This is a genomic window from Sulfolobus tengchongensis (assembly GCF_036967215.1).
Lineage (GTDB): Archaea > Thermoproteota > Thermoprotei_A > Sulfolobales > Sulfolobaceae > Saccharolobus > Saccharolobus tengchongensis_A.
On record NZ_CP146016.1, the window covers coordinates 2573866 to 2630790 of the forward strand.

Genomic DNA, 56925 nt, shown 5'->3' on the forward strand with positions numbered 1-56925 from the left:
ACTCATCTAAGATCAGCTCATTGCTCTTTTCTTTTAAAAAATTCCCTATGCTTTCCAGGTTGATTGCGGATCCAGTTGGATTATTAGGATTGCTCGTAAGTATTCTGCCAGCTTTCAGATCGTATATAAATTCTTCGTCATTTTCCTTGGCTAAATAATATTGCTTAAATTTATATTCACCATAATTCGGTTGAGGGACTGTGAAATTATCGCCAAGTATATTAATAATCTCGGAAGCTCCATTGAATACACCTATTAGATCTTCATTTACCCCATAAATATCTGCAATTTTACTTTTTATCTCCTTCAACTCTTCTGGTGGATAATAATTATATACCTTGAACTTTACCGCATCATTAATTAACTCTTCCACAAATCTAGGTATTCCTAATGGATTCAGATTTACACTAAAATCCCTTACATCTAATGGGGGCTTCCCATTATTCCAAGGATATCCACCGTGTCTCATAACTCTCTCTCTTCAAAGTAAGCCGTAATTATATTCTTCTCAGCCCTTCTTATGATTTCACTCAAACTTGATGGACTCATGTTAAGCTTCTTAGCTAAGTCCTTTAAACCTATTCTCCTTGGATAATCGAAAAATCCAGCTTCTAATGCTATTCTTAATATTTGTTCTTGTCTAGCAGTTATTGCATCTTTCTTCTCAGCTTTTATAACTTTCAGAACTCTAACGTCCTTTGTGATACTAATTAAAGAGTTTAACAAGCTCCTTAATTCAGCATACCCATTTAATATTAGAGTCCATAGTATACCGTCATCGGTTAAAGCCCCATTCATAATGATGTACTGAGATAGTACTTTAAGTAATTCAGACGAAATGTACAACGTACAAATAAATTTGTATTTAGAGACTTTAATGGGTTCTTCACAAATCTGTCTAGCATTATATTCATCTCCGCGTATTTCTATAAGCAGTTTACCTTTTTCGCTTTCAACCCTGATATCAAGTATGTTAATTGCCATACTATCAGAAATAATTTTTGGAAGTTGAAGCAAATTAGGCGTTTTAATAACAACGTACAACAGCATTACATAATTACCTCTCCTTATACTACTTAAACTTATCTACTAACTATTAAACTCAGCACTCAAGACCTAAATTCACCTTTCATCAACTACGAGGTTCATCATCAAGAAACCTATAACTAAATCCCCTTATTAAAATTGAAAATAATAGATAATGGAAATTACGAATTAATAAGCATAAAACCAATCCTAACATAAATAAAAATTACTCGTAAAACCTTTTTAGATTATCAGCTTTTTCGCCATTTTTCTGAAGAACCTCATTCAATTCAACTATAAAATATATGCGGCCGCCGGGACTTGAACCCAAGACCTCCTGCGTAGCAGGAATTAAGAGACGATACTCAACGTCGTAAAATTGCGTTAGTTAACGACTTACGCCAATACGCGAGTAGTGATAGCTTAAACGCCTTTTACGCTTACTTACTTCACGAAAGGAAAATTAGCGAAACGACCGCAAAGGAATACGTTAATGCGTTAAAACGACTATACCGAGAGACGCGTAACTCTCAAAAAGCTTATCGACTTTTCACTAAGTTTCTCACGTTACGCGGTATCATTAGCGAAGAGTTTGCCGACAAAATACTCAAAGTCGTAAAGATAGGAAAAACTAACGCCGATTTATACGTCCCGTCGTTAGAAGAGATTAAACGTACACTCGATTTAGCGAAAGAGTATAGTGATAACGTCTATTTCGTCTATCGTCTCGCATTAGAAAGTGGGGCGAGACTTAGCAAGATACTGAAAGCGTTAAATGATCCTTCACGTGATATTTGCGATAATGGGGGACCCCCATACCCCCAATGCTAATAGCATCGGGGTTTTAGGGGTGTCCCCTAATGACGTTTGTTATTATCCGTTAGCCTGGACACGTGGATATAAAGGCTTTTTCTACATATTCCACGTCACTCCGTTAAGGCAAATCGATATAACGCGTCACGCTATACAAGATTTCGAAAAGAGGTGTCCTAACGCAGTAAAGATAAATTACGTTAGGAAGTTTGTCCCAACTAAATTAGCCGAGTTAGGTGTACCTCTCGATACAATTGATTTTATCCAGGGTAGGAAACCAACTAGAATACTGACCCAACATTACGTTTCACTATTCGGAATTGCGAAAGAGTCGTATAAGAAATACGTTGAGTATCTGAAAGACGTTTTGTACACAAATACATCACTATGATTATAAACAATTGTCAGTAGGCTAAATATACAATAATATTCAACCTTTGAATATGCGTTATTCTAAAGTATAGCAGAATGTACTACTTGTGAAAACGTTTTTAATTCTTTAAAGGTAACCCTTTTTTTAGGCGAAACACATTGATTTTAAATGCAGAAAATATAAATGGTCTGACTCCACTAATAACTAACTCTGCGCCAGTAAATATCAGTAACATTAGTTTCGTTATTCCTCTGAACGTATCACCAGCGACGTTTATTCCAGTAAATAGTCCTTCATTACCATGGTACATAGCCTATTTGCCAGAAATTTTAATAGGAATAGCAGTAATAGGCGGAATAACTTTCTTAGTATTTAAAGGCAAGCTTAAGTTCCTAAGAAAGGCAAAAGGCTCTTTATAAATCCTCATTCTTTTTCCACAAGTATACTAAGGGATCCCACGTCTTTTCATGTGACCCCAATTATAACCAAGCTACCCCCGTTTTCTAGCCTAAAAATACGTTACTTTTACGTTTTTATAGCCACAATTTATTGCGATTGATCGCAATAAACCCGTTTGCGCTTATTCCTATATAATATTTTAGTAAATCAGATAAATACATTATATCGACTAAAAATCGCGTCACTTCTCCCTTCCTGTTAGAATATACAGCAATAAATCCTTTTTCCGACTTCCGTGCTCTCGATACACGCTTTCACTTCGTGCAAGCAATCCGCCATTACATCATTACTATCATCATATTCTAATCCGTCAAACTTAGCACATATGGGGGACTCCCAATTCTCACACATGAAAGTGATAACGAGAAAAGGGGGAAGTGGTGACGTTTATTATTTACGCATACCACGTGATATAGTAGAGGCTTTTAATATATCGAAAAATGATGAGTTTGTATTAAACGCTAATTTCGATAAAGATGGAAATCTCATTTTATGTTATAAACGCGTGAAAAAGTCATAATTCATTTTTTGCCTATATAGGTCTATAGCATTATATAGCGTCTATAGAGTACTATATATCTATATAGTCATTCATTTTTTTCTCACCGATAAGGATTTTTTGCCGTCTTCTTTCAATTTAACATAAATCACGGCAAAATTTAACGATTGCCCATAGCTTATAAATGAAAATTGGCAACCAATAATTTAGGGCGAAAAATGACGGAAAAGAAGACTAGATATAAATATGGCGACATAATAATCCGTGAGAGGAAAGGGCGGTATTACGTCTATAAATTGGAAACGATAAATGGTAAGGTAAAGGAGCGTTACATTGGTCCTTTAGATGACGTCGTTGAAACTTACGAAAAATTTAGGAGTGGGGGTTGAAGGGGGTATTCCCCCTTCTGTATGCGGCCGCCGGGATTTGAACCCGGGACCTCCTGCGTGGCAGGCAGGCGTCCTAATCCAGGCTAGACTACGGCCGCACTGGGATTATAATGATATAGCAAGGTATTTATTTTTTTCTTCATTTCTCTTAGACCTCATCAGTCAAGTTATATCAGCTAAGATAATCGATTTCTATATCTTAGCAGCGTAAGTATTGAATATAAGGTAGCCGGGCAGGGATTCGAACCCTGGTCCCAGGGGCCAAAGCCCTGGATCCTTGACCACTAGACTACCCGGCTGATAGTATATTATTTTGCTTATCATATAAACTTAACGCTTTATTTTCAGTTATCTCTCTGTTTTTTAGATAAAGCTTAGGTAATTATGACAGAAAGATTTATAAGGAGAGGAATAGAAAAGTTTAAAAGGTTTACTATTCGTGGCTATATATAATTGGGGTGTTATGTTTGTCTGAAGAAAATAAATCTGTATCTACTCCTTGTCCCCCTGATAAGATTATATTTGACGCTGAAAGAGGAGAATATATTTGTAGCGAGACTGGAGAAGTCTTAGAGGATAAGATTATAGATCAAGGGCCTGAGTGGAGGGCATTTACTCCAGAGGAAAAGGAGAAGAGAAGTAGAGTAGGAGGGCCTTTAAATAATACTATTCATGATAGAGGCTTATCAACACTTATAGATTGGAAAGATAAAGACGCAATGGGTAGGACTTTAGATCCTAAAAGGAGACTTGAAGCGTTAAGATGGAGAAAATGGCAAATAAGGGCAAGAATACAAAGTTCTATTGATAGAAATCTAGCACAAGCTATGAATGAGTTAGAAAGAATAGGAAATCTATTAAATTTACCTAAGTCAGTTAAGGATGAAGCCGCGCTAATCTACAGAAAAGCTGTTGAAAAAGGTCTAGTTAGAGGAAGAAGTATAGAAAGTGTTGTTGCTGCCGCAATATATGCTGCATGTAGAAGGATGAAATTAGCTAGGACATTGGATGAAATTGCACAGTACACTAAAGCCAATAGGAAAGAAGTTGCGAGATGTTATAGATTATTGCTAAGGGAATTGGATGTTAGCGTGCCAGTGAGTGATCCTAAGGATTATGTTACGAGGATAGCTAACCTATTGGGTTTAAGTGGAGCTGTTATGAAAACCGCTGCAGAAATCATAGATAAGGCAAAGGGTTCTGGGCTAACTGCTGGTAAGGATCCTGCTGGTTTAGCTGCTGCAGCAATTTACATTGCTTCATTGCTACATGATGAGAGAAGAACGCAAAAAGAAATAGCTCAAGTTGCGGGTGTTACTGAGGTTACTGTAAGAAATAGGTATAAGGAATTAACGCAAGAATTAAAAATCTCAATTCCTACTCAATAACTAGGATATTTGATTCTGGATATCCCATTTTTATCAAGATTTCTTTTACTTTTTCTTTATGATCACCTTGAATCATTATTTTTCCCTCTTTTACTGTACCTCCAGCTGCTAATTTTGACTTAAGTTCAGAAGCTATTTTTTTAAGTTCAGTATCGTTTCCACTTAGCCCTTCTATTATTGTTACCTCTTTACCATATCTCCTTTTTTCAACTTTTATCTTTATAAACTGTTCTTCCTTTGAGAGCTGTTCACATATATCTGGTGGAAGACCACCACACAGATTTTCTGCCATTCTCAAAAATTATCTTTATAAGTACTCCCCTTTTAATCTTTCTATCACATTTTATCAGATAATCTTATAAGCATACTGGTAGAATAGATGATACCATGGCAGTATATAGATGTGGTAAATGTTGGAAAACGTTTACAGACGAACAATTAAAGGTTCTTCCAGGTGTAAGATGTCCATATTGTGGATACAAAATTATTTACATGGTTAGAAAGCCTACTATAAAAATAGTTAAAGCGATCTAGACTTGTAAATAGCAGATGCAGTCTCAAGGATAATTCTAGCTGCCAATACACTAGTTATTCCAGAACTATCGTAGGGTGGAGAAATTTCTACAATATCAAAACCTACAACCCTTTTATCTGCAATAAGATTTATGATCTCGAGTAAGGTAGTTGGATCTAATCCTTCTGGTTCTGGTGTTGCGACACCCGGTGCGTAAGCTGGATCTATTCCGTCCATGTCTACTGATAGGTAAATAGATTTACATTCTTGAGTTGAGGTAATTATTTTTCTAGCTACTTCCTTACTTCCCAAAAGTCTAATTTGATGAGGTGTAAAATAAGCTATTCCATTTTGCCTAGCATACTCAATTTCTTCTTTACTAACAGCCCTAGTACCTACTTCAATAATTTTCACATTATATTCTGATATTCTTCTCATTACGCAGGCGTGGTCATATTTATACCCCATATATTCTTCTCTTAAATCTAGGTGAGCGTCAAAACTAATAAGACATAATCCCTCTTTTCTTAACCCTTTTATAATCCCTGCAGTTATTGTATGTTCTCCACCTATTGATATAGTAATTTTTTTGTTATCTTGAAAATAATTAATCACACTGGCTATTCTAGTAAGATTTTCCTCTACGTTTGAAGGATGTAAAACTATATCTCCTACATCATTAAAGCCTATTTCTCCCATATCGATATCATTTCTTATGGAATAAAATTCAATATATTGCGCTGCATCTCTGATCGAGTTTGGAGCGAATCTACTGCCTGGTCTATAACTGCTTGTAATATCCATTGGTATACCAATTATCACGAATGGGGAAGATTCTTTATTAAATCCTGCAAATTTCCTACTATGTTCATTTAAATAAAATAATCTACTGTCGTTCACTCATTTATTTTGAGCATTGAGCTTTATAAACTTGTTGTGATGTTTAACACATGTGAGCGAAGTAATAAATAAAGTACTAGACCTAGCTAAAAGAAGAGGAATCTTTTGGTCGTCATATGAGATCTATGGGGGAGTAGCAGGGTTCTATGATATAGGACCTATTGGTGTTAAGATTAAAAATAGAATAGTAGAGCTATGGCGAAAATACTTCATAAGAGACAATAATGATTTAGTAGTTGAAATAGAAACACCAATAATAGGCCCGGCTAAGGTATTTGAAGCAAGTGGGCATGTTGAAAGTTTCACAGATCCCATTGTGGAATGTAAAAATTGTAAAAGAGTGTACAGGGCAGATCATCTAATTGAGGATACAATAAAGAAAAGTGTAGAAGGATTAAAACCAGAGGACCTCACTAAAATAATAAGGGATAATAATATCAGATGTCCATCATGTGGCGGCGAATTAAGTGAAGTGAGACTATTTAATTTATTGTTTACGACTAATATTGGCCCTTATACTGGTAACTTAGGATTTCTTAGACCAGAAACTGCACAAGGTATGTTTACTGCGTTTAAACGAGTGTATGAGACAAGTAGACAGAGATTACCAATAGGAATAGCACAAATTGGAAGAGTAGCGAGGAATGAGATTTCTCCTAGACAAGGACTAATAAGAATGAGGGAATTTACCATTATGGAAGTGGAGTTTTTCATAGATCCTAATGATACTGACATTAACAACGTGCCGTTGCATCGATTTCAAGATATTAAGTTTAATATACTTACTGCAGTTGAAAAGGAAAAAGATGGAAAGCCACAAGAGTTTAAGCTAGAAGAGGCTGTAAGAGAGAAAATCATTATTCAACCTTGGATGGCATACTGGATGGCTGTAGCGTCAAATTTTGTAAAAGCATTAGGTATTAATGATTTTTACTTTGAGGAGAAATTACCTTATGAAAGGGCACATTACTCTAAGCAAACTTTTGATCAAATAGCAATAGTTAATGGGATTAAGGTTGAAATTTCTGGACATGCATATAGGGGAGACTATGATCTGACAAGACATATGAAATTTAGTGGACAAGATCTAACTATTTTCAGAAAATATGATGAACCGAAAATTGTAAAGAAGAAGACATTAATTATAAATAATGTTAAACTGAAAGAAAAGGAGTTAAGAAAGAAAGTAATGGAGTTAATAAACAATAGAAGTGTGGAGGAGGTAGAACAACTGATAAAGAATAACGTTAAGATTGACGATAAACCTTTGAGTGAGTTCCTTAGCGTAGTTGAGAGAGAAGAAAAAATTCATGGAGAGCACTTCATACCACATGTAGTTGAACCTTCTTTTGGCGTAGAGAGAACGTTATTTTTGACTGTGGTAAATGCCTATAGAGAAAAAGAAGGTCGAGTTATTTTGTCTTTACCTAAATATCTTGCACCCTATGACATTGCAGTTTTTCCTCTTCTAGAAAAAGAAGAATTAATTAAAAAATCTATTGAAATTAGAGATACTCTTTCTGATAGATATGATGTGCTATACGATGAAGTTGGAAGTATTGGAAGGAGATATGCTAGGGCTGATGAAATAGGAGTACCATTCGCTATAACTGTAGACCCACAAACGTTAGTGGATAATACTGTCACGATAAGGGATAGGGACAGTTGGAAACAAGTAAGAGTTAAAGTAAATGATCTTCAGATTTCACTGGAAAAGTTATTTAGAGGAGAAGCTCTTAATAAAATTGGAATTGAGGTGAAAGATAGTAATGAGTAACAAGGAAGATGAAGAGAAGGGAGAAGAGAAAAAGGTTGACATAAAAACTCTTGTTAGTATAATACCACCAGCTTCTGCACTAAAGGGAAGTAAAGCTCCACCGAAAGAGAAGAGAATTAAAATTAGGAAGAGAAGCGATGTGGATAAGGGGTTTGCAATAATCTCTTCTAAATTGGCAAAAGATTTAGGCATAAGCGATGAATTAGAGGTATCAGTAAAGGGAAAGAGAATCAAGTTAAAGGTAATTCTGCAGGAAGGAGTACCAGAATTAGAGATCTGGGCTAACCCCCAAGACTTAATAACATTAGGTATTGAAGATAATAGTACAGTAACCGTGAGGGCTTCCAAATGAACGATAGTGATAGATCAATAAGTCAGGTATTATTTAATTTTGAAATTGTGATAAATGATCATACAGCATATTTAAATGAATTAGAGAATTTAATGGTTTATCCCGATCCTGATATTCAGAAAGCTACAAGATTAGTTAAAAGGATGAGAAAGGTTAGAAAAGAACTCTCTCAAGGACTGGAAATTATAGTGAAGAATATTGACAAAGCGTCTGATCCAAAAATTAAAGAAGAAGCACTTGGGCTAGTGAATTATCTAACAATAGTGGGATTGAAAGACGAAAGGGAAATGCTAAGCACGTTAAACAACTATCTAAAGAGCAAGGGAGTTGATATAGAGATAGACAAAGATTTAGAACAAATAAATAAGATCATCAACAGCATATCCCATCTTAATTTTTAAACTTTAACGAGTCTTTTAAATCACAATGAGTGAAGGAATTGCAACACTTACAATAGAAGAGCAACTTCAACAGATATCATTAAAATTACTAGATGAAATTAGGGTTTTATATGAATTCTTATCTAATAATAATAGTATCAATGCTAATGCAATGCAAGTTTACTCTAAGGTAAACGGTATAAAGAATGAGATAGAGACAAGCAAATATAGATTGGGTGAATATATTTTTAAAATAAGAGAGGGTTTATTGGATAAGGATTTATACGTAGATATTTTAAATAATTTAGAGAAAGTCGCACAAAATTTGGATGCCGCCGCGTATAGATTAGGTGTAATTTTCGCAAAACAATTAGTTATTGATGACGTAGTTAATAGGTTGCTAATAGTAATTTGCGAGAAAATCATAGCATCTCTTACACATTTTATAGAAGCACTGAGACTCCTTTCTTTAAATCCTAAGAACTCTTATGAAAATGCTCACAATGTGATAAAAATAGAGCAGGAAATTGATGAGCTTTACAGAAGTTTAGAGTTAACATTATTTGAGAAGAAAATAGTTGATTTTACCTATGTTATGTTACTTAAAGATATAGCTGATAGATTAGAAGATAGTGAAGATTTATTGAAAAATTCGGCTGATAACATAACTTACATAGCGTATGAGAGGATGTAGATGATAAGAGCCTTGTTAGTAGGCTCAAAAGTAGTAGTCCCTGATGTAGATGATTCAAGATACCTGTATTCAAGTGGTTTTTACGGCAAGCCTATAGGTATTTCTAAGCCTAAGTCACCCAAAGATATTACCAGGCCTCTAGAATTGTCATTAATTGAGAGTGTGTACTTAACTAAAAAAGGATTAATCAGTGTCGTAGATAAAAATGGCGAAACTATAGAATATTCAAAATTATATGAATATAGCTCGAAATTAATATCGAAATTCGATATAGTATATAAAGTTTATGAAGATTTACGGGAAAGGGGATTTATAGTCAGATCTGGAATAAAATATGGAGCTGACTTTGCAGTATACACATTAGGTCCTGGTCTAGAACACGCACCTTACGTAGTTATAGCTGTAGACATTGATGAAGAGCTATCTCCTCACGAGCTATTAAGCTTTGGGAGAGTTTCTCACAGCACAAGAAAAAGATTATTATTGGGACTAGTTGACCGTAAAGTAGGTAGTGTAAGATACATAATGTTTAAATGGGTCAAAATGTAACATTTATATGATTGTGTAAAGTTTTGGGGGTTCAAGTAATTTGAAGAATGGAAATAGAGGCTTTGAAAGACAGCCCTCCTTTAGTGATGATCAGAAACCAATGCCTTTAGGAGATAAATGTAATTATTTATGCCCATATTTTAGATGCAATAAAAGAGCATTACTGATCCAAGTAAAGTACGCCAAAGGTAATCCATATAAGGTTGGCTACTGTAGATGGGTAGGAGATGTTTGTATAACTGGTGAATGTCAATACGCTTATTGTGAGAAAAGAGCTTTACTACCTGGCAATAAATGTGCTTTTGCGATAAATAAAAAAACTGATAAAGAGAATGAAATTGAAAAAGAACTTGAAAAAGAAGATTATGATGATAAAATGAAAGAGATAATATCTAAAAAATTTGGTAAGAAAGGATTAGACATATTATGATGACAATATTTTTAGAACGTTTACTTCAAACATAAACTTAACATTTCTTTTACCCTTTCCATCTTTTATATATATCATGTTCTATACCTAATAGATCTAGGGCCTTACCAACTATAAAATTGACCATATCATCTATGCTTTTTGGTAAGATATAGAATGCAGGAGAAGCTGGCATTATTATTGCACCTAATCTAGCTAACTTTAGTGCATTTTCAAGTTCTATTGCACCCAAGGGGGTTTCCCTAATTACTAATACTATTTTCTTGTTTGTTCTAATGAAATTCAGAGCTGTTCTAGATATTAAATTGGATCCTATTCCATTTGCAATTTGTGCAAGTGTTTTAATACTACACGGAATAATAATCATACCTTTCGCAGTAACAGTAAAGCTTGAGCTAGAAGGCGATGCTTCAATTTGACTTTGAGTATAAATATACGAAGAATATTTCTTTATCTCTTCCAACAAATTTAAGCCAAGTTCTTTTTGTGCAACTTTTTCTGCACTTTTAGATATTATGACATGTGTTTCATAACCAAGTTTATTTAAAACCATAACTGTTCTTATACCATATATACTTCCACTAGCTCCGCTTATTCCTATAATAACCCTTTCTGTTTTTTGCCTCCAGCCTTTTGCTCCTGTTTCCTCAGCCAATCCGCTAACCATTGCTGATAGCACCTATTACTACAAAATACCCACGGCTTATTATTACAACATGTTTTAACTACTATAGGATTTTCTTTTATTATCGTACCACACCAATTACATTTCAGCGTAACTGTATTAGTATTTAATTGTAATGGCATGAGTATCCCTATTAAAGCTATTACTAAAAAACATTATTGTTGTCTACCATTATAAAAGTTAATTTATAAGTTAGTTATATCAGTTAAGTATATGGAAGTTAAAATTAAGCAAGTGGATGAAGTAAGAATAAGCCGATACATAATTAAAGAGACAATGGAAGATTGGTATCAATTCGTAGATTCTGACGTTGTAATAGTTGGAGCGGGACCTTCAGGATTAACTGCTGCTTATTATCTGGCTAAAGCTGGATTGAAAACACTATTATTTGAAAGAAGGTTAAGTTTCGGTGGAGGGATAGGCGGAGGTGCAATGTTATTCCATAAACTAGTTATAGAAAAGCCTGCCGATGAAATCTTAAGAGAAGTTAATATAAGATTAAAGGAAGTTGAAGATGGAGTATATATAGTTGATTCCGCAGAATTTATGGCAAAATTGGCTTCTGCTGCTATTGACGCCGGTGCCAAAATAATCCACGGCGTTACTGTAGATGACGTAATATTTAGAGAAAATCCGTTACGAGTAGCAGGTGTGGCAGTTGAGTGGACAGCGACACAAATGGCTAGCCTACACGTAGATCCAATATTTATTGCAGCAAAGGCTGTTGTTGACGCCACTGGTCATGACGCTGAAGTAATTTCGGTAGCTGCGAGAAAAATACCAGAGCTAGGAATAGTTATACCAGGCGAGAAATCAGCCTATAGTGAAAAAGCTGAAGAATTAGTAGTAATGAATACTGGAAAAGTTGCCGAGGGGTTATATGTAACTGGTATGGCTGTGGCTGAAGTTAAAGGGTTACCTAGAATGGGGCCAATATTTGGAGCTATGGTGCTTTCCGGCAAAGCCGTTGCGGAAGAAATAATTAAAGACGTTCTGAAGAGCACAATAAAGGCGTAAGATTACGATAGTACTTAAAAACAGTAAACCTTAAATTGATACGTATTTTTAAAAATGGTGAGTTAGAATGTCTTCTCAAACAAAAGTGAAGATCTCGGATAAGGCTGAGGGAGTTGTAGAAAGAGATGTACAAAATAATGTTATAGGTAGGCGTGAAATCACGTTGAAAGTTTATCATATGGGAAGTGGGACTCCATCAAGAAAAGATATAATAAAAGCTATAGTACAGACATTTGGCGTTCAAGATAACGTAGTAGTAGTAAAAAAAGTGTCCACAAATTACGGAGCTGGAATAAGCAATGTAAAACTACATATTTATAATTCTCGTGATATTTTAGAGAAGATTGAGCCAAAATATTTATTAGATAGAGATGCAGGAACTAAAGAAAAGAAAGGAGGAAGTAAAGGTGGCCAAGGAGCAAAAGGTTAAGGCGATTGTAAGAACATATTACATCATAGAAGGGGGCAAAATAAAATTAAAAAATAAAAAATGCTCGAAATGTGGAAGTATAATGGCGCATCATATGAAACCGTATGAAAGATGGGCATGCGGAAAATGCGGTTACACTGAGTTTATAGGTGGTTCTAAGAAAAGATGAATATGCTAGTGCTTGGTATAGAATCAACTGCCCATACTTTTGGGGTAGGAATAGTAAAAGATGAACCCCCATACATACTTGCTAATGAAAGAGACACTTTTATTCCTAAAGAAGGAGGAATGAAACCAGGAGATTTGTTACGACATCATGCTGAAGTGTCATCAATAGTATTGAAAAGAGCTCTAGAAAAAGCTGGAGTAAAAATTAACGATATCGATTATATAGCAGTAGCATTAGGACCGGGAATGGGGCCTGCGTTAAGAGTTGGGGCTACATTAGCAAGAGCACTGGCATTAAAATACAATAAAAAGTTGGTACCTGTTAACCATGGAATAGGACATATAGAAATCGGATATTTGACTACCGGAGCTAAAGATCCATTAACTCTTTATCTCTCCGGTGGAAATACGATCATAACAACATTTTACAAGGGAAGATTTAGAGTTTTTGGTGAAACATTAGATATTGCATTAGGGAATATGATGGACGTTTTTGTGAGAGAAGTAAAACTTGCACCACCCTATATTGTAAATGGAAAACATATCATTGATATTTGTGCAGAAAAAGGAGATAAGTTGCTGAATTTACCGTATGTAGTAAAAGGCCAAGATATGTCATTCTCAGGTTTATTAACGGCATCATTAAGATTAGTGGGCAAGGAAAAATTAGAGGATATATGTTTTTCCATAAGAGAAATAGCATTCGATATGTTATTAGAGGCTACGGAAAGAGCATTAGCACTTACTTCAAAGAGAGAATTGTTAATAGTTGGTGGAGTAGCTGCAAGTGTAAGCTTAAGAAGGAAACTAGGAGAGCTAGAAAGGGAGTGGAATATTAAAGTTGAGATAGTACCGCCAGAATTTGCTGGAGATAATGGAGCTATGATAGCTTACGCCGGGATGCTCGCAGCTTCTAGAGGAGTTTTCATAGATGTTGACAAGTCGTATGTGAGACCAAGATGGAGAATAGATGAGGTAGACATTCCTTGGAGAAGTTAAAATTAATCAAGCGTGGAGCCGAGTCTAACATATATGAAGGATACTTCTTAGGTATTCATGCTATATTTAAGCAAAGAATTAAAAAAAGTTATAGACATTCAGAATTGGATCGCAAGATAAATTATGAAAGAACTATACTAGAGGCTAAGATAATTTATACAGCACTTAAGAACGGTATAAATGTGCCCGCTGTGCTCTTTATTGATCCAGATAATTATCTCTTAGTTTTAGAGTACATAGAGGGCAACATTGTAAAAGATGTTCTAAGCACTTCTACCAATTCCTCTCTTATCAAAGACATAGGAAGAAGGATAGGGGAACTCACAGGAAAGTTACATAACATAGGAGTAGCGCATGGAGATCTTACAACAAATAACTTAATTTTAAACTCGTCCAACGATATTTTCATAATAGATTTCGGATTGTCAAAAAGAACTCATGATAAAGAAGATCTAGCTACTGATGTACATGTATTCTTAAGATCCTTAGAGAGCGTGCATTCTGACTTTAAGGAGATCATATATGATTCATTTATTGAGGGTTACAGGGAAATTATGAAGGATAAGACTGATGAAATATTAGAGCTTGTAAAAGATATAAGAATGAGGGGAAGATACGTTGAGGAAAGACGTAAAAATAGGCTTAGTAACAAGTAATGAAAATAAGTTTATCGAATTAAAGGAGATAGCTAGAAAGTTTAATATAGAGCTTGAACTTTTAAAGGGAGAGAAAGTCGAAATACAGAGTAATAATTTAGAGGAGATTTCTAAGACATCTGCTTATTTAGCTTATTTGACTTTTAAGCAACCACTAATTGTAGATGACAGCGGATTATTCATAGAAGCCCTAAATAACTTTCCGGGACCTTATACTAGTTACGTCAAAAATACTATTGGCCTTAAGGGTATCCTAAAATTACTTGAGGGTGTTAAAAATAGGTCAGCATATTTTGTTACAGTACTAACATTTATCGATGGAAAGACTATTAGAACCTTCGAAGGAAGGATAAAAGGAGTTATTTCTGAAGAAATGAGGGGTAATTTTGGTTTCGGATTCGATCCAATTTTTATCCCAGAAGGAGAAAGTAGAACGTTTGCAGAAATGACCCTAGAAGAGAAAAATAAGTATTCACACAGATCTAAAGCTTTCGCAAAATTTGCAGATTTCTTGAATAGTTACTTGGAGAATATTGAGAGTTAAAACGCATGAAGGAATTCTTCCGGATAATTTCTTATAAAATACACTTTGAATACTATGATGATTCATTTATACCTTAAGGTTTCCTTAATGCTTTCGTCATTTAGATCCTCATAGAACTTCTTATAATAATCCTCTATGAATTGTAAATCTTCATTAGCAAGCTCTGGTAAATTTTCAACCTTAATGTACTCCTCTAGTTCTTTTATGGAAGCTATATTGGGAACTACTGAGGAAACGTTTTTGTTGGATAATACAAATTTTAATGCTAGTTCAGATAGTTTAAGCCCCTTAGTAGATGCGAATTCTTTTAATTTTAAGCTCCTTCTTACTGCTTCATTAAGCCATCTGGTATCTTTTAACGATCTATGAAGTTTAGGATCTGAAAATAATGGCCACTTGTCCTCAATAAGCACGTCAGAGGCGTGTGGCACTCTTATTATGTGCCCTATTTTATCGTACTTTAAGAATTCATTTCCAGGTTTTTGTTCAATAATATTGTATATATATTCTAGGCTTTCATATCCCGTTTTTATCGCTTCTATACCCTCCTCTCCCCAGCCTAAAGTAGGGCCTAAGGCAACTCCGAAAGCTCTTATGACTCCATCCTTCTTCAATGACTTAAGAAAGGATAGAATTTCTGGATTCTTAATAATATTCATCTTAGGGTTATGTAACATTAGAATATCAATATAATCCGTTTTTAACCTTTCTAGAGATTTCTTTAAGGCAAACTCGAGATAAGGTATATCAAATCTCTGTTTCATTTTACCTCCTTCCTTATGGTAAAAGTCATATCCTATTTTTGTTAGAATCACTATATTATCTCTTTTACTTCCTAAAACTTTAGCAAGAATTTCCTCACCTTTACCTTCTCCGTACGTGTCTGCAGTATCATAAAAGTTAATCCCCAGTTCGTATGCTCTCTTTAGAATTTCTTCTGCCTTATTAATATCAGCGCCCCACCAATCAGTTACTAAACTCCAAACTCCTATTCCTATTTCCGATATCTCGATATTAGTATCACCCACGTGTCTGTAGAACATGTAATATCAACCATTATTATCATTGCATTTTAAATAATAAAAATAAAGGTGTAATTGATGTTAGTTAAAGTAAACGAAAAACAATTCGATAAGATTATTGACAAGCTAAAGATCCTAGTCTATGATTATAATAGTAAGATAAAAGAGTATGGTGTTTATTTAAAGCCTTATCATATAGTTTATAAAAATGGGAAAAAATATATTTATATTGGGAAATATTGGTACAAACTAGAGAAAATTGGAGGTAAACTAAAATGGATCTATTTAGGTAAAAATAAACCTATAGAAGATATGCCAAATCCACCACAAATCCCAACAATGACTATAATAAAAGAAGACAACGAGTACGTAATAGATGAAGAAATTTTATATAAGCTCGAAGGATGACATCTTTTTAATTTCTTCTTCCTTTAGCCTTAAGTTTTTAGCATTAGCTATGGTTATTATATCTTCCGTGTCTAGTCTTATTAATTCAGCTAATGCTAAAGCTAAAGATGGATTAAAAGGAGAACTCATGAAAACTAACTCGGAGTTCTTTCTAGCATTAACCCTAGAAAGTCTATATAAGCTGGCTAATGCTTCATGAACGTTATTTAAGGTAATCGTTTTTGAATATTGAGTTCTTCTTAAAATATCTAATGTTTCAGAATCGCTTGTTGAAGTGGAAAGATCTTTGAGTATTTCGCTTGTAATCTTGCAAACTGTATTTTCAACAGTCTTATGTTTGATAGCTAATGATATCGCATAATAGTCTTTATAGTAGCATATTATATTTTCCGCAGTGCTTTTCCAATCTCCTTTAAAACTTTCTATTATTTCCGATAATTTCTTTATAAAGTAAATATCAAGCAATGAGAGTAAGAAAGAGATATTCCTACCCTGCGACTCTTTGATGGCATATGAAAGAGCATTCGCATATATATTTCCTTTGAGACTATTTACTAGCTCATCGAGTGATGATGGAACTTGATCAAAATATTTCTTGAAAAATCTAATTTTTTTGGTATTACCATTAGCAGTACTGTTAACTATACTAACTATTATGTTTTTTAGTTCATCTAAGGAGAGCGCGTATAAGTATAGGTCAACTATATTATAGGTTATTCTAAAAATCGAGAAATAGTTTCTGATCTTCTCAAGTAAGGTAATTGCACGACTTTTTAGAATAAATTCAAAATCTTCTATACTTGCAGGTTGTTCCTCAATTATCCCCCTTTCTTTCAATAATGAGGCTATATTATTCCAGCTTTCACTAGTAATTAACTCATTAACTAGACCTTTCGTTAACAATGAGACCTTTTGTGTTCTGGAAACTGAGTGAATAAAGGAAAGAATTGCATAACTCATTTAAACGCACCTAATAATTGCCTTATAACTTCATCTGCAGCCTTATCAAGATTCTTTTCAGCTTCTTTCCTTATTTCGTTCAATTGTTTCTCTCTCTCTGACATGTATTTATTTCGTATCTCGTCCAATTGTTTCCTTTTCTCCTCATCTAGCAACTTCTGTATTTCACTTATTGATTTCTCAGCTGCTGCTCTTAATTCAGAGACATACGAATCAGAAAGAGTGATTAACCTTTTACTATCATCTGCTATTCCTCTTTTTATTCTCTTAATCTCTTCCTCAAACTCTATTATTGCTTTTGAGTACGCGTTGAACTTAACTTCACTCATCAAATATACTCCGTAAGAAGTATCTTATATTGGTTTTCTTCCTCTAATAATAAAACCCGTGTGCATTATGCCCACATTTTTAGGCCTTACTGCGTTCTCTTTAACTTGATATTCTCTCAGCATAAGTTCTTCCACATGTATGTCTATGACTCCAGAATTCCTCATAGCGAAATATGTTTTCTCTATTTGGTTTACTGTGGGTACAAATACAACTATTGTTGCAGACGGATTTAGCGAATCTAATATCTTAGGTATTACATTCCAAGGATCTGGCATATCTAAAAATGCCCCATCTAATTCCTTTTCCTCTACGCCTTCTCTAACATCTTTAAGTTTAAATACTATCTTATCTTGAACTCCCAATACGTTTGCGTTAAATTTAGCTATTTTTTGCATATCTTCCCTAATATCATATGTATAAATCTTGGCGTCACTACCTAAACTTAGAGCTAGTGAAATTGTTAAAAATCCTGATCCAGTTCCTGCTTCAAGCACTCTCTTAACTTGACTTAGTGAAATTGTAGTCAAAATGTATCCTATATCTTTGGGATAAAGAACTTGTGACGGTCTTTTAAGTCCCTTATAATATAAATCATGTATCGTAGGTTTTAACAAATATGCCTTTATACCAGTTTGTAAATCTAATGAACTCCCATACTCTAAGCCTATTATCTTATCGTGAAATATAATGCCTTTATCAGTCTCTATTCTCTTACCTTTCTCCAATTTAGTAAGATAGACCCTTTTTGGATCTAACCAAATTACTACTGGATCTCCCTCGTTTAATGGCATCATATAATAGGAAAAGTGGTAAATTAAGTATCTTTCCCCTTACGATAAAAAAATTATTTTTATAGATTCAAAAACATCAGCTTTGGTGTCTTATTTCATTATTGTCAAAAATACCAGCCCTCATCATTCACTCTTCTGTAGTTACCCATAGTTCTTTCCGTATAAAATCACCTATTGCTGCTCTTATGACTTCACTTCTAGAACTATATCTTCCCGTATTAACTAATTCATCTATCGCTTCTAGAAACTGTTCTGGTAGTTTTACCGTTATTATTTTCATAGAAACTCAAATAGCATAGTTAATTTTATAACATTTATAAGAGTTAGCCCGGCAATGTTGACCATAAATGATTAAAATATACAGTGCCAATATCAATGAGATATCTGTGATTTGAAAATAAGCCAGTCAGATTTTCGTTATTCTTAATAATTAAGAGAATCGAATCTGAGGTTATTATTCCGCTTCCAAATAAAGATTGTGCACGCTTAATCTGGGCTGATGTAATTTCCGGTATATCCAAGCTCTTATCAATAATTATCCTTGTCTCAGCCTTAAGGGAATTTGCTTTTAATATATCTACAATCTCATTCCTTATGAGTTCTCTATATGAGATTGCTACCAAATACATTTTACTATAGTCCTTTAGTAACCTTAATGCATTATCTATTATATTGTCTCTTGGTATAACTACAATATTATATAATGTACTAGAGGAAAATACATTAGATATTGGTTCAATAAACTGTTTTTCAAATTCATTGATTTTTTCCTGGAAAGTATTCTTAATCTTGTTCCAAACATCTCTTAATGGAATAGCCTCATAAACAGCAGGTCTTTTGTCTATTTTTATAACCCATCCTCTTCCTTCAAGTTTAGATAATATATTGTACACCTTAGTATAGGGCATACTTAATTTATCTGAAACCTCTTTAGCGGTAGCTCTACCATATATTAGGAGATATGAATACACTTTAAGTTCTGATTTTGATATTCCAAACACTGAGGCAAATTTAGATACTCTGCTTATGGTTTCCTCTATTAATTCAAATGACATCTATAATTTATTAGGTAGAATCAGAATTTTAAAAATAGTGACTAAGATTGGGTGGAGCATCAAAGAAACCCATCTCAACTATGGAAAAAAGATTAAAGAAGGAAGCTGAAAAACAGCAGAAGGCCGAAGAAAAGAAGAAAGGGCCTTCGAAAACCGGAAAAGAAGTTATCAGTAGAGCAGTAACAGTGGATGAAGAGACTAAAAAGAGAGTGCTAGATGAAATTAAAAAGGAGAGTATCATAACTCCTTATACATTAGCTACTAAATCTGGAATAAGCATAAGCGTAGCTAAGAAAATATTGAAAGAATTAGAAAATCAAAATATAGTAAAATTGTATTCTAAAAATAGAAGATTAGAAATATATGTAGCTGCATCTTAAAACCACTACTCTTCCTCAGTTACGGAAGTAGTTGATCTCCTTTTTGCCTCTCCTTTAATCTTTTTTACGCCCTTACATAAACCGTTTATTATCGGTTCTAAATAAGTCAATGATGCTTGTTTTGTCCCTGATGATACTAATATAGAACTCTCAACGAGAAGTATACTATCATCTTCTTCAGCTTCCTTGCTTATTAGGTTCTCTGGAGATGTTATGAAAGTAGGTGAATATCCTATTATCTCCCCCTCTTCATCTTCTATACTTTCTCCAACAACTAGATAAGGTATCCCGTTCTCTACCGTTCTTGCTATTGCAAGATGCTTTATAACTTGTTGTTCTTTTCCTAATGCTTTCATAGTTCCAATAATTATCTCTGAACCACCCATGGCCAAAAGTCTACTTATTTCAGGAGAAAATATATCATCCTCAGCTATGATGCCATATCTCTTATCTAGAACTACATTAACTGGTTCTTTTCCAGCCGATATACCTAATCTTATATCTTTTTCAGATAGTATAGTTTTCCTATATTTTCCTATAATCTCGCCTTGAGGAGATATTATAAGAGATGTGAGAAATATTTTAGGACCTGCTTGTTCTAAAATTGGTCCAACTATTACATGGACTTCCCCATCCATAGCTAAATTTATAAGAACGTCAGTATTGTTACCAGGAATTTTCTCTGCCAGATTCTTAATAAAACTCCTTAATTTCTTGTCATTATCATATATTTCAAAGATATTTCCAGATGGAAACAATGACGGTAAAATAACTAATTTTGCACCTTTTTCCTTTGCCTGCTTTATTAATTTTTTAGCCTTCTCCAAATTATGTTTTCTTGACAGTTCTTTAAGTCTTAGATGAACTAATGCTATAAGCATAAACTTTTCACCAGCTTAACTAATTGTTTGTATTTCATTATATAACTCTTTTAGGACATCTAAGTAATCAACTTTACCTTCCTCAATTTCATTCATTTTAAGTAATAGTTCCACAGTCCTATTCTCATCCACTACCTGCCTATAATTGTTAATAAGATAATCTCTAACCTCTTTACCTAACTTAGTTGGCACTATTTTCTTTAAGTTTCTAGATTCTATCACATATCTCCTTTTCTTTAAAGTAGATATTATAGTTGCGTATGTACTCGGTCTTCCGATTTGTTTACGTTTCATCTCACTTACCAACTCTCCTTCAGTATATAACTGTACCTCACTTTTGCTTAGTGTTCTAACTATCTTCGCAGGAAAAACTTGACCTTTTATATCTTCATTTAAAGGAGAGGAAATCCTAAATGGGAAATATATTGCCTCTTGTAACATTTGTTTAAATTCATCTCCTTCTTTTAGTTTATATCCGATAATTAATTCTTTTTCTTTCTCATTTAACTCTAATTCACTGTTATCATCACTATAAGCTTTTATCTTAATTACCTGCTTCGTTATTGTTAAGGGCGGTAATTGACTCGTAATAAATCTTCTAAATATTAAATTATAAACCCTAAAATGATTAAATGTCAGCTGTTTAGAAAGCTCTAGATCTCCTTGTTCTATCGCCGCTTTTAACATTGTCTCATCTAAAGGTTTAGTTGGTCTTATAGCCTCGTGCGCACCTCCCTCTCCCCAGGTTCTAGGTCTAAATACCCTAGATACATCAATTTGCCTTGACTTTAGATAGCTTTCAGCAATGCTTATACCTACATTCGATATTCTAGTGCTATCAGTTCTATGATATGTAATTAAACCCAGTTCGAAAAGATCTTGAGCTATTTTCATCGTTTCAGCTGACGAAATTCTTAAAAGATTCGCAGCATCCGTTAATAACGTATCCGTAGTATAAGGGGGTAAGGGACCAAAGTCCTCTTCTCTTGTTTCTATATTCTCAATTAATACATTTATATTACTTCCTTTCGAAATATTTATATCATTTCTCTTTAGTGCTAATAAATTTAACTGTAAACCGACTTTATTTTCTTGACCCGATACTTCTATTACGAAGTATCTTTTCTTTTTATTCTTATAATCCTCATATCTCCTAACCACCCAATCTAGCACTGGGGTCTGAACTCTACCAGCGCTTAAATTACGATTCTCATCATCGCATCTATCAAGTTCATATTTCCTGCAATACACCTCTCTCCAAAAGTCAGTTTGTAATTTTTTAGATAATTTAAACCCTATCCATCTATCTTCTATTCTTCTGACTATCTGAGCTTTAATCAAATTATTGCTGAATTCCCTAGGATTTTGTATCGCATTAAGTATAGCTCTTCTAGTAACTTCATGAAACTCTGCCCTTCTTATATTACTATTAAATGGTCGTAATGCTAAGTATATATCCCAAGCAATTTTTTCTCCTTCAGTATCTGGATCAGTACCTATTAGAACTTCGTCAGCTTCTAGAGCAAGTTCCCTCAATATACTAACTATCTCAGTCTTATCCATAACTATTGGTGAACCGCAAATGGGGCATCTATTCTCCACTAAATCCATAACTATTTGATGACCATTGCTACATCTCTTTATAGTGGAATAGATTGGGATATACTTGTTATCTTCGATCAAGACACCATAAACATTCTTACCAATACCTTTCTCTTCTTCTTTTTTCTCTTCAGCTATTAAATCATAAATATGTCCACCACTTGCAGCAACAATTAAGATTCTATCACCAAGTACTGTCTCATATACTTTAACCTTACCATAAGATCTTGAAGAAGGCTTAGAGAAGAAATTGGAAATCGTTTTAGCCTTATTAGGAGATTCCACTATAAACAGTGTGGTTTTAACTTTAAGTGTAGATGGTTCCACATGTCCTTCCTTCTTAAATTTCCTTACGTTTTCTCTTTCTTCCGCTATTCTCATAATAATATTGTCTAAGTTTTCATGTCCTAATTCATTTGTCTCAAGATTTAATGGATTCCATCTTATCTCATCCAAAATTAGATTTAACTTCTTATCGAGTATTTCGAATAATCTAAAATTATCTATAAATAATACCGAGAGACCAGTGGTCAAATTTGCACCATATAATCTCGAAGTTCTTCCACTAGCTTGAACATATGTCAGATAATCCGGCATTAGAATATAATCGCCTTGTACCACTACATCCCCAACTACAGATATCCTTTGTAAAAGATCATTATCCTTTAGATATTCATTAACTAATTTATACGCCTCTTTTAGCATCTCATCCTCGATCCTTCCTTCTTTTATATCTCTAGCTAACATGGCTAACGCTGACGGACTCATTCTTCTTAATTTTCTACGTATATAACCTAAGAGTTTCTTTATTTTGTCATCATTTTTGACTAGGTATATTAAACTTAGTATTCTGGTTAATGCTAATGGATGCATATTTTCGCCGATTTTGAATTTGAATTTAGGTATCCCTACGAATACTGCATACTTTACCCTCCAAGGTATGTCAATTCCCCTAACTAGAACTCCGTAATGGGTTGCCACTCCGACTAAGACATTTATTTCTCCTTTCTCAAACTTCTCTAACTTAGATATGGAGGAAGATGTTATAGCTTCTGCATTAATATTATACTCTTTTAATATTGAGGCTAATTTTTCTGCGTAAGCTATACCTTTATCAATTGGTACATAAATCAAGGTGCCATCATTAAGTCGTTTAATTAGCCTAATTAACGTGTCAAGAACACATTCTTCACCTACTTGGTTCTTACAGATTTGAGTTAAATCAACGTAAGAGTCATAAATATTCCTTAAGTAAATTAGAGAACTGCCAGGCCTAAATCCCATAAGTGTAGAAAGAGTAGGATTTCCCCTACTTATTGTCGCTGAAGAAAAAACAACTACTTTATTTTTTAATCTAGCTTCTCTAATTTCTCGTATTTTTTCGAATTTCTCTTCATCTTGTATATTTTCTCTTAATAATTTCATAGTCTTCTGAATATCCTCATCCGTAAAACCAACTAACTGAAGTATCGCTTTTGCACTTTTACCAGATTTTAACGCGGCATCAACGTCGTCAACGAAAAAGAAATCAAAATTTACCTCAGACAAGTGTTGAAGGTTTTGAATCACATATCTACTAGTGGATATAAAAATATCAAAATCCCCGTTCTTAAGCTGTTTTAACACGTCCTCAGACTGAGTATTTGATGGTTTGTTATAAAGTATCCTCGGAGAAAATGAGTAGTTTTCCGAAAATTTAACAAGTCTACCGACAGTTTGTGAAATTAAAGTTCTAGTAGGAAAAACTATTATTGATTTTTTATTGAGAGTAGCATTATATAGGGACATTATTAGACCGAAAGTGGTCTTACCCAAACCAGGGGGGGCTATTATAGCAAAGCTCTCCCCCCTCAAGAATCTTATTATCCACGATCTTTGGGGGCCTATTGGTTTCGAATCGTTTAATACTTTTCTAAAGATTTCCTCAACTTTGCTATATTCTTTAAATATATTATATAATTTATTAAGTTTTTTTAGATTATTATTGGCATAAAGCGTTTCAATAAGTCCCGTTATACTATTAAACTCTCTTTCCTCTTTTAGGCAAATGTTACATACTGATCCGTTAAATAACCTTTCAGCTGTTATATCTCCTTCACAATTAGGACAAGATTTGCTATATATTGAAGGAGGAATCTCATTTAACTTTGTCAACTTCTCAATCTCGTATAGTTTTTATGAGTAAGACTTATTTTAAACGTTTCGGAAAAATGAATTATGTCTCAACAATTGAAATTCAGAGTTGTTGAAGCTAGGCAAAGAGATGTTGGCCGGAAGGTAGCTAGAATAACTGATTACGCAATGAGCAAGCTAGGTATTGAAAACGGAGATTACATAGAAATTACTGGACCATCTGGCTCCGCACTAGCCCAAGCACTAATAGGAGATGGTATTGGAGATAATGAGATAAGAATTGATGGATACATTAGAAGATCTATAGGAGTTGGTATTGGAGATGAAGTAACAGTAAAAAGAGCTCAAGTTCAAGATGGTACTAAAGTAATATTAGCACCTACACAACCAATATCATTTAGCCAGAGCTTCGTAGAATATGTAAAAGATTGGCTAATGGATAAACCATTAAGTAGAGGAGAAACAATTTCAGTACCTACTTACGTTGGATCCATAGACTTCGTTGTAGTATCTACTCAACCATCTTCCTCAATAAGAGTTACTGGAAGAACCTCATTAGAAATAAGACAGGAACCTGCAAAAGAAGCTGGAGCATTTCCAAAAGTGACTTGGGAAGATATAGGAGACCTAGAGGACGTTAAGGAAAAAATTAGAGAGATAGTCGAATTGCCTATGAGACATCCAGAAATTTTCCAACATTTAGGAATAGAACCTCCTAAAGGCATTCTATTATACGGACCACCAGGTGTTGGCAAAACTTTGCTTGCAAGAGCGTTAGCAAATGAAATTGGCGCTTACTTCACTTCGATTAACGGACCGGAAATAATGAGTAAATTTTATGGAGAAAGCGAGCAGAGATTAAGAGAGATATTTGAGGAAGCTGAGAAAAACGCTCCTGCTATAATATTTATAGATGAAATAGACGCAATAGCCCCAAAGAGAGAAGAAGTAACTGGAGAGGTTGAAAAAAGAGTTGTGGCACAGCTTCTCACACTAATGGATGGAATAAAGGGAAGAGGAAAGGTAATTGTGATAGGAGCAACTAATAGACCGGATGCAGTTGACCCAGCATTAAGGAGACCTGGAAGATTTGATAGAGAAATAGAAATTAGACCACCAGATGCAAAAGCTAGAAAAGAGATATTACAAGTTCATACTAGAAATATGCCCTTATCTGATGATGTTGACCTAGATAAGATAGCAGAACAAACACATGGTTATACTGGAGCTGATCTTGCAGCATTAGCAAGAGAAGCTGCAATGAACGCATTAAGAAGATTCATTAGAGATCGTAATATTAACCTAGAACAAGAACAAATACCAGTCGACGTATTGAAGGAATTGAAAGTGACTATGCAAGATTTTATCAACGCAATGAAATTCATACAACCTACATTGCTAAGAGAGGTTTACGTAGAAGTTCCAAAAGTGAAATGGGAAGATATAGGAGGTTTAGAAGAAGCAAAGCAGCAACTAAGAGAAGCGGTAGAATGGCCATTAAAGTTCCCAGAGATGTTTGAAAAATTAGGAATTAGGCCACCTAAGGGTATATTGTTATTTGGTCCGCCGGGAACTGGTAAGACTATGTTAGCAAAGGCCGTGGCGACAGAGAGTGGAGCAAACTTCATAGCAATAAGGGGACCAGAAATACTATCAAAATGGGTAGGAGAAAGTGAAAAAGCCGTAAGAGAAATATTCCGAAGAGCCAGACAAACTGCACCATGTGTAATATTCTTCGATGAGATAGACTCGATAGCCCCTATGAGAGGTTTTGCACACGATTCAGGCGTAACAGAAAGGATAGTAAATCAGTTACTAGCTGAAATGGACGGAATTCAACAATTAAATAGAGTAGTTGTAATAGCTGCAACGAATAGGCCAGACATACTAGATCCAGCGCTACTAAGACCTGGAAGATTTGATAGACTAATATATGTTCCTCCGCCTGATGAAAAGGCTAGGTTAGAAATACTTAAAATATATACAAAAACATTACCCATAGATTCTAATATAAACCTAGAAGAACTTGCAAAGAAACTTGAGGGTTATACGGGAGCTGATATAGAAGCGCTAACCAGAGAAGCTACAATGAAAGTGCTTAGACAAAAATACTATAAATGTATGGAGATTTCTAGAAGTCAATGTAAAGAAAATCCAGAGTGTATTGATAAATCAGTAAAGACTTGCATGAATAATATCGATATAAAGATTACAATGCAAGACTTTCTAGATACTATGAAAGTTGTAACGCCAAGTCTAAGTAAAGCTGACATTATGAGATATGAGAATATGGCGAAAGAGATTAAAAGGGCGGTAATAGGATGAAACAATATAAGATCCTTCTAGTTATTGCAGATGGTTTAGGAGATAGACCAGTAACTAAGCTTAATGGACTAACCCCATTAGAGGCTGCTAATAAACCAGCCATTACTGATCTGCTTAAAAGTTCGATAGTAGGTTTAATGGATCCAATATCGCCCGGTGTAATAGCGGGAAGTGACACTTCGCATTTGTCGATCTTTGGTTTAGATCCTCATATATATTATAGAGGGAGAGGAGCTTTCGAGGCACTAGGAGCTGGTGCCACGCTTAATCACGGAGATGTTGCATTTAGAGGAAATTTTGCTACTGTAAATGATGATTTTGTAGTAATTGATAGAAGAGCTGGAAGGAAATTGGAAGAGGGAGACGATCTCGTAAAGGAGTTAAACGAAAAGATTAAGGAAATTGATGGAGTAAAGGTTAAATTCTACAAGGGTACTGAACACAGAGTTGCAGTAGTATTATCTGGGAAAGGGATAAGTGACAAAATATCTGATACTGATCCACATTTTGAAGGTAATAAAGTACTGGAAAGCCGACCATTAGAGGATACAGTAGAGGCTAAGAGAACTGCTGAAATAGTTAACTTACTTACCCGTAAGATATACGATGTCTTAAATTCTTCCGATATAAACAAAAAGAGAATAGAACGAGGAGAAAAGCCTGCTAATATTGTACTAATGAGAGGAGCTGCTAATTACGTTAAATTACCACAATTTTCTAGTTACACTAAACTTAAAGCTGCAGCTGTCTCCGCTACTGCGCTAATAAAAGGAATATGTAGAGAACTTGGAATGAATGTGGTAACTCCACCTGGAGCTACTGGTGGCATCGATACTGATTATAATGCCAAGGCCAATGCTGCAATCGAGCTATTAAAGGAAAACGATTTCGTCTTTTTGCACATTAAGGCAACAGATGCTGCTTCTCATGATGGACTAATAGAGGAAAAAGTGAAGGCTATAGAGAGAATAGACAAGGTAATAGGCTCTATTGTCGATAAAATAGGAAGGGACAATCTAATAATCATGTTTACTGGAGATCATGCGACTCCAGTAGAGATTAAAGAACATACGGGAGACCCAGTTCCAGTTCTTCTCTATATACCTTATCCGGTAGTAAATGACATTGTTAAAGATTTTAATGAAAAAGAGGTTAGAAAAGGGAGTCTGAGAATAAGGGGATTGGACGTAATAAATATATTATTGAACTACTCTAATAGAGCAGAGAAATACGGAGCATAATATGATGAAGCTCGGAAGGTCAGAATTATTAATGAAGAACCTGCGCAGGTCTGACTTAACAAATTCCGATAGTTGTTTTTTCTAAAAGATCTTTAACTCTCCATCTTATCATCTCATTCACAATAATTACTACTGCGCCTGAGTTAGGTTGCCCATAAATTATTAAGTCACCATCATCAGAACCTAAAACAGCTGGAATTACCAATAGGTCCTCTTCTCCATCTACAAAAATTACTCCTCCATCTTTTTTTAATATATTCTTTATAAAGTCAAATAATTCCAATCTTATAACTCCAGCTTCATTTAATATTTTATATTCCTTAGACCTCGAAAGGGGATTATGTTGTTTAATAGTTCTCTTAGTTTTTCCATCAATAATCTCCAAAAAAGGATTTACATTATTTTCCTCTAAGATGTGACTTACATAATCTCCTACAGTTATTATCTTTGCCCCTAATCTTTTCGATTTGTATATGAAATTTAAAAATAAAGTGTTATTCACAAAGAGAATACCATATGGCCTAGAGAGCTCTCTTCTTATATTTAAATTATTAAAAATAAAACATAGATTTATTTTACTATTATCGCGTATCTCCACGGTTTACTAGCCTCTGTTATTTTTGCGATTTCTGACTCAGAATCTATGATAATAATTATTCCGTCCCAGTCATCTGTAAAGCTTGTCCCTCCGCATACCGGGCATACATCTTGGTCTGGCTGTACTAGGGCTTTACAGTTTTTACAAGCTTTAAAAATAGATTTCTTCGCCATTTCTGTATCACTTCTTAGTTTGAACTATCCATTCTATTTTACCAAGATATGGCTGTCTCATTGTTAATGCAATTCTAGGTAGTCTGCCAGTTGCAGTAGACGCTACACTTATAATCCTTGCTCTTACTTTATCGCCTTTTTGAATAATCTTCTTAGACTTTTCGCCTATTATTATTCCTCTTACGCTATCATATTTCAAAGTATCGTCTGTAATTTGGGAAATATGAACAAGACCATCCATTGCGCCAAGATTAACAAAAATACCATAGTTATCGACTTGAAGAACTTCACCTTCAATTACTTCTTGTACTACAGGAACATAGGTTAGCATTTCAAACTCAACTTCATGATAAGTTGCACCATCACCAAATACTAATGTCCCTTCTTCACTGGCTTTAACATTTAGTATAGCGAGCACTAGCCCTAAATCCTTAAATATCTTCTCTTGATACTGCTGTCTTAATTCATTTAAAGCAATCTCATCCAAAGGTTTTCCAAACTCGCTAGGCGGAATCCTCACTATGCTACGGGCTTTAATAAGTTTATACATACGTTAGATTGGATATAAGGATTTTATAATTTTACTCCTCTCTTTAAGAAATAAAACTCCTACACCATTTTTAATTGCTTTATTTTTTAATTCCTTATCATTAGTAAATATAAACATATTATGACTGATTGCAGTTCTTATTAATGCTTCGTCTGTAGGTAAATCTTCATAATCACTTATTAAACTCCACATATTTCTATATGTTTCTAGATATTTTTTTGCTATTCTCACCCTTGCAATAATAATAAAGCCTTTTTCATTCTTATTTGACAATATATCCAATTCTTTTAAAACCAAGGAATGAATGAAAAAATTTGGTTTATAATCAGTAAACTCGATCACTCTATTAAAAGGATCTAATCCATCATATATGTACAACAGAATGTTGGTATCTACTAGGATATTTAAATTTCTATTAACCCCCATCCTATCATTCTCCACCTACCAGCAATTTGCCTACTTATGACTGCTCTAATATTATTTGACCAAACTGCAACTGGCCTTCTTAATTCTACCTCGACCTCATCCCCCTTTACAGAAGTGACTACGCCTAAGGTTGTTGAAGAACCTATAGATAACATTAAGGTTTCCTTATTTTTTATAGGATCTACCTTCAGCATCTCCTTAACTCCAACTACACGTTCTAGCAAATTGTATTTTATCCTAATATTCCATAGGACAGGTACTTTAGCATCAGCTAAAGTCACAATATTACCGAGTAAATTATCAGCCTTAGTTAATGAAGGATCCAAATAGGTACCTATCGCAACAAGTCCACCCGGTTTTGCTTCATTAAATTCTTCATCTCCGAATCTTATTGAAGATATTTTAGTGAATATAGGTTCATAGGATACTTTACCTTGCTTTTCGACTCTTATACCAGGCAGTATTTTTATTTCTTGATCAACTTTAAATAATCCTTGTATAATACTCCCGCCTATAACGCCACCTTTTAGTTCATTAAACGATGTGCCTGGCTTATTGACATCGAAACTTCTTATGATAAGCATTATTGGCTGTTGTGAAAGATCCCTATAAGGAGTCTTAATATTGTTTTCGATTGATTCTATTAGTGCATCAATATTGACTTTATGAAGAGCACTTACTGGAATTATAGGTGCATTTTCAGCCCACGTGCCTTTTACAAATTGTTTTATTTCCCTATACTGCGCTAATGCGTCTTCTTTAGATACAACATCAACCTTATTTTGTACTATAACTAAATTCTTTACCCCAATTATTCCTAATGCTACGAAATGTTCTCTCGTCTGAGGTTGTGGGAAAGGCTCATTAGCAGCTACTACTAGGATTGCACCATCCATAAGTGCTGCTCCGGATAACATTGTAGCCATTAATACTTCATGACCCGGTGCGTCGATAAATGAAACTCTTCTAAGAAACTTAGGTTCTTCATCAGATCCACATGATTTGCAAGAAGGTTCTGTCACATACCCTTCGGGTTTTTTACAATTGTCACAGAGACCGATGCTAGCTTCTGCGTATCCTAATTTTATCGTCATACCTCTCTTTAATTCTTCAGAATGTTTTGATGTCCAAATCCCAGTTATAGCTTGGACTAGTGTAGTTTTACCGTGATCTACATGGCCAACTACACCTATGTTTACTTCTGGCTGAACCTTAGGCCAAGGCAAAAACTATTTCACCTTACTATTATAGTGTTTACTTGCACTATTTCTTGACTAATCATATTTCCTCTTATAGTTTTTCTTCTTCTTTCTCCATCCTCTTTAGGATGAAAACCAGGAGGTCCACTTATCAAAATTTTACGTTTAGCAGCACCAGTAACATCAAACCTCATGGGGAATCCAGAATTGTCAGATCCCCCAGTTATCTTTAACTTAAATGGTACTCCTAATATTTGGCTTGCATCGAACGTATCACCTATTTTTAGACCAATTAAATTTGTTGCTTTAGTTTGATCAACACTTATCTGAAATGTCTTAGTTCTGTATGCTATCGCTTCAAAGTCTTCTGCTCCAAATTTTTCTCCCATAGTTTTGCTTATCCAAATCTCATTATCTGGAACATTATTGTCTACCTCGACTCTAAAATGACCTTTCACCTTTACTTTTTTGTCACCCTCTTGCTTGGTTATTTCTATTGTAACTAATGTATCTAAATTAAGGGACTGCTTAGTTTTCTCATTCATTTTAGCTTGAGGTATTGCTTTTCCTTCTTTTTCCCCAGATATAGATTTAACTTGTTCATTTACTTTGACCTTAACTTTAGCTCTCTTAGGCTCTATAGACTGGGGATCTGAAATAACAATCTTGAAGTCCGGCATCTGAACAATGCCACCTTTTGTGTGGTATACTTAAAACAAATATATAAAATCGCATACTCATAACTCATCTGATATTCCCTTGCTAGGTGTTTTGTTAGTTTTGCATGGAAGTAAGATTCCAGAATGGAAAAACGTTGGAATTAAATATGCGGAATATTTATCTAAGCATTTTGACCTAGTGGAGTTTGGATTTCTAGAGTTTAATACGCCAACTCTGAGTGAAGCCCTTAACAACCTCCTAAATAAAGGTGCGGACAAGATAATAGTAGTCCCATTATTATTTGCAACTGGAACACATTTCAAGAGAGATATTCCTAAATTGCTAGGCATAAAAGAAGACAGTAAAAAAATACGATACCTCAATAGAGAAATCGAAATAATAATAGCAGATCCTTTAGGTTTTGATGAGAAAATAGGGGAGGTACTAGTTAAAAGAGTTCATGATGCTTATAACAAAAATACCTAACTTGCACCAGCTACTAATAATTCAGCTCTGGCAGGATCATAAATCCACTCTTGCGGGAGCTTATTAATGCTCTTATAATATCTAACTAAACGTCTGATTTTAGACTCGATTTCCTCTAGTCCTCTTTTTGCAGTTCTATCACGTGGATATTCATTTAGATGTCTTCTTACGTTTACAGCTTTTCTTATTAAATTGAAAAGATCCTCAGGTATTTGAGGAGCTAAGTTCCTCTCTTCTAATATCTTAGTAACTTTTTTACCTACTATTTGCTTAACTAGTGGAATTCCGTATTGATCTCTCAATATTATGCCAATCATTGAAGGAGAATATCCTCTTTTAGCAAGTTCCTCTACTAACATTTCTACTTCTTCTCTAGTTAACCTTACCCACTTAGGAGCACCAGCCCTAGCAGGTCTTATCGAGTGAGATTTTCCCCTGGCCCTTCTCTTATTCACACAGCTTCACCAAATTATTACTTAATCTAAGTTATACTATACCCTTTCTTTTTAAGTTCTTCTCTTACTATCTTCGTGCCCTCCACCATTGATACCAATTTTTGATATGCAATTTTTCTTGATAGCAATTTCAGTCCACAATCAGGATTTATCCATACTTTTTCTGGAGGGAAGTATTCTAAAATTTTATTTATATCACTTGCTACTTCTTCTGGTGTTTCAACCCTTCTATTATGCACATCTATTACACCGGCTCCAAGTTCTTTGTCAAAGCCATTCTTCTTTAGGAGTTCTAATGGTTTATAGTTGTATATTTTTAACGCAAAGTTAATTTGGTCAACTTTGATTTCATTCAAATATGGCGCCACTAAGCTATAATCGCCATAACATATATGCATAACTAACTTAGCGTTAATACCTTTAACTGCTTCGTTTAATGCTTCAACAGCCCACTTTACATCTTCTTTTCTAGTATGTAAAGCGGGTTCGTCTATTTGAATCACCTTAGCTCCAGCTTCTACTAGGTTTCTCATTTCTTGATTAATTATTTTCGCTAAATCAAAAGTAAGATCCCGTTTATTTTTATAGTATTCATTATAAGACCACTCTGCGATAGTATAGGGGCCAGTTATCGTAATCTTTAGATTATCAGTATATGAGACAGATCTGGCAAAGATATACTCATCGACTAACATTGGTCTGTTATACTCAATCTTTCTTACGACAGAAGGTTTTCTATAATACGCAGTACCCCAAACCCTTACTGGACCGTAAAACTTAAATCCTTTTATTCTTTCTGCAAAAAATTCTACCATTTCATCCCTTCTTACCTCCCCATCAGTAGGTACGTCGATTCCAGCTTTGTAATGATCGTAAAGTACAGTTATTACAGCATCATTAAACGCTTCTTGCAAATCCTCATCACTTATTTTACCGGCTTTATGAAGTCTTATTGCCTCTCTTAACCATTTGGGTCTAGGGTAACTTCCTATAACAGTTGTAGGAAGAAGGGGCAACTTACTCATTTGAATCCACCTTCTCTAATTTCTTTAAAAGCTTAAGTTTCTTTATAACAACTACCTCGGGAATAAAATCAAACAACGTGTTATTACCTACGATCACGTCCTGTGCTCCTTTTTGCTTGACCGAGTTAAGAACTCTAATTATTGTACTTAGTTTCTCCATTTTTGTGTTTCTGGCATTTAATAAACCTAAATAAACCTTCCTAGATGAGAAGTGCGAATATATCCTTGCGAGTTTCTTAATATTTTCTATTATATCAATGCCATAATAATCTATAGGCAAAGAGAACAATATATCTAGTCTCTTTGCGTTGTTTATCTCGAAATATGTTATTAGATGTTTTTCCAATTTTGTATTTGATAACATGTTTTTATAAACCTCTGGTAGTTTTTCAAGTATTTCGTTTTTTATGTTCTTACTAAAAATAGAAGGTTCATGAATTTCTATTACATCCGCAATATTTGAAATGTCATCCAATAATGAATTTACTACTGATGCATAATCCATCATAAGTTCTATGGGATTCTTGTAATATTCGTTAGAAGATAACGAATAGAATGTTAGAGGTCCCAGAATCACAGCCTTTAATTTTGAATTAAGGCCTATTTCTTCCTTAATTTTTCTGGAAAACTCTAAGTCCTTTATGTATTCATTGTTTTCTGCTTTCTTTCCCTCTATTTTCTCTCTAATTACGGGTTGTCTATAGTAGAAATTATTATCGAAAAACCTCTGCAATGCACCTTTCTCAATACCTTTAGTATAACCAAAAGTAACGTCAACTATATCATCCCATCTAAATAGGCCATTTGTTACGTAGTCTAGTCCTATATCCTTAGCTAGCTGAAATAGATTCTGTATGTTTTCTTTTAGATATTTCTCTAATTTTTCTTTATCTATTTTGCCCGTATTATACCATGAGATTGCTTTTCCCAACTTTGGATTTTTTGGAAAACTGCCCACTAAGGCCTTTTTTACATACATTATCCTACTTTTGGAGCTAGCAAATAAGTAACTTTCCCCCCTCCTTCCATATTAAAAGATAATTGGAGTGGCTTTTGGCTAGCAAATGAAACTTTAACTAAATCTGAGAGCTTAGTTAAAGATAATACATCATTTAAATACTCAGCAGAGTATGCGTTTTTCGCCTCCTTAGAGAAATCTAAATCTTGAAGACCACCAGTTTCCTTAGAAAATTCAACCTCAATCTTATTTTCACCTTCAGCCTTAATTAATATTTTATCTTCATGGCCTTCTATGATTACATTATCGCTCACAGCTGAAACTTCAGATATAGCGGACTTAAAGCCATCTGAAGAGATGGTCGCTGATACATCAAACTGAAGGTTAATTTCAGGTATTTCCTGCTCTGTTATTTCCAAATTTTTGATATTAAATTCCCTATTAGTACTGCCCAAGATATTTATTGTAACTTGATCTGGAGATTCGGTAATTATTTCTATTGCCTCTTTTCTTTTAGCTATTTTTAGTATTTTTGTAAGATATTGAGTATTAAATCCAAATTTAAACTCTTCGTTTACATCATATTCCCTAAACATTTCCTTAGGCAAATTTACAGTAATAAGAGAAATATGAGCCCTATCTAATGCAACTAATTCTACCCCCTCTGGTTTAAATTTTAGCGCAGCCTCATCAACTAGTTTAGCTAAAGTTTGTACAATATTTTTAAGATCCCTCACGTCCTCATAAACTACTTTCATGATAATCTATCTTATATTCCTTTCAAAAGATTTAAGATATATACCACTTTCAATATCATATATGATTCAAAAAATTTAACTGTTATAAGGGTGCATGATATATCTGTAGCAATGAAACGAATATTAATATCGTCTGACAGAAGCGGGTCTGGAAAAACTCTTATAACCTCAGCACTTATGCGGACGTTATCCAAAAAATATAAGGTTAGGGGCTTTAAGGCAGGACCAGATTTTATAGATCCGGGATATCACAAAATTGCAACCGGCTACCCTTCTATAAATCTGGACTTATGGATGATGGGAGAAGAAAATGTTAAAAAAAGCATAGTTAAGTACGGAAAAGGTTTTGATGTAGGTATAATTGAAGGTGTTATGGGATTATACGATGGTGTGAATACATCTTATAGTACGTACGAAATATCAAAAGTTACAAAGACTCCTATAGTTTTAGTAATAAACTGCTCAAATATAGGAAGTACAGCAGGTGCAATAATAAAGGGATTGAAATATTATAGGAATGATATAGATATACGTGGGGTTATCTTCAATAAAGTAGGTTCGGAAGCACACTATAGCTACTGTAAAAATTCAGTGGAAGATGCAGAAGTACTGGGGTATATTCCATTCGACAAAAATCTGGAGGTAAAATCAAGGCATTTAGGTCTAATCACTATTGAGGATAATAAGGAGGTACAAAATCTAATTAATACTGCTTCAGAATTAGTAGAGAAGTATATTGATGTAGATAAACTGCTTGAAATTGCAAATGATGAAGAACTTAAGATTTCCCTAGATAGTGAAGAAAATGAGAGAGAAATAAAGCCTAAGATTGCAATTGCGTACGATTCTGCATTTAGTTTTTATTATCAGGAAAACTTAGATTTATTAAAAAGTAGGTATGAGTTAAAATTCTTTAGCCCATTGAATAATGAATATGTTGAAAATGCAGAAGCTATATATATCGGTGGAGGATATCCGGAGCTACATTTGTCTGAGCTGGAAAACGCTGTTATTACAAAAAACTGGCTTAAAAAAATGTCATATTCTGGAGTCAAAATCTATGCTGAATGCGGTGGTTTAATGTATCTATCTAAAAATTTGGTAGATGAAAACAATAAAAAGTATAGTATGGTAGGAATCTTTGATATAGATATAAAAGCCAAGGATAAACTAACAATAGGATATACGGAATTAGAAGCAATTAAGGAGAATTTCCTAGCTAGGAAAAATGCTATTCTCAGAGGACATGAATTTCATGTCTCTAAACCTTTAAGCGTTAATGAGAAAGAATTCATATTCAAAGTTAGAATAGGAAGAGGAATCACTGAGAAGATGGACGGAGTAAAAAATGGAAATACTATAGCTAGCTATTCACATTTGCATTTCTCTAACTTTCAGCAGAAGATTGTCTTCTGAGTTCTATTTTCTTTACCCTATCAAGCAATTCAAGAATTTTATCTATATCTTGTGAGTAAAGTCTGACATGAAATGGGAATTTTGAAGCAGATTTTATTTCTACATACTTCTTATCTCTATTCTGAGAAATCTCAGCATCCACTAAGTACTTAGAGGGTAAAAATACTCCGGATTTATCAGTAGCTATTATACCTTTTTCAGTTATTCGATAAGATGTTGGAGCCATTGGAATGTTTGTCTGAAATCTTAATACACGTCTATTTAACAAAAAGCTTACGCCATAAAGTAGCTCGAAATACAAGACGAAGAATCCAAACTTATATAAAGTATCTGAAATAGTCTTTACAAAATGTATCACGACATAATTATATACTATTATCAATATAATCATATAAAGGAACATTATACCTAACGACGAGAAATTCTTTTTCATAACCTCTGTAGTTTCCTTTATATACTCCTCATCTTTGTTAATTAATTCATTAGCCTTCTTTTCCTCATATAGCGTTCTAGCCGCTGTTATCTCTCCTAGAGATCTTCTCTCTCTAAGTAATGGATTAGATCGCATCATTATAACAGATGTTATGCCTAAATAAACCAAGATGTATAATATATAAAATTCTATAAAGTATGATGGGAAAAAGCTAAGCACTAATGAAAATAATATCATCATCACTTGCGATAGTAAGATAAACTTCCAATTAAATGGATTATATCCACTAGCAGACATTGTTATTATAACTACGCTACATGAGCTTATATTTCTGTTGGATCTATAGGTTTTTAAGATTACTTCAAATAAAAAATGTACTCATAAACGAGTAAATACTTTTATATACTATCATAATTTTGATAATCTTAAGATGGATTTTCTTAGTCTTCGAAAGGATTTAGAATCCGGAATACCAGTGCTAATCTATGACTTCGATGGAAGAGAAGAAGAAACTGATATGGTATTTTACGCCGGGGCAATAAGTTGGAAGAGTATATATTTATTGAGAAAAGAAGCGGGTGGGTTGATATGCTATGCAACATCTCGTGAAGAAGCAAAAGCTTTAGGATTAAACTTTATTGTAAATGATCTCTCAAAGCATCCAGTTTATAATAAGTTAGTAAAAAAACCCTCGTATGGGGATTATCCTGCATTCTCATTATGGGTTAACCACATACAAACAAAAACCGGAATATCAGACTATGATAGATACTTAACAATAAGTGAACTACATAAAGTAATAGTAAAAACAAGGCTGGATCTAGAGGAAGCAAGACAAGAATTTTATAATAATTTTATGATACCGGGGCATGTACCTATTCTCATTGCAAGAGATCTTAGTGAGCGTAAAGGACATACTGAGTTGTCAATAGCTCTACTGCATAAACTAGGATTAGAGAGGAGTGCAGTAATAACGGAAATCCTAGATGAAAAAATAAGTATGAACAAGGAAAAAGCAAAAAAGATGGCCGAAAACCTTGGATTTCAATTTGTTGAAGGTAAGGAGATCTTGAAGGAGGTAGCTACAATATGAGAAAATATGGCATAGCAGATACTACGTTTTCAAGAGTAGACATGGGAAAGATAGCATATAAGATAATAAGAGACGAGGATGATGAAGCTGAAATCATCAGATATACGGTACCTGGTATTAAGGATTTACCAGTAGCTGCAAAGAGATTAATAGATGAAGGATGCGATGGAGTAATAACTTTAGGATGGGTGGGAAAAACAATGTTAGATAAGTACAGTTATTTAGCTACAAGCATAGGCTTAATAATAGTTCAGATTCTTACTTCAAAACATGTAATTGATGTCACAATTCATGAGGATGAGGCTGATAGTGAAGAAAAACTAAAGGAAATAGCAATTGATAGAACTAGTAAGCATGCCAGAAATTTAGTTAAATTAGTAAAAGAAGGTAAGAACGCACTAACTAAGTATGCAGGAAAAGGATTAAGACAAGGGTTTAGGGATGCAGGGGAAATTGATTAGATTAGGAATCGTAGTTGCCGAGTTCAATTATGACATAACACAATTAATGTTACAGAAAGCGTTATCACATGCCAAATTTTTGAATGCAGAAGTAAAGGTAATTTTAAAAGTTCCAGGTACGTACGATATGCCTCTTGCAGTCAAAAAACTACTTGAAAAAGATTTCATTGATGCTGTAGTAGCCTTAGGAGCAGTAATAAAAGGAGAGACTAAACATGATGAGATAGTAGCAGGTCAAACAGCTAGAAAGCTAACCGATCTTTCTACAGAATTTGGAAAACCAGTAACTTTAGGAATAATTGGACCTGGCGCTACTCATGAGCAGGCTGTAGAAAGAATAGAAGAGTACGCTACTAGAGCAGTAGAAGCTGCAATAAAGTTAGTTCAAAGAATAAAGAGATTAGACGAAATAAAAGAGGTTCCAGAGCCGGTGAACATAGAGTGAAAATATTAGCTGTAAAACTATTAGGCTATAAAGAATGGACTGAGAGCTTAGGATATGATAGGGAGTGGTTGATTCAAAAAGTCCAAAATGAATTTATGATGAGGATACATGAAATAGCTGCTGAGTATAATACGTTTCCCCTCCAGCTGAGATATGATAACTTTCTAATGATAGTAGATGGAATAGCTAGTACTCAACTATCACAAATGCTAAAAGATATACAGCAATATCTTCCAGTTAAGATAAGAGCTTGTCTAGGCTTCGGAAAAACTCCATTAGAGGCTCAATCTATTGCATCTTCTTGTTTAAGTAATGAAAAAAGAAATGATTTTAAGGATTACGTAGATGAGAAAATAGCAGCATTACACTTCGATATAAATTATAACACACAATCATTACATCACATATCGATATATGATTCCTTTATGGAGATAATTGATGTGTATTTGCGATTATCCAAATTCCTATATAAGATAGGAGGTATAATACAATATTTAGGTGGAGATAATTATCTAGGTTTTATATCTATTAGTGATATTGAGAAAGTAATTGAAATAGTAAAGAATGATGATAAAATAAAAGTGGGAATTGGGATAGGGAGTAATGCTAGAAATGCAATAAGACTAGCTACTACTTCTTTAGAGAAAATAAGGGACAATAGGGAAATGGCATGGCATATAGAGAAAGAAGAGTAGTTCTCAATGTCAGATTAGGCTTATTCGGAGAAAACTTGGAAATAAGGGAAAACGTTAATTTAGAAATACAAGATGGTGTAGTAACACATATAGGAAACGGGTTTTCATCAGAGGGTTTAACGTTCAAAAATGGAATACTAATACCAGCATTAGTAAACTCTCACGTTCATGCAGCTGATTTTATATGTCAAGAGATGGGCTATAACAAGTCTATAAGGGAAGTCGTTGGAGATCCTAACAGTATTAAATATAAATGCTTAAATTCACATACGAAAGAAGATGTAGCTAACTCATTAGAAAAATTTTCTATGAGAGCTAAAGAATTAGGTTCAAATATAATAATTGATTTTAGGGAGCAAGGAATAGAAGGAAGTTTGATTGCAGAAAAAGTAAAAAAAGAAAAATTAATTCCAAACCATATTAGATATTATATTTTAGGTAGGCTTGAACAAAATGAATTAACAGATGAAAATTTAAAAAAACTACATGGAATTACAGATGGATATGGTCTATCAAGCGAATCTAGTGGAATTAAACTAGATTTAATAAAGCAATTCTTTAAAGATAAAATTAGAGCTGTACATGTTTCTGAGACTGAAAGACAGTGGCTTAAAAATGATTTGATATACTTAATAGAAGAGTATGAACCAAATTTAATAATACATGGAACACACTTGAGTGAAGAGGAAATTGAAGTTATAAAAGAAAAGGAAATCTCGTTAGTATACTGTCCTAGGAGTAATCTCTGGTTTTCAGTTGGTATTCCGAAGGTAGTAAATGGGTTAAGGAAAGGAGTTAATTTGCTGATCGGAACTGATAATGGAGGAGTTTTAGACCCAGATCTGTGGAAAGAAATGGAAACATTACTCCTAATCTCTAGAATCCAAGAACCTTTCTCTGATTACTCCCTACAAATTCTTAAAGCAGCAACTATTAACGCGTACAGGTTTTTGGGAATTAACGGATGGATAGAAGAAGGTAAGCGTATGGAAGCAGGAATATTGATAATAGAAGGAGAAAATTCAGGTATATTAAGCTCTAATAATAAATATTTAGGCATAATAAAAAGAGGTAATAAGATCATTTATAATCTAGGTGCTATCCAGAAGATCATATGACCGCCTGCAGTAGCTTCGACATCTAATTTCATAGGTAAATTATTACCAAAACCCACAGATACAGGAGCCGAAAAGCCTCTTAATCCAGCTACTGCGTCTTTAAACATTTCAATACTATAGGAGGATGAAGCCGAAGAATCAATATTCAACTCCTTCAAAGGTTTATCTTTGACTAGAAATGCAGTATATCTTTTTCCTTCCTCATCAACTTCAATTTTTATCTTATCTTCCTCTGTGGAAATTATCATCTCTTCGCCTATTAAAGCCATATCCGCAGCTATCACATTAAGAATCTTCTCGTCTACAGTAAAGTTTACAGATAGACTTACCTTCGGTTCAGTAAGTTGTTCCACATCACCTTTCTCAGCCTTGGCATAGATCGTACTTTTAGCTCCACTTTTTTCATCTCTTATGACAATCTTTAACCCACTGTCAGTCTCGCTGAGTTCAATAGTAGCTTTTTTAGATTTCGCTTTTGCAATCACCTTCTTTACTGTAGTTACGTCTAATTTAATGGAAATTGGTTTTTCAATCGTATATTCACTTAACACATCTTTTGGGATCCTTATAAGGGCCATTAGTACTTTGTCTTCAGTGAGGTGCCTTGAGAATATACCTTCTTCAGTGAAATTTAATGTAATAGTGTCCGTAACCTTTGTGATAGATCCAATAAATGAGAAAAAGTCCTTTGCGTTAGGATAGATCGCTTTAAACATAATTTTTAACCCTCTACACTTTTCTCTTTTTTCTTACTCTTTTTAACCTTTTTACTAACAGACTTCCTTGCTTTCTTCTTTGAATCTCTCTTTTCATACTCCTTATAATTCTCCTCAAATATCTTTTTAGCCTCGTCTATAGAGATCTTACCATTCAATAAATTATCCCAAATTTCAGTGTTTTTCATTAGCAACTCTATATCTTGAATTGAAAGTTTTGGAAATTCCTCTTCAGTTTCCTCACTACTTCTTTCCTCAGTCGCCTCCTCCTCGTTAGTCTCCTCCTTCTCCTCGTCTTCTGACATACCAAATACCAATTATTTTAAAGAATTAAGCTTTACTAAAAGTATATCTCTGGAATTCCCAGTTACTGTGACCACATATGCCCTGTCTAAAGATTGGATAGCTTGGTAAATTGCATCGTATTTATCTCTATCACTTCCCCCTAATGCCCTACTTATGTAATCTAACTCTTTTGGCTCAATTATATTAAAGATAAAGATATAATTTGAATTCTGAAAAATATTTTCCAAGTTTTCGGTTATTTGGGATATCAAAATCACTCCTACGCCGAATTTTCTTACCTCAGCAAAGAGCCTTTCAACGAGTTCAGAGCCAGTTTCTTTGCTTAGGATAAAAGGAGCCTCGTCTATAACTAAAAATTTCCACAATGTAGAAACCCCACGTCTATATAAATAGTTTCTAAAATCCCTTAAGATAGTCTCAATTAGAATATACTTTAGCTCATCTGTAGCTACCTTAGAAAAGTCCAGAATAACACTTTTCTCAAAAATCTTTTCCATATTCAAACTATTACCATTCAAAATTTGATTAGATAGAAACTGTATATAAGGTTCTATTGAAGATAAACGTGAAAGATCCTGCGAGTTATTTACCAACTTTTTCCTTTTCTCCAGAATTAATAGAACATCCCTGAACGACGGTGGTTCAATACCCCATGTGCTTTCATCATTTTCATCAATACCTTTCTCTGCATAAGTATCCATAATAATATTAAAAATGTCAATAGTCTGTAAATTACCAAGCTTAAAAATAGACCTTAACATATAAGCTACTTCCAATGCTCTTTGTCTAGGAGATGTACCATTTAGAGAAAGAGGATTTAGCGAGTTCTTAGAGATATCAATTTTCTCTGAATTTTCTATATCATATTCTCCATGTAGATCAAATACTAAGTAGCTAACCTCTGGTAACTTCTTTATAATACTTTTAGCTAGACTAGATTTTCCAGATCCACTCGTACCTATTATTAGCATATTATAATTTTTTGAATTCGCAAAATTAAGATAAAATTTTTTATTAGATAGTTTTTTCCATCCATATTTAGTATTAGAAATTCTATTAATTAAGGTAGGAGCTAACACTCCTTCTACTGTGCCCAATTCTATACCATCCTCATAAGTTTTAGAAAAAATTAATTGAGTAAGTAAGTAAGGTGCCGAGAGCCAAGATAATAAAATTAATGGGAAACTCAGATTATCACTAGCAAAGAGTGTTATTATAAAAGTAACTAAACTGCCCAATAGTAAAAGAAGGTTTGATAATAGTTGATAAAATACTACATATGACAAAGCTAAAAAGGAGATTCCATATAAGACTTTTTTCAATGTCACCTCTATCTTAATTTTTGAAATATTCAGCAATAGTTCATCTGGGAAACTTCTCCTTGAGATTCCTAGAATTATACCTATAATTGCAGTCGCGAGAACATAATAACCAAATAAATTTAAGAAAGTAGACCATATGATCCCAGAGTTTGCATCATTGGAAATTACTAAAGCGTAAGTTATGGATACCATATAATACATTAAAGAGACAATTATAGACGAGAACATTAAAGTAGTGATTATTGAAAATAATATAGTTAATATAGGTATGATTATCAGCAATATAGATAAGTTATTTACAAATACGCTCAAATTACTACTAAAAACACCATTTATAGGTGAACTCAAATAGTTCACCAGATAATAAACTAGATAAGCTAGAACAAGCATCAGAGCATTAGCTACAATGTGTCTCTTCTCATACATTTATATATGCCTCTTTAGTATTACATTATTGCTAAAGTAATGATAAATGTAACCAATGAATTCTTGGTAAGACTAAAGAAGCTTGGTTACGAGGACTTAACTCCAATACAAAAAGTTGCTATTCCTAAGATAGTCTCTGGAAAACACACTTTGATTATAGCACCAACGGGATTTGGTAAAACTGAAGCTGCAGTATTGCCCATCTTTTATAGCGTCTTTAAGAATAAACCTCCTAAAATATCAACCCTTTATATAACGCCTTTGAGGGCTCTAAATAGGGATCTAGAAGGGAGGTTGAAAAAATTAGGTGATGCATTTAATATTAATGTAAGTGTAAGACATGGAGATTCCTCACAAAAAGAAAGAAAGGAAATTCTGGAAAATCCTCCGGATATGTTAATAGTAACACCAGAGACCCTATTATACTTGATACTAAATGATGTTTTTAGGAGATATTTTGAAAATCTAAAATGGATAGTGATAGATGAGCTACAAGAAATGTTAGATGAAAAGAGAGGAATAGAACTTTCTGTTCTTATTCAAAGGCTCAAGAGGATATCCAAAAATAGAATACAATTAATAGGAATTTCTGCTACAATTGGCAACATAGAATTAGCTAAAAGATATTTAAATAAAGAGGGCGACGTAGATGTAGCCAGTATCGATACAATAAAAAGTATGGAGATTAGCTTAATATTGCCAAAAGCAGATGAGAGGTATTTAGATCTATCAGCAAAGTTGGGATTAAGGCCAGATACTATAGCTAGACTTGAAAAACTTAATGAAATAATAAGGGATAATAAACCAATAATAATATTCACAAATACAAGAGAAACCAGTGAATTCTTAGCCAGCCAGCTTTCAAATATCTACGAATTAAAGGTAGCTCCTCACCACGGCTCGCTATCTAGAGAAGTTAGGATTAAAACAGAAAATGATTTCAAAAACGGAAATATAGATGCAATAATTGCTACATCGAGTTTAGAGCTTGGAATAGATATTGGAAAGGTTAATTTAGTAGTTCAGTATATGTCACCACGGCAAGTAATTAGATTAATTCAAAGAATAGGTAGAAGTGGGCATAAAATAGGTAAAACTTCTAAAGGTTATATTATACCTTCTGACGATATGTTTGATATCTTGGAATCTAAGGCAATAATAGATTCTCTTAATTCAGGATTTTTAGAGAAACCATTAATTGAAGAAAATCCCTTAGATGTTGCATCACATGAAATAGCAGGAATGGTATTAGAGGGCTATAAAGATCCAAAGGAAATCTTAAGTATTTTACATGACTCGTTCTACTTTAGAACTTTCACAAACGAAATGTTAGATAATCTCCTTGAGATCTTAGAGTCGGCCAAGATAATTAAAAAAAGAGAAGACGGGACTTTAGCTCCCGGAAGGAGAATATGGAAATACTATTATGGGACTAATATGATACCAGATTCTATAAGAAATTACTTAGTAATAGACCATTCTACAAACATAAAGATAGGCACATTAGATGAGGAATTCGTCGCCTCACTAGAAGAAGATAGTGTATTTATTTTAGGCAGTAAATTATGGAAGGTAATTTCTATAGAAAACGATAAGATTTATGTAGAAAGAACTGAATTAAAAACTGGAATTTTACCAAGTTGGTTCGGAGAATCTATACCAGTTGAGAAGGAAATCTCAAAGAAAGTTTATGAATATATTTATGCAATAGAATATGATAAATTTAAAGAGGAAATAGATAATAATATAGTGGATACAATAAAAAGACATATAGAAAGAGGGTATCCAGAATTAAGACCTGATCTTATACTTATCGAAGTTATAAAAAATAACTTGGTAATAATTCATTCACCATTTGGCACGCGAGGAAATAATACAGTTGGATGCATTATTTCAAGTTTGTTAAACAGAGAGAAGAAAACCAAAACCTCATATAGATCAGACGCCTATCATATTGCAATATCCTCAGTTATACCTATAACTAAGGATGATATAGAGAAAATAATAAGCATCATAGTTTCATTGCCGATAAATGAAATAATAGAAATACTAAGGGAAGGTATAAAGGAAAGCCCGCAATTTAAATGGAAGTTATTAGTGGAAATAAAAAGATTTGGTATGATTGATCCGGAAAAGGAAATAACTCTCACATCCTCAATTATAAAAGCCTATGGAGATACGATAGTTGGAGAAGAAGCAATAAATGAACTAATAGTTAAGAATTATGATATAGAGATAATTAGCGAATTAAAGAAGTACACGTGGAAGGTAGTAGAAGTTTATGAGGCATCACCAATTGCTAAGCATTTCCTTGATAAAATTTTGAATTTCACTTCCATAGAGGATGAGGATAAACCACTTATGATAGAAATTTTCAAGAAAAAGCTTGAAAATAAAGAGGTAAAATTAATTTGCTTATCATGCGGATGGAGTTCTACATATACAGTGATTAATATACCAAATAAGTGTCCAAAATGTTCTTCAGTATTTCTAACTGCGTGTAGCCCAGACGATAATGAGTCATTATCAATAGTTAGAAAAGCGATAAAGGGTGATAAACTAACAAACAAGGAAAAGAGGAAATTAGAACAGCTAAAAATTGTTGCATCTTTCTTTCCAGATTATGGTAAATATACATTAATAGCTCTCGTAACCAATGGTGTAGGTCCTAGTAACTTAGGAAGAGTATTAAGTAAATTAAGTGAGGGAGAAAATGAATTTTACATGAGTCTAATTGAGGAAGAGAGAAGGTTTATAAAAACAAGAAAATACTGGCACTAATCTTAAATTTAAGCCTCTTAAAAGTTTTTGTGAGATTAAAATGCCCGCAATTGAAGTTGGAAGAATATGTGTCAAATTAAAGGGAAGAGAAGCAGGAAGTAAGTGTGTGATTGTGGATATAATAGATGATAATTTTGTTTTAGTTACTGGTCCAAAAGATATAAATGGAGTAAAAAGAAGAAGAACTAATATACTGCATTTAGAGCCGACTGATAAAAAAATAGAAATACAAAAAGGAGCATCAGATGACGAGGTAAAGAAGAAACTGCAAGAAGCTGGATTAATTGACTACATGAAAGAAAAAATAAAGGTTAAATTACCTGCATTGTGATTTAAATGATTTTAAACGATTTCATTTACAAAATAGACAATTTTTGCACATACAAAAATGAATGGATAATAAGGAAAGAAAGTGAAACATCAGATAAATACGGTTATTATCCAGAGAAGAGGCCCATAGAAGTACATATTAAGAATTCAATATTAAATCTTGATAAACCTCCGGGTCCAACAAGCCATGAGGTCGCATATTGGGTTAAAAAGATGTTGGGTGTAAATAGGGCAGGCCATGGGGGGACCCTAGAGCCCATATAATGGGCGGGGCAATCCTAAAGTTACTGGAGTATTGCCAATAGGCATAGAAAACGCCACAAAAATAATGAGCTATATAACTAAAGGGGGAAAGGAATACATATGTGTAATGCAAGTTCATTGTGAATTTGATAAAGATAAGCTTACTGAGGTCATAAACTTATTTAAAGGAGAAATATATCAAAGACCACCAGTACGATCTTCAGTAAAAAGAAGATTGAGAATTAGAACAATATATGATATAGAGATACTCGATATAGATAAGAAAATGGTTCTGTTAAGAATAAGCTCTGATTCCGGAACTTATATGAGAAAACTATGCCATGATATAGGAATAATTTATGGATGTGGCGCGCACATGAGAGAATTAAGAAGAACACGGTCTGGAATTTTCACGGAAACAACGAATTTAGTTAAACTCCAAGATTTCTCAGAAGCTCTCTATCTATATAAAAATTGCAAAGATGAAACCGATTTAAGAAGAGTTTTAATCCCAATGGAATATGCGACCTGCGGTATGCCTAAAATAGTCATAGAAGATAATGCAGTAAACGCTATAGCTTATGGTGCACAACTTGCAGTACCGGGTATAGTAGCTTATCAAAACTTTAACAAAAATGAGACAGTCGCATTGTTAACTCTTAAAGGTGAACTAGTAGCAATAGGAACTGCTGTAATGAACAGTAAAGATTTAGCAAATGCTAAAAAAGGAATTGTGGCTAATTTAAGCAGAGTTTTTATGCAAAGAGATATATATCCAAAAGCATGGAAAAAGCATGAAAGATGAGTACGTCATATCCGAAGTTATCAACGGAATACCTCTTACGTTGGTTTCTTCGTCTGGGGTATTCTCAAAGAAAGAGCTAGATTTAGGAACGAAAGTCCTACTAGAAAATATAAAATTGCCAGAAAGTGGAGTAGTAGCTGATGTTGGTTGTGGCTATGGTACTATAGGAATTTATTTAGCGCTAAAAAATCCTAATCTAAAAATTTACATGGTCGATATAAATTATATAGCCTTAAAATTAGCACAAAAAAATGCAAAAATTAATGGAGTTCACGACAGAACTATAATAATGAAATCCGATATCTTCGACGAGATACCATTAGAAGTGAAGTTTAGTGCCATCTACTCTAATCCGCCTCTATCTAAAGGTGTTAATTTCTTAAAAAAACTGGAGTCACAATCATTTGATAGGTTAGTTAAGAATGGATGGATCCAATTAGTAGTATATAAAGGAGAGGCTAATGTACAGAAGATATTTGGCCAAAGATTTAGGATTGAATCCGTAAAGAGAAAAAAGGGTTACTCCGTGATCACAATAGTTAAAGATTAAAGCTATTAAGTAATAAAGATAAAATGCCGGGGTGCCCGAGCGGTCCAAGGGGCTGGCCTTGAGAGCTCCCTGGTAAGCCAGTAGGGTTATTCCCTGCGCGGGTTCGAATCCCGCCCCCGGCGTTAATAAATAATTAGGGAAGGTACTATTGATTTACGTTATCATCACTATTAGGAAAGTCTTTATGTGATATCGCCATTAAATCTAGTAATTTTACATAAAGGCTTGTCTAATAAAGACTTTTCCGTAACTACTAACGCTACGAGTAATTTTTATGATCTACTAATTATCATAACTCTGTAATAGCTCTCGTAAACCTGTCTTCACTTTTAGTTCCACTTCCTTACTACTTAAACCTAACATTAATCCCGCATGATACCAACTTTTACCTTGTAGAACTCTTGCAACTAAAGCGCCTTCAATATCTTCACTTAAATTAATCCTAGGTTCTAAGAAATACTTTGTAGTTATATAGTGGGCAGCATCAGCTATACTGTTGTAAGGAATTTCTCCACTAATGTAAGATTTAATTTTCTCTAGATATAAGTAAGGAATTCTATCTTCTAGCTTAATCAAATCGTTCTTGTATGTACTTCTGAGAATAAGAGCTATCAGTAAAGGATTTAAATTATAATAAACTTGATGAGAAGTTCTTAATAATTTGTCCTTCAAAAACCCAGAAAGCTCTTTTACGAACTTTGATGCTCTTTCTGTTAACGGTTTCACAACTATTATCGAATAGCCGTTAAGTTGCTCATTTTTTATAGACGACAAATATATTGGTACAAATCCATTTTTAACCCAGAAGCGTAGCACTGAATAATCAACTACAAAAGAGGATCCGATCCAATCCACGTTTTCCTTCTGGGCATTTTTAATTACCTCATTCAAGATTTTACTGCCTATTCCTTTACCTTGATTCTCTGGAGATACGGCTATTCTCATTATTCTCCATCCTATCATTTTACCAAAATCTAACGCTCTTACATATTTGATAATCCGATGGGGAATTAAATGACCCTCATTTTTAAGACCTCTCGCGATATCAGTTATCTGTGTATCATTTAAGCCACCTTCGAATACCACCTGAGCTACTGCAATTGGCAAACCGGAGGAATATCCGACAATTATCTTCTGAAATGCCATATCACCCAATAACATTAAATCATCCGGAGAATTTCTATAATGAGCTTCTACTAATATGCCATAAACGGCTCTTAATAGATTGTCATTTGAAAATAAATCCTCTTGTGGAATCTCTCTCACTTCCAGATCACTTTTGTAGATGACGTCTGGTGCTTCAGCATCTAGCAATAATACATTAAACATAAATCTCTCAATGGGATCACCTTTTGCGTATCTAATGGGATATTCCATCTTTACATGCTTTAACAATAGGCTGTTCTTTAATTTATTGAGATATCTCATGAAAGCCTTTCCCGAACCTTCATAACCATGAATAGTTGTAACCAGAATTACCTTATCCCAACCCCTTATTATGTAATCTAAAGTCTCTAACCCTATTGCAGCAGCCTCATCAACAACTATCAGATTCCCCTCTTCGTTCTTAGCTAAATCTGGAGACACCCACTTAATTCTAGTATCTCCCACAATAATTTTCATAATTTTACCATCTTTAGAAGTTTTTATTCTAAATTTTGCCTTTAATTTCTTAAGTCCAACAATCATAAAGTTGAAAATTTCTTGCGCGGAATAGTATGTAGGTGAAGTTATTATAATATTGCTGAAGTTCTCTTCATGCCTATATGCGAGGAATGCGAGGAATAATCCAACTGATGCACTTTTACCTCTGCCTCTAGCTGCGGTAATAGCTAAAACCCTCTTTCCTTCACCTAATATAAATAAAGATTCCTCGAGAATCTTATTTTGATCAGAAGACATACATAGTTCATGAATTGGTAAAGGTATTTTAGGTTCTTTAGGAATTCTCCTAGACGGCTTATGAGCCTCATTAGAGGAATAGGGAGAAAAATAAACATGATCATCTTGAATTAATATTATACCTCTATGTTTCTTTGCTTCATCTAGAAATCTTCTCTCAAATAAATCTTTAACAATTCCGTTCCTAGTTAATGACTGTCTGTACATTTTATTTTGAAGAAAATTATCAGTATAGATAATTGCTAGACCTCCACCTCTAGTCATGTCAACAAATCTAGCTATATAATTTGGTCTAAAATCCCCTACCGTGTCCAAAATTACCAAATCAGCACTTTGCCCCAAAAATTTTTCCGAGTTGGAATAATCTATATCAATGAAATCCCCTTTTAATCTTTCCTTAAATAACTTCATCCTATCTTTAGATCCATTTAACCAGGGATGAAAGGCGTATATAACCTTAGGATTATGGTTTACTTTCAAATAATCTTCTATTAAAGAAAATACTTTGTCTATATACTCACTCGATTCAACAATAGCTAAGTGTCTATAGTAACCTTTAACACTATCAACAAAATAACTTTCATACATAGTTATCACATTATATATGCGGCCGCCGGGATTTGAACCCGGGATCACCGGCTTGGGAGGCCGGCGTCCTAATCCAGACTAGACTACGGCCGCACGTATTTGAATAAAATAGGTATATACAAATTTTTAAGTTTTGTTATTATCAGTTTTTCCAGCGGTAATCATCAAATCATTGGACCCTCTCATCATCATATATTACTATGTTATGTTTAGCTTACAAAAAATATTTAATCCCTCCTAATTGCCTCAATTGGAGTAAGCCTAGCAGCTTTCCAAGCAGGATAAATACCAGCTATCAAACTCACGACAACTGCAACCGCTAAGGCTACAACTATAGCTTCTACTGAAATAACTGGTTTGAATGAAAACAAAGCTGATGATGCACCACTAGATGCTCTAAAACCTCCAGCGAAAGCACCCCCTCCTCTGAAACCTCCTCCAAATCCGCTAGATGTAGCAGAACCACTATTTAGACTATTTGAGGTAGATTGAGAAGTTATTGCAGATAAGAGGTCAATGAATGAAGTTGAAATTAGACCTGCTAATACGCCAACCACACCGCCTATAAGCCCTATTATTCCAGATTCTGCTAAAAAAACAAGTAGTATATCTCTAGTGGTTAAACCAAGTGTTTTCATTATACCTATCTCTCTTATTCTCTGATATACTCTACTCAGCATTATAGCCATTATACCTACGGCACCAACAAAAAGAGAGATTGACGCTACAGCTACAAGTAATAGACTAAAGCCTGAAGTAATTGTTGATACTGTATTGATTAATTGTTGAACTGAAATAACACTAAATTGATTGCCATATATTTCTTCGATAAGATTCACTAAACTATTAACATCATTAACAGATTGAGCTTCAACTATTAGCTCACTATATGTAGTTCTATTTAGAATTGCCATGGCTTCACCTAAAGGAACGAATATTGAAGTCTCAGAATTGGAGAGAGGATTAGCTCCAGATGGGGATAAAACTCCAACTACTTCTAACGTTACACTGTTTCCCCTTGAGATTTGAACAGTGATCGTACTTCCAGGTGAAAAGAAAACACCAGCTACGGGATTAGCAACTTGTGAGCCAATAACCGCTTCTGGCGAGGTGATAGGTGGATAAACTGTTCCACTCTCTAAAATTACTTGGCCTAAAAGAGCTGATAGATTATCTATACCTAGTATACTGATACCAATAGGTTGACCCTCAACGTTTATTGTTCCAAATCCACTAACTACTGGATAAACTGCTTTAACGCCAGGTAAACTTCCAATAGTTGCTACAGTAGCTTGTGTTAAATCAGAACCCCTAGGTAAAATTAGTATTGTATTAGGGCCTAATGACTCAACAACTGAAAGAATAGACTGACTAACACCTTGAGTAAAAGCTACTAGGGTAGTTACACTTGCTACTCCTATCATAACCGCTATTATGGCTAAAATGGCAATTGCTTTTCTCGATATTAAACCCTTATATGCTAGCCATAATATATCCAAGGAGTTCATATTTAAAAATCACCTTTTTCGTCTTAAAAATACAATCGCTAAGATTATAATTAATACGATAATTACTATTGCAACTATAATTAGTAAAATATGATTACTGGAATTACTAGTATTCCTAAATGAATTAGTAAATGTTGTAGACGCATTTAAGATCTGTAGCGTGATATTAGAGTATGAGTGAAGAACTTGACCTATATCATTAGTATATGTGTATTCTATAGGAATAGTGTAGGTACCGGGTTTGGTACTATTATTTATCCTAAACGCAAAAGTAAACGTAGATGAAGTATCTGAGCCTAAGTTACCTACATAATACGTATTCTGTCCTATGACCGATATTCCTCTAGGTGGAAACACAGTTACCGTTAAGCCATTAGCAGGACCAGTTCCAAAATTATAAATTGTAGCGGTAACTGAAACGAGACCTCCTCTTACAACAATGGTGGGAACGTAAGATACACCAGTTATTATGATATTTACTGAACCTGCAGCTAAATTATTTATAATCTCTTGAGCTTGCTTTAATTCTCCTTGTTGATAATAGGATATCGAAGCAGTTACACTAACTATTCCAGCTGTTTGTGTGTAAACTTCTATTGGAACATACAGTTCTTGTAATGGCTTTAACAATGGTAATGTTATAGTAGTTACATTCACATATAAAGTTCCTTGCGATGCCAATGATATAGTAACGTTATACAGAGGCTGATTTAGTATGTTCTCTACTAAAAGTTTAGTATACTCGACTTCTCCTGTTAACAAAGTAGAGGAGTTAAATTGAATTAAGATAGGAATTGTTGGAGAATTAATCTGAGCCACATAGACTGGAATTGAAATTTGCTCTTCTCTCTGTATATTGCCTTGATAATAAACTATTGTTAATGAAATGGAATATGTACCAGAGTTTTGAGAGTATATTGTTATAGGGATAGAGTACTGTGAACCTGATTTAAGTACCGCTAAATTAAATGTAGTACTATTTATATAGATAGGCGATGAAACAGTGATTGAAAGATTGTACAAAGTTGTGTTTAATGTATTGGATAAAATTAAATTAGCAGATATAAACGTGTTAGGTGATACTACTCCAGGGTTTAGCATCGCGGTAATTGGGGTTAATGGTGCCAATAGCGGAGAAACATAAAGTCCTATTTGCTGTTGATATTCAGACTCTTGATACACAGAATCTAAATAAGAAATTGAAACAGAGAATTGTACGGGAGTCCCTTGATAATTAGATGGAACGTAGACCTCTAATGGTACCTTTACTGATTGGTTTGGTTTTATTAATCCTATCTTAGGCAAACTATTGAGAATTGATAGTTCTTGTGATGATACTGATAACGTCAGATTATATACATTACCGGATCCTATATTCATTACAATCAAAGTTATATTATTAATTGCCCCTGCAGTTAAAGAGGAAGATGATGGTATAATCTCTAAATTGGATTGCCCCATCAAATACAACGTGAATGTTAAATATTGTATAACACTTACACTTACTCCGCTACCTTCAATAGTATTCCAAATGACCTTCAAAGGAATAGTATATCCTCCTAAAGACGCGTTATAAATATTAACTACAAATGAAACAGGAAATTCTTCATAAGATTGCAATGATCCTCCATTAACGTAAATTAGATCTCCGCCAGTTATATTACTGAAGCCTTTAGGCAATTCAATTTGTATTGAATAACTGTTTACTGGTACCGGACCCGTATAAATTAACTGAAGATCTACTGGAACACCTAACTGATTTGGACCAGAATTTAAGGTAACATAAGGAGTTAATATCTCACCACCAATAGTTTGATTACTATTAATTTCAATTGTCACATTAAGTGAATGATACGAACCAAACACTAATGCTGTTATTGGTAATTTATATGAGCCTATTGTAGCGTTATTATAAACGTTTACAATGGCTTGCGCAGTAGCCGAAGAGCCGGCAGAAAGCAAAGGTATATTTATCTCCTTAGTTACAAATTGAAAGGGATACGTAGAGTTTAGGAACAGAGTAACATTAGTAGCTGAAACGGTCCCAGTATTATAAATTATCAAATTTATAGGAACATCTTGCTCTCCCGGAAATATTGTCCCAGTAGTTTGGGCTACTGCTGAAAGTTGAACATATCCTATTATTGGAATTTGTACAGGGACTGTTTGGCTTATCTCAACCCCATTCTCTAAATATGTGACTTCTAAATAGAAATTATATATACCGAGGGGAATATGCGGAGTGATATTGCCGATAAAGGTAAGTTCGTATTCCTGATTAGGAATAATTACAGGAATGGAATATAACTGAGTATTAGAAATCACAAGGAAAGGACCAGTTTGTATTGGATAAATTTCTACATTAGTTATATTTCCAGATCCATGGTAAGTTAGAGTCACTTGTAATGGAACTAATCTCTCACCAGGTGTAACATAAGGAGGTGAAGTAAGCCATTGTGCAGTAGCTGAAAAAGAATTTGATGATTGAGCTGAAACACTTAACGGCATAAATAATAGAAAAGAAGGAATTAAGAGCAGTAATAAAATAATAGATGAGAATATCTTATTCATTCTGGATCACCTCTTTCTCTATACTTCCGTCTCTAATATACACGATTCTATCTGCATACTTCATCATATCTGGATCGTGAGTGGCCATTACTATCGTCACTTCCTTTTCATCATTTAATTTCTTCATTAACTCGACAATAGCTTCACCGGTTTTTGAATCTAAGTTCGCTGTTGGTTCGTCTGCTAGTAATATTTTTGGATCGTTAGCTAGAGCTCTGGCTATTGCAACTCTTTGTTGCTGACCACCGGACAGCTCGTTTGGTCTTTTATTTTTAAGTTCCAACATGCCGGGTATTAGGGAAAGGATTTCTTCGGCTTTTTCTCTCCTTTTCCAGACAGGTACTCCGGCTGCAGCCAAAGCTAGTTCCACATTTTCAAGAACAGTTAGATATGTGATAAGATTATAAGATTGAAATACGAAACCAATGTATTTTCTTCTAAATGTGGCCCTTTCATCTTCATCAAAATATGTGACATCATGACCATCAATTATTATTTTTCCACTTGTAGGTGAATCCAAAAGACCCATCAAATCCAAAAGTGTAGTTTTTCCAGACCCTGAAGGACCTGCTATAACCAGGAACTCCCCTTTTTTAACTTTCAAATTAACTCCTCTTAACGCAACATATTCAACGTTCTTTACCTTATATATCTTCTTTAAGTCTATAATATCGATTATGATATCAGTCATCAACCCCCTATATGAAGCTTAGTATAAAAGTATTTTCATAAGTTTTTAGGTTGTTTTCATATTGCTGTCATGAAGGAATAAATTACTCTTATGTCTTATTACATTTATCTTCACCCTTTATCTCATGTAAATCTTATCTCAATATCTATAAAGAGATCATAGATACTTAATATTTCTAACACTTGCTAACTTTATAGACACGCTAGGTCTTTCGATATCATACAATAATTAAAAATGTCAAAAATTAATTAAAATTATAAGGTGCCGCCGCGGGGACTTGAACCCCGGACAACCCGGTCTCTAAAAAGTTTCCATTGATCGTTAAAAAGTAACGTAAGACGTTTCACAAGAGAAGAAGAAATTGATTTACATAAAGTAATGAATACTGATATGATAATCAGTAAATGAGGGAACGTTTTCAAGGTGTTAACTCCCCAGTTTACCTTGTTAATTCTTCTCTGTACTTCAGACAATATTCGCGGAACTTCTTTCCGGCTATCTTCCTCCACTTTCGGTATATTATCCCCTCTTTTGTCATCCTCGATAAATATACTGTAAGTGTTTTTCTATCTACCCTGGTCTTTCTCTCTAATTCTTCTAATGAAAGACAACCAAGGGAGCTCCCGAAAGCCAACATTATCCTTTGAGGTACTGTTAATTTCTCTAAAATTCTCTCTGCCATAATTGAATCTAAAGCCTTAAACAGGATTAAAAATTTGTAGTATCCGTAGTAGCGCTGCAAAGTTGAGTTTCTTGGCTTGTTTCTGCAGGTCAAACAAAATTTAGTCCTACTTACTTTATCGTGAGAGCGAGCTCTTGCAACTAAAAATTTTGAGATCCGGGCAGGATTAAATGCTTTGAATTTTTCTTTAGTAAACTGGGGAGTTAATTCAATGAAAGAAAACTTTAATTCACAGTAGAAGAATAAGAATTAGGGATGAGGGGGTCAGGTCAGAGCAACGGCGTCCTATCATAGGTCAACTCGTGTCGTGCTCATCATCCCCTCATCCCCGATTTCTAATTTGAAAAACATATTTAAAAATCTTTCTCTTTTCGTATATTATCTC

At 34.0% G+C, this 56925-nt stretch carries 64 protein-coding genes, 4 tRNA genes and 1 pseudogene (1 of these 69 only partly in view); 34 read left to right on the forward strand and 35 right to left on the reverse strand.

Annotated elements, in window-relative coordinates; translation table 11 throughout:
- Positions 1-469, reverse strand: the 5' portion of a protein-coding gene (locus tag V6M85_RS12765; RefSeq protein WP_338600844.1) for an aminotransferase class I/II-fold pyridoxal phosphate-dependent enzyme. 518 nt of this gene lie to the left of the window's left edge; 469 of the gene's 987 nt are visible here — the first part of the coding sequence; the start codon lies at positions 467-469; its stop codon lies off the left edge, out of view.
- Positions 466-1050, reverse strand: coding sequence for a helix-turn-helix domain-containing protein (locus V6M85_RS12770; protein WP_338600846.1), 585 nt, complete (start codon positions 1048-1050; stop codon positions 466-468). The genes V6M85_RS12765 and V6M85_RS12770 overlap by 4 nt, the downstream gene beginning before the upstream one ends.
- Positions 1051-1404: 354 nt before the next feature.
- Between V6M85_RS12770 and V6M85_RS14215 the strand changes: the two are divergent.
- From V6M85_RS14215 to V6M85_RS12795, 3 genes and pseudogenes are all read left to right on the forward strand, one after another.
- Positions 1405-2230 (forward strand): annotated as a pseudogene (locus V6M85_RS14215) (integrase).
- Positions 2231-2370: 140 nt separating this feature from the next.
- Positions 2371-2631 (forward strand): hypothetical protein, encoded by a 261-nt coding sequence (locus V6M85_RS12785; protein WP_338600851.1) that lies wholly within the window; start codon positions 2371-2373, stop codon positions 2629-2631.
- Positions 2632-3388: 757 nt separating this feature from the next.
- A complete protein-coding gene (locus V6M85_RS12795; protein ID WP_338600855.1) occupies positions 3389-3559 on the forward strand; it encodes a putative integrase in 171 nt (56 codons plus the stop codon).
- A 22-nt stretch (positions 3560-3581) separates the two neighbouring features.
- Here V6M85_RS12795 and V6M85_RS12800 read toward each other — a convergent pair.
- Positions 3582-3657 (reverse strand) — tRNA-Gly (locus V6M85_RS12800).
- 128 nt (positions 3658-3785) lie between these two features.
- A tRNA-Gln gene (locus V6M85_RS12805) sits at positions 3786-3858 on the reverse strand.
- Between the two features lie 159 nt (positions 3859-4017).
- Here V6M85_RS12805 and V6M85_RS12810 point away from each other — a divergent pair.
- The gene (locus V6M85_RS12810; RefSeq protein ID WP_181443752.1) at positions 4018-4947 is read left to right on the forward strand and encodes a transcription initiation factor IIB; all 930 of its coding nucleotides are present in this window, start codon (positions 4018-4020) and stop codon (positions 4945-4947) included.
- Here V6M85_RS12810 and yciH read toward each other — a convergent pair.
- Positions 4937-5239, reverse strand: a complete 303-nt coding sequence (gene yciH, locus V6M85_RS12815) for a stress response translation initiation inhibitor YciH (RefSeq protein ID WP_338604814.1) — start codon at positions 5237-5239, stop codon at positions 4937-4939. The genes V6M85_RS12810 and yciH overlap by 11 nt on opposite strands.
- Positions 5240-5334: 95 nt before the next feature.
- Here yciH and V6M85_RS12820 point away from each other — a divergent pair, with 95 nt between their 5' ends.
- Positions 5335-5481 (forward strand): DNA-directed RNA polymerase subunit P, encoded by a 147-nt coding sequence (locus V6M85_RS12820; RefSeq protein WP_229571556.1) that lies wholly within the window; start codon positions 5335-5337, stop codon positions 5479-5481.
- Here the strand turns inward: V6M85_RS12820 and speB are convergent.
- Entirely contained in the window at positions 5468-6361 is an 894-nt protein-coding gene (gene speB, locus V6M85_RS12825; protein ID WP_338600865.1) for an agmatinase, read from the reverse strand. The genes V6M85_RS12820 and speB overlap by 14 nt on opposite strands.
- 52 nt (positions 6362-6413) lie before the next feature.
- Here speB and glyS point away from each other — a divergent pair, with 52 nt between their 5' ends.
- From glyS to V6M85_RS12855, 6 genes are read left to right on the forward strand one after another with little or no spacing between them, the layout of a single operon-like run.
- Complete coding sequence (gene glyS, locus V6M85_RS12830; protein WP_338600868.1) at positions 6414-8138, forward strand: glycine--tRNA ligase; 1725 nt, start codon at positions 6414-6416, stop codon at positions 8136-8138.
- On the forward strand, positions 8131-8490 hold the full coding sequence (locus tag V6M85_RS12835; protein WP_338600870.1) for a hypothetical protein: 360 nt from the start codon (positions 8131-8133) through the stop codon (positions 8488-8490). Before glyS ends, V6M85_RS12835 begins: the two co-directional genes overlap by 8 nt.
- Entirely contained in the window at positions 8487-8891 is a 405-nt protein-coding gene (locus V6M85_RS12840) for a hypothetical protein (protein ID WP_338600873.1), read from the forward strand. Before V6M85_RS12835 ends, V6M85_RS12840 begins: the two co-directional genes overlap by 4 nt.
- A gap of 25 nt (positions 8892-8916) precedes the next feature.
- Positions 8917-9564, forward strand: coding sequence for a phosphate transport regulator (locus V6M85_RS12845; RefSeq protein ID WP_338600875.1), 648 nt, complete (start codon positions 8917-8919; stop codon positions 9562-9564).
- Positions 9565-10113, forward strand: coding sequence for a tRNA-intron lyase (gene endA, locus V6M85_RS12850; RefSeq protein WP_338600878.1), 549 nt, complete (start codon positions 9565-9567; stop codon positions 10111-10113).
- A 40-nt stretch (positions 10114-10153) separates the two neighbouring features.
- Positions 10154-10543, forward strand: coding sequence for a hypothetical protein (locus V6M85_RS12855; protein WP_338600880.1), 390 nt, complete (start codon positions 10154-10156; stop codon positions 10541-10543).
- Between the two features lie 49 nt (positions 10544-10592).
- Here the strand turns inward: V6M85_RS12855 and V6M85_RS12860 are convergent, their stop codons facing one another.
- Positions 10593-11210, reverse strand: a complete 618-nt coding sequence (locus tag V6M85_RS12860) for a UbiX family flavin prenyltransferase (RefSeq protein WP_338600882.1) — start codon at positions 11208-11210, stop codon at positions 10593-10595.
- Between the two features lie 231 nt (positions 11211-11441).
- Between V6M85_RS12860 and V6M85_RS12870 the strand changes: the two genes are divergently transcribed.
- The 6 genes from V6M85_RS12870 (at position 11442) to V6M85_RS12895 (ending at position 15042) form a co-directional block, all read left to right on the forward strand.
- Positions 11442-12245 (forward strand): sulfide-dependent adenosine diphosphate thiazole synthase, encoded by an 804-nt coding sequence (locus V6M85_RS12870; RefSeq protein ID WP_338600888.1) that lies wholly within the window; start codon positions 11442-11444, stop codon positions 12243-12245.
- Positions 12246-12312: 67 nt separating this feature from the next.
- Positions 12313-12675: a 30S ribosomal protein S24e gene (locus V6M85_RS12875; RefSeq protein ID WP_338600890.1), complete on the forward strand. Its 363-nt coding sequence runs from the start codon at positions 12313-12315 to the stop codon at positions 12673-12675.
- Positions 12617-12844 (forward strand): 30S ribosomal protein S27ae, encoded by a 228-nt coding sequence (locus tag V6M85_RS12880; RefSeq protein WP_338600892.1) that lies wholly within the window; start codon positions 12617-12619, stop codon positions 12842-12844. The genes V6M85_RS12875 and V6M85_RS12880 overlap by 59 nt, the downstream gene beginning before the upstream one ends.
- A 2-nt stretch (positions 12845-12846) precedes the next feature.
- The gene (kae1, locus tag V6M85_RS12885; protein ID WP_338600895.1) at positions 12847-13842 is read left to right on the forward strand and encodes a KEOPS complex N(6)-L-threonylcarbamoyladenine synthase Kae1; all 996 of its coding nucleotides are present in this window, start codon (positions 12847-12849) and stop codon (positions 13840-13842) included.
- Complete coding sequence (locus tag V6M85_RS12890; protein ID WP_338600897.1) at positions 13830-14498, forward strand: Kae1-associated kinase Bud32; 669 nt, start codon at positions 13830-13832, stop codon at positions 14496-14498. The genes kae1 and V6M85_RS12890 overlap by 13 nt, the downstream gene beginning before the upstream one ends.
- Complete coding sequence (locus tag V6M85_RS12895; protein WP_338600899.1) at positions 14461-15042, forward strand: XTP/dITP diphosphatase; 582 nt, start codon at positions 14461-14463, stop codon at positions 15040-15042. The genes V6M85_RS12890 and V6M85_RS12895 overlap by 38 nt, the downstream gene beginning before the upstream one ends.
- Before the next feature lie 62 nt (positions 15043-15104).
- Here V6M85_RS12895 and V6M85_RS12900 read toward each other — a convergent pair whose 3' ends face one another.
- Complete coding sequence (locus V6M85_RS12900) at positions 15105-16085, reverse strand: aldo/keto reductase (protein WP_338600902.1); 981 nt, start codon at positions 16083-16085, stop codon at positions 15105-15107.
- Positions 16086-16142: 57 nt separating this feature from the next.
- Between V6M85_RS12900 and V6M85_RS12905 the strand changes: the two genes are divergently transcribed.
- Positions 16143-16472: a hypothetical protein gene (locus tag V6M85_RS12905; RefSeq protein WP_338600904.1), complete on the forward strand. Its 330-nt coding sequence runs from the start codon at positions 16143-16145 to the stop codon at positions 16470-16472.
- Here the strand turns inward: V6M85_RS12905 and V6M85_RS12910 are convergent.
- The 5 genes from V6M85_RS12910 to V6M85_RS12930 all read right to left on the reverse strand — a co-directional run bounded on the left by V6M85_RS12910 (position 16452) and on the right by V6M85_RS12930 (position 19608).
- A complete protein-coding gene (locus V6M85_RS12910; RefSeq protein WP_338600906.1) occupies positions 16452-17432 on the reverse strand; it encodes a V-type ATPase subunit in 981 nt (326 codons plus the stop codon). The genes V6M85_RS12905 and V6M85_RS12910 overlap by 21 nt on opposite strands.
- Positions 17429-17761, reverse strand: coding sequence for a hypothetical protein (locus V6M85_RS12915; protein WP_338600909.1), 333 nt, complete (start codon positions 17759-17761; stop codon positions 17429-17431). Before V6M85_RS12915 ends, V6M85_RS12910 begins: the two co-directional genes overlap by 4 nt.
- A 24-nt stretch (positions 17762-17785) precedes the next feature.
- Positions 17786-18556: a tRNA (adenine-N1)-methyltransferase gene (locus tag V6M85_RS12920; protein WP_338600911.1), complete on the reverse strand. Its 771-nt coding sequence runs from the start codon at positions 18554-18556 to the stop codon at positions 17786-17788.
- A 124-nt stretch (positions 18557-18680) separates the two neighbouring features.
- The gene (locus V6M85_RS12925) at positions 18681-18833 is read right to left on the reverse strand and encodes a ribbon-helix-helix domain-containing protein (RefSeq protein ID WP_069282328.1); all 153 of its coding nucleotides are present in this window, start codon (positions 18831-18833) and stop codon (positions 18681-18683) included.
- A gap of 43 nt (positions 18834-18876) precedes the next feature.
- Positions 18877-19608 (reverse strand): TrmB family transcriptional regulator, encoded by a 732-nt coding sequence (locus tag V6M85_RS12930; protein ID WP_338600922.1) that lies wholly within the window; start codon positions 19606-19608, stop codon positions 18877-18879.
- A gap of 47 nt (positions 19609-19655) precedes the next feature.
- On the opposite strand from V6M85_RS12930, the gene V6M85_RS12935 reads away from it, so the two are divergent.
- Complete coding sequence (locus tag V6M85_RS12935; protein WP_338600925.1) at positions 19656-19988, forward strand: 30S ribosomal protein S25e; 333 nt, start codon at positions 19656-19658, stop codon at positions 19986-19988.
- Positions 19989-19993: 5 nt separating this feature from the next.
- Here the strand turns inward: V6M85_RS12935 and V6M85_RS12940 are convergent, their stop codons facing one another.
- Together V6M85_RS12940 and rgy are read right to left on the reverse strand one after the other, a co-directional pair.
- A complete protein-coding gene (locus tag V6M85_RS12940; protein WP_338600928.1) occupies positions 19994-20869 on the reverse strand; it encodes a carbon-nitrogen hydrolase family protein in 876 nt (291 codons plus the stop codon).
- A gap of 15 nt (positions 20870-20884) precedes the next feature.
- The gene (rgy, locus tag V6M85_RS12945; RefSeq protein WP_338600931.1) at positions 20885-24625 is read right to left on the reverse strand and encodes a reverse gyrase; all 3741 of its coding nucleotides are present in this window, start codon (positions 24623-24625) and stop codon (positions 20885-20887) included.
- A 63-nt stretch (positions 24626-24688) separates the two neighbouring features.
- On the opposite strand from rgy, the gene V6M85_RS12950 reads away from it, so the two are divergent.
- On the forward strand, positions 24689-26929 hold the full coding sequence (locus tag V6M85_RS12950; protein ID WP_338600933.1) for a CDC48 family AAA ATPase: 2241 nt from the start codon (positions 24689-24691) through the stop codon (positions 26927-26929).
- The gene (locus V6M85_RS12955) at positions 26926-28170 is read left to right on the forward strand and encodes a 2,3-bisphosphoglycerate-independent phosphoglycerate mutase (RefSeq protein ID WP_338600935.1); all 1245 of its coding nucleotides are present in this window, start codon (positions 26926-26928) and stop codon (positions 28168-28170) included. Before V6M85_RS12950 ends, V6M85_RS12955 begins: the two co-directional genes overlap by 4 nt.
- A gap of 55 nt (positions 28171-28225) precedes the next feature.
- Here the strand turns inward: V6M85_RS12955 and V6M85_RS12960 are convergent, their stop codons facing one another.
- The 6 genes from V6M85_RS12960 to V6M85_RS12985 are packed head-to-tail and all read right to left on the reverse strand — an operon-like array spanning position 28226 to position 31796.
- The gene (locus tag V6M85_RS12960; protein WP_338600938.1) at positions 28226-28768 is read right to left on the reverse strand and encodes a GTP-dependent dephospho-CoA kinase family protein; all 543 of its coding nucleotides are present in this window, start codon (positions 28766-28768) and stop codon (positions 28226-28228) included.
- The gene (spt4, locus tag V6M85_RS12965) at positions 28741-28941 is read right to left on the reverse strand and encodes a transcription elongation factor subunit Spt4 (RefSeq protein ID WP_338600941.1); all 201 of its coding nucleotides are present in this window, start codon (positions 28939-28941) and stop codon (positions 28741-28743) included. The genes V6M85_RS12960 and spt4 overlap by 28 nt, the downstream gene beginning before the upstream one ends.
- A gap of 7 nt (positions 28942-28948) precedes the next feature.
- A complete protein-coding gene (locus tag V6M85_RS12970) occupies positions 28949-29491 on the reverse strand; it encodes a DNA-directed RNA polymerase (protein ID WP_338600944.1) in 543 nt (180 codons plus the stop codon).
- A gap of 3 nt (positions 29492-29494) precedes the next feature.
- A complete protein-coding gene (locus V6M85_RS12975) occupies positions 29495-29917 on the reverse strand; it encodes a PIN domain-containing protein (protein WP_338600946.1) in 423 nt (140 codons plus the stop codon).
- The gene (locus tag V6M85_RS12980) at positions 29896-31143 is read right to left on the reverse strand and encodes a translation initiation factor IF-2 subunit gamma (RefSeq protein WP_338600948.1); all 1248 of its coding nucleotides are present in this window, start codon (positions 31141-31143) and stop codon (positions 29896-29898) included. The genes V6M85_RS12975 and V6M85_RS12980 overlap by 22 nt, the downstream gene beginning before the upstream one ends.
- 8 nt (positions 31144-31151) lie before the next feature.
- Positions 31152-31796, reverse strand: a complete 645-nt coding sequence (locus V6M85_RS12985; protein ID WP_338600951.1) for a 30S ribosomal protein S6e — start codon at positions 31794-31796, stop codon at positions 31152-31154.
- Positions 31797-31875: 79 nt separating this feature from the next.
- On the opposite strand from V6M85_RS12985, the gene V6M85_RS12990 reads away from it, so the two are divergent.
- The gene (locus V6M85_RS12990) at positions 31876-32262 is read left to right on the forward strand and encodes a CbiX/SirB N-terminal domain-containing protein (protein WP_338600953.1); all 387 of its coding nucleotides are present in this window, start codon (positions 31876-31878) and stop codon (positions 32260-32262) included.
- On the opposite strand, the gene V6M85_RS12995 is transcribed toward V6M85_RS12990, so the two are convergent.
- The 4 genes from V6M85_RS12995 to pcn are packed head-to-tail and all read right to left on the reverse strand — an operon-like array spanning position 32259 to position 35458.
- On the reverse strand, positions 32259-32717 hold the full coding sequence (locus tag V6M85_RS12995) for a 30S ribosomal protein S15 (RefSeq protein WP_338600955.1): 459 nt from the start codon (positions 32715-32717) through the stop codon (positions 32259-32261). The two genes, V6M85_RS12990 and V6M85_RS12995, sit on opposite strands and share 4 nt — an antisense overlap.
- A 26-nt stretch (positions 32718-32743) precedes the next feature.
- A complete protein-coding gene (locus V6M85_RS13000) occupies positions 32744-33742 on the reverse strand; it encodes a methionine synthase (RefSeq protein ID WP_338600958.1) in 999 nt (332 codons plus the stop codon).
- The gene (locus V6M85_RS13005) at positions 33735-34721 is read right to left on the reverse strand and encodes a hypothetical protein (RefSeq protein WP_338600960.1); all 987 of its coding nucleotides are present in this window, start codon (positions 34719-34721) and stop codon (positions 33735-33737) included. The genes V6M85_RS13000 and V6M85_RS13005 overlap by 8 nt, the downstream gene beginning before the upstream one ends.
- Entirely contained in the window at positions 34721-35458 is a 738-nt protein-coding gene (gene pcn, locus V6M85_RS13010) for a proliferating cell nuclear antigen (pcna) (protein WP_338600962.1), read from the reverse strand. Before pcn ends, V6M85_RS13005 begins: the two co-directional genes overlap by 1 nt.
- Before the next feature lie 111 nt (positions 35459-35569).
- On the opposite strand from pcn, the gene V6M85_RS13015 reads away from it, so the two are divergent.
- On the forward strand, positions 35570-36874 hold the full coding sequence (locus tag V6M85_RS13015; RefSeq protein WP_338600965.1) for a cobyrinate a,c-diamide synthase: 1305 nt from the start codon (positions 35570-35572) through the stop codon (positions 36872-36874).
- On the opposite strand, the gene V6M85_RS13020 is transcribed toward V6M85_RS13015, so the two are convergent.
- Complete coding sequence (locus V6M85_RS13020) at positions 36846-37604, reverse strand: DUF2208 family protein (RefSeq protein WP_338600967.1); 759 nt, start codon at positions 37602-37604, stop codon at positions 36846-36848. The genes V6M85_RS13015 and V6M85_RS13020 overlap by 29 nt on opposite strands.
- 133 nt (positions 37605-37737) lie before the next feature.
- Here V6M85_RS13020 and V6M85_RS13025 point away from each other — a divergent pair, with 133 nt between their 5' ends.
- From V6M85_RS13025 to V6M85_RS13045, 5 genes are read left to right on the forward strand one after another with little or no spacing between them, the layout of a single operon-like run.
- Entirely contained in the window at positions 37738-38400 is a 663-nt protein-coding gene (locus V6M85_RS13025; protein WP_338600969.1) for a 3,4-dihydroxy-2-butanone-4-phosphate synthase, read from the forward strand.
- Positions 38397-38861, forward strand: a complete 465-nt coding sequence (gene ribC / locus V6M85_RS13030) for a riboflavin synthase (protein WP_338600972.1) — start codon at positions 38397-38399, stop codon at positions 38859-38861. The genes V6M85_RS13025 and ribC overlap by 4 nt, the downstream gene beginning before the upstream one ends.
- Complete coding sequence (gene ribH / locus V6M85_RS13035) at positions 38842-39306, forward strand: 6,7-dimethyl-8-ribityllumazine synthase (RefSeq protein WP_338600975.1); 465 nt, start codon at positions 38842-38844, stop codon at positions 39304-39306. Before ribC ends, ribH begins: the two co-directional genes overlap by 20 nt.
- On the forward strand, positions 39303-40001 hold the full coding sequence (locus V6M85_RS13040) for a GTP cyclohydrolase IIa (protein WP_338600978.1): 699 nt from the start codon (positions 39303-39305) through the stop codon (positions 39999-40001). The genes ribH and V6M85_RS13040 overlap by 4 nt, the downstream gene beginning before the upstream one ends.
- Entirely contained in the window at positions 39977-41119 is a 1143-nt protein-coding gene (locus tag V6M85_RS13045) for an amidohydrolase family protein (RefSeq protein WP_338600980.1), read from the forward strand. The genes V6M85_RS13040 and V6M85_RS13045 overlap by 25 nt, the downstream gene beginning before the upstream one ends.
- On the opposite strand, the gene V6M85_RS13050 is transcribed toward V6M85_RS13045, so the two are convergent.
- Genes V6M85_RS13050 through V6M85_RS13060 form a run of 3 tightly spaced genes read right to left on the reverse strand, consistent with a single transcriptional unit; the run spans position 41086 to position 43889 of the window.
- A complete protein-coding gene (locus V6M85_RS13050) occupies positions 41086-41835 on the reverse strand; it encodes a DNA polymerase sliding clamp (RefSeq protein ID WP_338600981.1) in 750 nt (249 codons plus the stop codon). The two genes, V6M85_RS13045 and V6M85_RS13050, sit on opposite strands and share 34 nt — an antisense overlap.
- Positions 41836-41840: 5 nt before the next feature.
- Positions 41841-42152 (reverse strand): RNA polymerase subunit Rpo13, encoded by a 312-nt coding sequence (locus V6M85_RS13055; RefSeq protein ID WP_338600984.1) that lies wholly within the window; start codon positions 42150-42152, stop codon positions 41841-41843.
- Complete coding sequence (locus V6M85_RS13060; RefSeq protein ID WP_338600987.1) at positions 42153-43889, reverse strand: ATP-binding protein; 1737 nt, start codon at positions 43887-43889, stop codon at positions 42153-42155. It lies immediately after the preceding gene.
- 39 nt (positions 43890-43928) lie between these two features.
- Here V6M85_RS13060 and V6M85_RS13065 point away from each other — a divergent pair, with 39 nt between their 5' ends.
- The 6 genes from V6M85_RS13065 (at position 43929) to V6M85_RS13090 (ending at position 48720) form a co-directional block, all read left to right on the forward strand.
- The gene (locus tag V6M85_RS13065; protein WP_338600989.1) at positions 43929-46670 is read left to right on the forward strand and encodes a DEAD/DEAH box helicase; all 2742 of its coding nucleotides are present in this window, start codon (positions 43929-43931) and stop codon (positions 46668-46670) included.
- A gap of 40 nt (positions 46671-46710) precedes the next feature.
- The gene (locus V6M85_RS13070; protein ID WP_338600992.1) at positions 46711-47001 is read left to right on the forward strand and encodes a 50S ribosomal protein L14e; all 291 of its coding nucleotides are present in this window, start codon (positions 46711-46713) and stop codon (positions 46999-47001) included.
- A gap of 5 nt (positions 47002-47006) precedes the next feature.
- Positions 47007-47264 (forward strand): tRNA pseudouridine synthase A, encoded by a 258-nt coding sequence (locus V6M85_RS13075; protein ID WP_338600995.1) that lies wholly within the window; start codon positions 47007-47009, stop codon positions 47262-47264.
- Positions 47265-47295: 31 nt separating this feature from the next.
- Entirely contained in the window at positions 47296-48048 is a 753-nt protein-coding gene (locus V6M85_RS13080) for an RNA-guided pseudouridylation complex pseudouridine synthase subunit Cbf5 (RefSeq protein ID WP_338600997.1), read from the forward strand.
- Positions 48038-48598 (forward strand): class I SAM-dependent methyltransferase, encoded by a 561-nt coding sequence (locus tag V6M85_RS13085; RefSeq protein ID WP_338600999.1) that lies wholly within the window; start codon positions 48038-48040, stop codon positions 48596-48598. The genes V6M85_RS13080 and V6M85_RS13085 overlap by 11 nt, the downstream gene beginning before the upstream one ends.
- 25 nt (positions 48599-48623) lie before the next feature.
- Positions 48624-48720, forward strand: a tRNA-Ser gene (locus V6M85_RS13090).
- Between the two features lie 160 nt (positions 48721-48880).
- Here the strand turns inward: V6M85_RS13090 and V6M85_RS13095 are convergent.
- The 6 genes from V6M85_RS13095 to V6M85_RS13120 form a co-directional block, all read right to left on the reverse strand.
- The gene (locus V6M85_RS13095) at positions 48881-51088 is read right to left on the reverse strand and encodes a tRNA(Met) cytidine acetyltransferase TmcA (protein WP_338601002.1); all 2208 of its coding nucleotides are present in this window, start codon (positions 51086-51088) and stop codon (positions 48881-48883) included.
- Positions 51089-51105: 17 nt separating this feature from the next.
- Positions 51106-51181: transfer RNA gene (locus tag V6M85_RS13100), tRNA-Gly, on the reverse strand.
- A 134-nt stretch (positions 51182-51315) separates the two neighbouring features.
- Positions 51316-52596, reverse strand: a complete 1281-nt coding sequence (locus V6M85_RS13105; protein ID WP_338601004.1) for an ABC transporter permease — start codon at positions 52594-52596, stop codon at positions 51316-51318.
- 9 nt (positions 52597-52605) lie between these two features.
- Complete coding sequence (locus V6M85_RS13110) at positions 52606-55167, reverse strand: hypothetical protein (RefSeq protein ID WP_338601006.1); 2562 nt, start codon at positions 55165-55167, stop codon at positions 52606-52608.
- A complete protein-coding gene (locus tag V6M85_RS13115) occupies positions 55160-55858 on the reverse strand; it encodes an ABC transporter ATP-binding protein (protein WP_338604816.1) in 699 nt (232 codons plus the stop codon). Before V6M85_RS13115 ends, V6M85_RS13110 begins: the two co-directional genes overlap by 8 nt.
- Positions 55859-56297: 439 nt before the next feature.
- Positions 56298-56540, reverse strand: a complete 243-nt coding sequence (locus V6M85_RS13120) for a DNA-binding protein (RefSeq protein WP_338601009.1) — start codon at positions 56538-56540, stop codon at positions 56298-56300.
- Between the last annotated feature and the right edge of the window lie 385 nt (positions 56541-56925).

Excerpts from the sequence above, each read along its gene's own strand:
- V6M85_RS12770 (WP_338600846.1), bottom strand. The coding sequence starts at position 1,050 with ATGCTGTTGTACGTTGTTATTAAAACGCCTAATTTGCTTCAACTTCCA.
- V6M85_RS12795 (WP_338600855.1), top strand. The coding sequence starts at position 3,389 with ATGACGGAAAAGAAGACTAGATATAAATATGGCGACATAATAATCCGT.
- yciH (WP_338604814.1), bottom strand. The coding sequence starts at position 5,239 with ATGGCAGAAAATCTGTGTGGTGGTCTTCCACCAGATATATGTGAACAG.
- V6M85_RS12820 (WP_229571556.1), top strand. The coding sequence starts at position 5,335 with ATGGCAGTATATAGATGTGGTAAATGTTGGAAAACGTTTACAGACGAA.
- V6M85_RS12835 (WP_338600870.1), top strand. The coding sequence starts at position 8,131 with ATGAGTAACAAGGAAGATGAAGAGAAGGGAGAAGAGAAAAAGGTTGAC.
- V6M85_RS12840 (WP_338600873.1), top strand. The coding sequence starts at position 8,487 with ATGAACGATAGTGATAGATCAATAAGTCAGGTATTATTTAATTTTGAA.
- V6M85_RS12845 (WP_338600875.1), top strand. The coding sequence starts at position 8,917 with ATGAGTGAAGGAATTGCAACACTTACAATAGAAGAGCAACTTCAACAG.
- endA (WP_338600878.1), top strand. The coding sequence starts at position 9,565 with ATGATAAGAGCCTTGTTAGTAGGCTCAAAAGTAGTAGTCCCTGATGTA.
- V6M85_RS12860 (WP_338600882.1), bottom strand. The coding sequence starts at position 11,210 with ATGGTTAGCGGATTGGCTGAGGAAACAGGAGCAAAAGGCTGGAGGCAA.
- V6M85_RS12870 (WP_338600888.1), top strand. The coding sequence starts at position 11,442 with ATGGAAGTTAAAATTAAGCAAGTGGATGAAGTAAGAATAAGCCGATAC.
- V6M85_RS12875 (WP_338600890.1), top strand. The coding sequence starts at position 12,313 with ATGTCTTCTCAAACAAAAGTGAAGATCTCGGATAAGGCTGAGGGAGTT.
- V6M85_RS12880 (WP_338600892.1), top strand. The coding sequence starts at position 12,617 with ATGCAGGAACTAAAGAAAAGAAAGGAGGAAGTAAAGGTGGCCAAGGAG.
- kae1 (WP_338600895.1), top strand. The coding sequence starts at position 12,847 with ATGCTAGTGCTTGGTATAGAATCAACTGCCCATACTTTTGGGGTAGGA.
- V6M85_RS12900 (WP_338600902.1), bottom strand. The coding sequence starts at position 16,085 with ATGTTCTACAGACACGTGGGTGATACTAATATCGAGATATCGGAAATA.
- V6M85_RS12905 (WP_338600904.1), top strand. The coding sequence starts at position 16,143 with ATGTTAGTTAAAGTAAACGAAAAACAATTCGATAAGATTATTGACAAG.
- V6M85_RS12910 (WP_338600906.1), bottom strand. The coding sequence starts at position 17,432 with ATGAGTTATGCAATTCTTTCCTTTATTCACTCAGTTTCCAGAACACAA.
- V6M85_RS12915 (WP_338600909.1), bottom strand. The coding sequence starts at position 17,761 with ATGAGTGAAGTTAAGTTCAACGCGTACTCAAAAGCAATAATAGAGTTT.
- V6M85_RS12920 (WP_338600911.1), bottom strand. The coding sequence starts at position 18,556 with ATGATGCCATTAAACGAGGGAGATCCAGTAGTAATTTGGTTAGATCCA.
- V6M85_RS12925 (WP_069282328.1), bottom strand. The coding sequence starts at position 18,833 with ATGAAAATAATAACGGTAAAACTACCAGAACAGTTTCTAGAAGCGATA.
- V6M85_RS12930 (WP_338600922.1), bottom strand. The coding sequence starts at position 19,608 with ATGTCATTTGAATTAATAGAGGAAACCATAAGCAGAGTATCTAAATTT.
- V6M85_RS12940 (WP_338600928.1), bottom strand. The coding sequence starts at position 20,869 with ATGCTTATAGCATTAGTTCATCTAAGACTTAAAGAACTGTCAAGAAAA.
- V6M85_RS12950 (WP_338600933.1), top strand. The coding sequence starts at position 24,689 with ATGTCTCAACAATTGAAATTCAGAGTTGTTGAAGCTAGGCAAAGAGAT.
- V6M85_RS12955 (WP_338600935.1), top strand. The coding sequence starts at position 26,926 with ATGAAACAATATAAGATCCTTCTAGTTATTGCAGATGGTTTAGGAGAT.
- spt4 (WP_338600941.1), bottom strand. The coding sequence starts at position 28,941 with ATGGCGAAGAAATCTATTTTTAAAGCTTGTAAAAACTGTAAAGCCCTA.
- V6M85_RS12970 (WP_338600944.1), bottom strand. The coding sequence starts at position 29,491 with ATGTATAAACTTATTAAAGCCCGTAGCATAGTGAGGATTCCGCCTAGC.
- V6M85_RS12975 (WP_338600946.1), bottom strand. The coding sequence starts at position 29,917 with ATGGGGGTTAATAGAAATTTAAATATCCTAGTAGATACCAACATTCTG.
- V6M85_RS12985 (WP_338600951.1), bottom strand. The coding sequence starts at position 31,796 with ATGCCGGACTTCAAGATTGTTATTTCAGATCCCCAGTCTATAGAGCCT.
- V6M85_RS13000 (WP_338600958.1), bottom strand. The coding sequence starts at position 33,742 with ATGAGTAAGTTGCCCCTTCTTCCTACAACTGTTATAGGAAGTTACCCT.
- V6M85_RS13005 (WP_338600960.1), bottom strand. The coding sequence starts at position 34,721 with ATGTATGTAAAAAAGGCCTTAGTGGGCAGTTTTCCAAAAAATCCAAAG.
- pcn (WP_338600962.1), bottom strand. The coding sequence starts at position 35,458 with ATGAAAGTAGTTTATGAGGACGTGAGGGATCTTAAAAATATTGTACAA.
- V6M85_RS13015 (WP_338600965.1), top strand. The coding sequence starts at position 35,570 with ATGAAACGAATATTAATATCGTCTGACAGAAGCGGGTCTGGAAAAACT.
- V6M85_RS13020 (WP_338600967.1), bottom strand. The coding sequence starts at position 37,604 with ATGTCTGCTAGTGGATATAATCCATTTAATTGGAAGTTTATCTTACTA.
- V6M85_RS13025 (WP_338600969.1), top strand. The coding sequence starts at position 37,738 with ATGGATTTTCTTAGTCTTCGAAAGGATTTAGAATCCGGAATACCAGTG.
- ribC (WP_338600972.1), top strand. The coding sequence starts at position 38,397 with ATGAGAAAATATGGCATAGCAGATACTACGTTTTCAAGAGTAGACATG.
- ribH (WP_338600975.1), top strand. The coding sequence starts at position 38,842 with ATGCAGGGGAAATTGATTAGATTAGGAATCGTAGTTGCCGAGTTCAAT.
- V6M85_RS13045 (WP_338600980.1), top strand. The coding sequence starts at position 39,977 with ATGGCATATAGAGAAAGAAGAGTAGTTCTCAATGTCAGATTAGGCTTA.
- V6M85_RS13050 (WP_338600981.1), bottom strand. The coding sequence starts at position 41,835 with ATGTTTAAAGCGATCTATCCTAACGCAAAGGACTTTTTCTCATTTATT.
- V6M85_RS13060 (WP_338600987.1), bottom strand. The coding sequence starts at position 43,889 with ATGTATGAGAAGAGACACATTGTAGCTAATGCTCTGATGCTTGTTCTA.
- V6M85_RS13065 (WP_338600989.1), top strand. The coding sequence starts at position 43,929 with ATGATAAATGTAACCAATGAATTCTTGGTAAGACTAAAGAAGCTTGGT.
- V6M85_RS13070 (WP_338600992.1), top strand. The coding sequence starts at position 46,711 with ATGCCCGCAATTGAAGTTGGAAGAATATGTGTCAAATTAAAGGGAAGA.
- V6M85_RS13075 (WP_338600995.1), top strand. The coding sequence starts at position 47,007 with ATGATTTTAAACGATTTCATTTACAAAATAGACAATTTTTGCACATAC.
- V6M85_RS13085 (WP_338600999.1), top strand. The coding sequence starts at position 48,038 with ATGAAAGATGAGTACGTCATATCCGAAGTTATCAACGGAATACCTCTT.
- V6M85_RS13095 (WP_338601002.1), bottom strand. The coding sequence starts at position 51,088 with ATGTATGAAAGTTATTTTGTTGATAGTGTTAAAGGTTACTATAGACAC.
- V6M85_RS13105 (WP_338601004.1), bottom strand. The coding sequence starts at position 52,596 with ATGAACTCCTTGGATATATTATGGCTAGCATATAAGGGTTTAATATCG.
- V6M85_RS13110 (WP_338601006.1), bottom strand. The coding sequence starts at position 55,167 with ATGAATAAGATATTCTCATCTATTATTTTATTACTGCTCTTAATTCCT.
- V6M85_RS13115 (WP_338604816.1), bottom strand. The coding sequence starts at position 55,858 with ATGACTGATATCATAATCGATATTATAGACTTAAAGAAGATATATAAG.
- V6M85_RS13120 (WP_338601009.1), bottom strand. The coding sequence starts at position 56,540 with ATGGCAGAGAGAATTTTAGAGAAATTAACAGTACCTCAAAGGATAATG.